This window comes from Streptomyces sp. TAA040 (genome assembly GCF_000424845.1).
Genome location: NZ_AUKR01000009.1, coordinates 113,698 through 171,368 on the forward strand (window position 1 = coordinate 113,698; position 57,671 = coordinate 171,368).

Sequence of the window (57,671 nt, forward strand, 5' to 3'; positions counted from 1 at the left end):
GAGTCGATCGACCGGGCTGCTTCGCGGTTGCGGGAGATCGTTCCGGAGGCGCGGATCGCGACGGCGCACGGGCAGATGTCGGAGGCGGCGCTGGAGCAGGTGGTGGTGGACTTCTGGGAGAAGAAGTTCGACGTGCTGGTGTCGACGACGATCGTGGAGTCGGGGATCGACATCTCGAACGCGAACACGCTGATCCTGGAGCGCGGTGACAACTTCGGGCTGTCGCAGTTGCACCAGTTGCGGGGCCGGGTGGGCCGGGGGCGGGACCGCGGGTACGCCTACTTCCTGTATCCGCCGGAGAAGCCGTTGACGGAGACGGCGCACGAGCGCCTGGCCACCATCGCGCAGCACACCGAGATGGGTGCGGGCATGTACGTGGCGATGAAGGACTTGGAGATCCGTGGTGCGGGCAATCTGCTGGGCGGCGAGCAGTCCGGCCATATCGCCGGTGTCGGTTTCGACCTGTACATGCGGATGGTCGGCGAGGCGGTTGCCGACTACCGGTCGTCGCTGGCCGGCGGAGAGGTGGAGGACAAGGCTCCGCTGGAGGTGAAGATCGAGCTGCCGGTGGACGCGCACGTGCCGCACGACTACGCGCCGGGGGAGCAGTTGCGGCTCCAGGCGTACCGGGCGATCGCGTCGGCGACCTCCGAGGACGACGTCCGGGCGGTCCGTGAGGAGCTCGCGGACCGGTACGGTCCGCTGCCGGAGCCGGTGGAGAACCTGCTGTTGGTCTCGGGGCTCCGGATGCTGGCCCGGTCCTGCGGGGTCACCGACATCACCTTGCAGGGGAACCGGGTGCGGTTCGGGCCGGTGGAGCTGCGGGAGTCGCAGGAGCTCCGGTTGAACCGGGTGTATCCGGGTTCGGTGGTGAAGGAGTCGGCGCAGCAGGTGCTGGTGCCGCGTCCGAAGTCGGGCGGCGGGATCGGAGGCAAGCCGGTGGTGGGCCGGGATCTGCTGGCCTGGGTAGGGGGGTTCCTCACCGCGGTGGTGGGTTCCTGAGCCCGTGGGTTCCTGAGCCCGCCGCGGGCCGGGAACCCCGCCGCACCGGGGCTCCCGGCCGGGGCCCGCGCCGGGTGTGCGGCGCCGAATCCCCCCGCCGATCCCGGGCCCCCGGAGCCCGGGGTTCGCTATGCTGCTCCCTCTGTTCGCGCACCGGTTGTCGGCGGGGCCGGATACTGTGCCCGTGCACCACCCACGCAGGACGCGACGTGGCGAACTGCCAACGCATGGAGTGCTGATGTACGGCCGGCCGATGTCACCGCCGCAGCCCCGCCCGTCCGGTCCCGGCGCGAGGGCGATGGCGGCTCGGCTGTTCTTCGCGGCGTTCCCTCTGCTGTCCCTCGGTTTCCTGGGCTGGGTCCCCGCGCTGCGCCTCGCGATCCAGCGCCGCCGACCACTCGACTGGGCGCTGTTCGGTCTGAGCGTGGTGCTGTGCGTGGTTCTGGTCGTCCTCGCCAGCCGGATGTCGACCGACCCCGACGTCCAGACCCCCGAGGACGACCAGGCGGTCGTGTTCCTGCTGCTCTACGTGCTCGGCGCCACCGTCCACGCCCTCCTCGGCGACCGGTTCGTCCGCCCGTCCCCGTACCGCCGCCCAGTGGCTCCCGCGTACGGGTACCCCGGCCCGCAGCGTGGGGGTTACGCCCAGCCGCACCCCCCACGGCCGCAGCAGCCCCTGCAACCGCGGTTCCCGCACCAGCAGCAGCCCGCGCCGCAGCCGTTCCCGCACCCCTCTCCGCCTGCGCAGTCGTCCCGGCCCGCGTCACCTGAGCCCGTACCGTCCGGGAGCGCGCCGCCGGAGCCGCAGCCCGGTTCGCCCCGGATGCGGCAGGTGGCCTCCGAGCTGGACGAGCTCGACGAACTGCTCCGACGGCGGGAGGGCCGTTGATCGGCCGTCTCGTCGCAGGCCGCTACGAGCTGACGGAGCCGCTCGGCAAGGGGGCCATGGGGCAGGTGTGGGGTGGCCACGACCGCGGCCTCGGCGGGCGTCCGGTGGCGGTGAAGCTGATGAACTCCCACCGGATGGCCTCGCTGTCCGGCCTCTCCGACCTCTACGGCAGCCCCGGCGGGCCCGGCCGCGGCGCCTACGAGGAGCTGCGCGAGCGCTTCGAGCGGGAGTGTCGGGTGACCGCGCAGATCGACCACCCCGGACTGGTCACGGTCTTCGACGCGGGCCGGGATGACGACGAGCTGTTCCTGGTGATGCAGTGGGTGGACGGCAGCGGCCTCGGGGACCACCTTGCCGAGAACGAGCCCTACCCGTGGCAGTGGGCCGTCGCCGTGGTCACCCAGCTGTGCTCGGCGACCGCCGCCGTGCACGCCGCCGGGATCATCCACCGGGACCTGAAGCCGGGCAACGTCATCGTCCGACCCGACGGGCGGGTCGTGGTCCTCGACCTGGGCATCGCGGCGGTTGCCTCCGCCGGTGACACCACCCGGCTCACCCGCACCGGCGCCCTGATCGGTACCCCGGTCTACATGGCGCCCGAGCAGGCCACCGGCGGCACCCCGGTCGGCCCGGCCGCCGACCTCTACGCGCTCGGCGTCCTGCTCTACGAACTCACCACCGGCCGGGCCCCTTTCCTCGCGCCCGAGGCGGCCGGTCTGCTGTACAAGAAGCTGCACGAACAGCCGGAGCCGCTGCGTCGGCTCCGCCCCGAGATCCCCGAGGTGCTGGCCGATCTGGCCCACCGGCTGCTGGACACCGACCCGGCCGCGCGCCCCGCCGACGCGCACGAGGTCCACGAGGTGCTCCGGCCCCTGCTCCCGCGCCACCCGCTGCCCGGCGCCGCCGCCCTGCCGTTGGACCCGACCCGGCCGTTCCGTGAGCCGATGGCCCCCTGGCCCGCCCGCCGCCCCGCGGAGCCTCCGCCGCGGGGCGGCACCGCGTTCGCCGCGTCCGCCCCGGACCCGCGCAGCCGGGGCGGCTTCGGGCCGCCCGCGTACGGCCCGACCGGGGGCTTCCCCGCCGCCGGACCGCCACCGCCGCACGGCCCGGTATCGTCCGGCGGCGGCCCGCACTCCGGCGGCGGACTCGCCGGGACCCTGACCGAGGTGCGCCGCCTGCTCGCCGCCGGCCGGTACACGCTGGTCGCCGACATGCTCGGCCAGGCACTCCCGGCCGCCGTCGCGGAGCACGGCGAGGGCTCCCCGGTGGTCCGCACGCTGCGCAAGCAGTACGCCGCCACCCTCGTCGACACCGGGCAGTACGCCAGGGCGCTGCCGGAGATCACCCGGCTGATCCAGGAACTCACCGCGGAGAAGGGCCCCTACGACCCGGCCGTGGTCCAGCTCCGGCAGGACGAGGTCTTCTGTCGGCAGCAGCTCAGCGGCGGCTGACCGCGGCCGGCCGCGCGGTTCGCGGACCGTACGCCGAGAGTTCACCCGGACGTCCCCCGGGTGGCATCCGCTGCGTTGGTCACCTGGCTACGCTCACGGAACGGAGGCCGGTCACCGGCCGGGGCCTCCGGATGTGTCCGCGGCGTCTGGAAACCAACACGTGCCCAAGCTCTCTGTCATCGTTCCTTGCCACAACGTGCAGGACTTCGTCCCCGACACCCTGCGCAGCCTGGCCCTGAACGCGGGACCGCAGGTGGAGTTCCTGCTGGTGGACGACTGCTCGACGGACACGACGGGGGAGCTGCTCGCCCGCGCCGCGCGGGAGTGGCTGCCGGGCGCCCGGGTGCTCACCCACGCGCGCAACCTCGGCATCGCCGCGGCGCGCAACACCGGGATCGACGCCGCCCGCGGCGACTACCTGACCTTCCTCGACGGCGACGACTGGTACGCCCCGGGCTACCTCGACGAACTGCTGCACGCCGCCGAGGACCTGCACTGTGACTTCGTGCGCACCGATCACGTGCAGTGCACCGGTACGGAGCGGGTGGTGCGCCGGGCGCCCGCCCGGTGCCGGGACGCGGTGGCCGACCCCCGGGACGCGATCGCACCGGCCTCGATGGAGACGATGGTCGACTACCCCTTCGTCTGGGCCGGCGTGTACCGCCGCTCGCTCTTCGACCAGCGTTCCGCGGACGTGCCGCCGGCTCAGGACGCGGGCCCGGCCCCGCAGGCGGTCGCCGCCCCGACCGCGTCCACGGCACCGGACGGGACCGGGGTGCGGTTCCGGCCCGAGCTGCGGACGGCGGAGGACCGGGTGTTCATGTGGCAGCTCCACCTGCGGGCGGAGTCCTTCGCCACCGTCGGGCTGCTCGGGGTGTTCTACCGCCGAGGGGTGACCACCTCACTGACCCAGATCAGGGACGCCCGCCAGTTGGACTTCATCCCGGCGCACGACCTGGTCCTGGCCGAGGTCGCAGCCGACCGGGAGGCGGACCGCTTCCTCCCCAAGATCGTGCGTACGTACTGCGCGATGCTCGCCTTCCACGCGGCCGGAGCCCAGCGGTACGAGCCGACGGCGGCCCGGCAGCTGAAGCGGGACTCGGCCGCCGCGCTGCGCCGGATGCCGCCGCCGGTGCTGGAGGCGACCTTGCGCGACCTGGACCCGGAGCGCAGAAAGGCGCTGCGGCGCCTGCTGGGCGGAACACGGAGGGCAGCCTGACCATGGCCCCGAACAGCCCGAACAGCCCGAACAGCCCGGGTGCGGCGGCCGTCTCCCGGCCCGCGGCGCCCCGCCGGGCGCAGATCTTCGAAGTCTCCACTCTCTACGGCGCCGCCACCCTGGCGGCGGCACTGGACGCCGGCCGGTTCGGCTCCGCCGACCGGGCCCACCGCGTCCTGCTGGTGTCGCAGAACGCGGCCGTACCGGAGACCGCCTCCCGGCTCCGGGACATGGCCGGCTGGCACCGACTCACCACCCGCTTCGACGCGGTGGTCGACTGGAACCACACCATCCGCCCGCACCACCCGAGCGGCTGGGCCCCGGCCGCCAACGACTCCCCGGTGTGGCAGCGGATGTTCCGTGCCTCCTGGGGTCTGGGCAACGGTCCGGTGGACCTGGTCGTGGAGTCCGTGCACGTCAGCCCGGCCAAGGCGCTGTGCACGATCTTCGCCGATGCCGAGATCCACGTGTACGCCGACGGGCTGATGAGCTACGGCCCCACCCGGGAGAAGCTTCCGCAGGCCACCGCCTGCCGGATCAGCCGGGTGCTCCACCTCGACCTGGTGCCGGGGCTGCGGCCGATGCTGCTCTCCGAGTACGGTGTCCCCGGCGAGCTGGTGCCGGCGGCGTCCTTCCGTGGGGTGCTCGACGAACTGGCCCACGGCGAGGACCTGCATCTCGAACCTGCCCCCACCGCCGTCCTGCTCGGCCAGTACCTGGCCGCGCTCGGCATTCTCACCGTGGACGAGGAGGAGGCGCTGCACGAGCGGATGCTGCGTGGCGCCGCCGCGGCCGGGCACCGTGCGGTGCTGTTCAAGCCGCATCCCACCGCCCCGGCCCGGTACTCCAAGGTCCTCGACAAGGCCGCCGCCGACGCCGGGGTCGCCCTCACCGTGCTCGACCGCCCGATGCTGGCCGAGACGGTGTTCGAGCGCCTGCGGCCGAGCCTGGTGGTGGGCTGCTTCTCGACCGCGATGCTCACCGCGGCGACCTGCTACCGGGTGCCCGTGGCACGGGTCGGCACCGAGGAACTGCTGGACCGGCTCACCCCGTACCAGAACAGCAACCGGGTGCCGCTGACCCTGGTGGACGCCCTGGTGCCCACCGTGGAGGCCGGTGGCGAGCGGGTCGCCGACGACCCGTCGGCCGCCGCCCGGGTCGGCCCGCTGGTCCGGACGGTCGGGTACTGCATGCAGGCCGACCGCTACCCGGAGCTGCGGCCCGAGGCGGAGGAGTGGCTGCGGGCGAACCTGACGGGGGACACCGCCCGCTACTTCAAGCGCCGCCGGCTCACCGCCCTGCAATTGCCCGGCGGTTTCGCGCCCGGGGTGGTGCGCAGGCTGCCCGGCACCGGGACGGCGCTGCGGGCTGCCCGCAAGGTCAAGCGGAAGCTGCGCTGACCCTTCCCGCACTGTTCACCTCCGCGGTGTCCGCCGGACATCGCGGAGGCCGGGCGCGGCGGGCACCGTGCGCGTCCTGTCGCCCAACAGTGGAGAACCATGAGGACGAAGTGGCCCTTCAAACCGGACGTGTCCGGTCCGCTCACCCACTGCGCGCAGGAGTGCGCCGACTACCTCGCGGGCCTGGACGCGTCACCGGGGCGTGAGCCGGAGCGCACGCGACTGGCCGCAGCCCTCGGCGCGCTGCTGGCCGCGCACTCCCGGCACCCCGGCGGCACGCCGGGCACGGAGCTCTTCGACGCGCTGCTGCGCGCCGGCGACCGGGCGGTGGAAGCAGGGGGACGGTCGGAACTGGCCCTGGCCGCACGCCTCGCGGACACCGCGGTGGCGGTGCGCCGCAACTCGCGTGGCGCCTGGCGGCTGCGCGCACTGGCCTTGGACGGCCTCGGGCGCCACCAGGCCGCCGGAGAGGCCGTCGCCCGGTACGCGGAACTGGCGAGCGACGGCTCCGTGGGTGTCCGCCGCCTGGGGGAGCTGATCGACGCCAAGCGGGCGGCGCTGGTGGAGGCCGCCGCCCGCTGCGCGGAGCTGCCCGGTGACGGCCCGCCGGAGGCCCGGGCGTTCGCGGCCGCGGTGGCCGAGGAGCAGCACCCGGAGGCGGTGCGCGCCGCATTCACCGCCCACCTCACCGCCCGGCTGGCGGCGGCCGGTGCGGCCGGTGCGGACGTCCGCCGGCTGGCCGAGCTGTACGCGGACTTCTGCCGTGCGCTGGACCGGGAGCCGATGCCCGACCCGCTGCTGGGCGGCACCGAGCCGCTCGGCGTGTGGGACCTGCGCAACCGCCTCGCCGGACGGTCGGTGTGCGTGGTGACCGGCCGGGTGCCCGCCACCGCGCTGGAAGGGTACGACGTGGTCGTCCGGTGCGGCACCTTCCGGGAAGGCGAGCGTGCCGACGTCCACGCCGTCACGGCCGAGGGCACGGCCTGCTGGGACCGTCCGGTCACCGCGCGGCTGGTGTTCGGCGACCCCGCCGCGCAGTGGCGGCAGGCGATCCGCCGGGCGGTGCCCGGCGCGCAGCAGTACCTGGGCGACGACTCGCTGCGCCGTCCGCTCCAGGACCCCGCGCTGCTCGGCGAGGACGACTGGGACTCCGTCCGCACCACCAGCACCTTCACCGTGCTGCGACTGCTGGACTTCCTCGACGTCACCCCCTGCGTCGACCTGTTCGGCTTCGGCCTGCTCCGGCCCGAGGAGCGCGACTGGGTGACCGCCCGGGCGAAGAACAGCACCGAGACAAGGACCGCGTTGCGATGACCTCTGCGAGCACCCCCGCGCGGACCGGCGGCCGGGCCCCTTCCGCCGTTCGGCCCCTCGCCGCCAAGCCCCGCACGGCCTTCCTCTGCCGGACCGACGCGGACGGGCTGGCGGACGTCCCCACCCTGCTGCGGAGCATGGCCCTGACCAATCCGGAGTGCTGCGAGGACTTCGTCCTGCTGCACACCGGCCCGGACGCCGACCCGGACGACCCCGACGCGGGGCTGCCCGCTGAGGCGGTGGCGGCCCTGCGCCGCCTGCACCCCCGGATACTCGTCCGTCCCCGGCGGCCCACCGGGCGCGGCCCCGGGCACGAGGGCGGAAGCGCCACCGGTCACGACAGCGTGTACCCGCTGGAGAGCGGCTGGCTGCTGCGGCCGGGACTGGCCGTGCAGCGCACTCCGGACGTCGGGGAGCGCCGCCGCTACCTGCTGGACGACGAGGCGTTCCGGGCGGCTTACTGCGCGCTGCCCGGCGGAAAGCACCCGGAGCTGCTGCTGCACCTCGGGGTGCCGCTGCTCGCCGCGCGGCCCACCGTGGACCTGGCCCGCACCCTCGGGCTCGCCCACTACGACCGCGGCTGCTACCGCGAGGCGGTCGAGGTGCTCGCCGGCGCCGACGCCAAGGCCAACCAGCCGCGGTTCCACGAGACGCTGGGCAGTGCGCTGATGGCCTGCTCCCGCTACGACGAGGCGGAGACCCACCTGCTGCTGGCGACCGTCTCCCCCGAGGTGGCGCCGAAGGCGTTCAGCCGGCTCGCCCGGCTGGCCTGGCTGCGCGGCGACGAGGCGACGGCCCGCGAATGCGCCTGGCAGGGCCTCGACGCGGAACCCGTCAACCGCACCTGCCGTGCCCTCCACCTCGGCGACGGCGACCGGCCGGACGCGGCGTTCGGGCGCGGGGCGCAGGACGGACCGGAGGGCGAGCCGCTGCCGCCGGCGGAGCAGTTGGCGCACGCGGCGCTCTACGCGTCGGGGCAGGAGAACGCCGGGGACAAGGTGCTCCCGGAGGCGGTGCGGCGCTCGCTCTCCGGGTGGACCTCCGGGGAGATCGGCCCCCGCGGCTGGCACCCGGTACCGGTGCACCGGCTCTTCGACGAGGCCGCCCTGGAGGAGGTCAACGCCCGGCGCGGACTGGTCGTCGGCGGGGGAGGGCTCTTCCTTCCGGACACCTGGCCGAACGGCACCAGTGGCTGGCAGTGGAACGTCCCCGACGAGCTGCTGGCCCGGATCACCGTGCCGCTGGCGGTCTTCGCGGTCGGTTTCAACGTCTTCGACGGCCAGTCCTACGCGCGCGAACGCTTCACCGGCAGCCTCTGCACCCTGGTCGAGCGATCCGCGTTCTTCGGGCTGCGCAACCGCGGCTCGGTGGAGAAGGTGCGGGAGCTGCTCCCCGCCGGACTGCGCGAGAAGGTCGGCTACCAGCCGTGCCCGACGACCGTGATGCGGCTGCTCGCCCCGGGCGGGGACGCGCCGGTGCTCCGGGACGGCGGCGTCCTGCTCAACTGCGCCTACGACCGTGCCGGCCTCCGCTTCGGCCGCGGCTACGGGCACTTCCTGGCGGAGATGGCCGACGCGGTGCGCCGGCTGCGCACCCGCGCCGACGTCCGGTACGCCCCGCACACCCCCGCGGACGAGCGGTTCGTCCACGACCTGCGGCGGGAGCACGGCATCAGCCTGCCGGTGGAGCCGCTCTACGACCTGGACAACGCGCGGGTCCTGGACGTCTACCGGCAGGCCGGGCTGGTCATCGGCATGCGCGGGCACGCCGGGATGATCCCGTTCGGCTGCGGCACCCCGGTGCTCAGCCTGGTCTCGCACCCCAAGCTGGCCTACTTCCTCGCCGACATCGACCGCCCGGAGTGGGGCGTCTCGGTGCACGACCGGCAGTTGTCGGGGCGCCTCACCGAGCGGGCCTTCGCCCTCCTGGACTACCAGGAGGCGGCCGTCGCCGACGTCCACGGCCGGCAGGAGCTGCTCTGGCGGACCACCCGGGAGAACCTCGCCGTACTCGCCGGCCACCTGGGCGCGCCGGCCGCCGCGGCCGTCCCCGGGGGCCGCCGCTCCCCGGACGGCGCCGCCGCCGTCCGGGGCTGACCCCGGGAGCGGCGGTACGCAGGCGGGCCCCGGGGGCCGGGTCCGCGCAGGCCACCGGCGTCCGCCCGCCTGCGGCTGTCCCCGCCGGGCGGGCTCAGCCGAGCCAGCGGCGCAGACGCAGCCGGCCCCAGAGCAGGCTCGCGGAGTAGGAGAGCAGCACCGTCACGATCACGGCCGCGACCAGCCGGAACGCGGCGGCCGGTGCGCTCAGGTCCGCCGTGGCGAAGCGGCGGACCAGCTCCTCGACGAAGAACACGTGCACCAGGTAGGCGCCGAGCGCGGCGCCGGCCAGCCTGCTCAGCCGCGGCCGCCACCGTTCGGGGATACGGACCCGGGACACCAGCAGCAGGAGGCAACCGGTCGTCGCCGCGACGAAGAGGTGCGCGTTGGGGATCACGTACTGGATCTGGGTGTTGTACCAGACGCAGCCCGCGTACGCGGCGAGCAGCACCGGCACCAGCCACCCGCGGCGGAAGGGCAGCTTCCCGGCCGGGATCGCGAACAGCAGCGCGCCCATCACCGCGTAGACGACCGAGTACGTGCCGAAGCCCCAGCCGAAGGACGGCGCCTCCCGTCCGGTCACCTCGTCGAGGGTGCTCAGCAGGCTCGGCCCGCAGGCCACTGCCAGCAGTGCCGCGCCGAGCCCCCAGGGCCGGCGTCCGGCCTTGACCAGCATCGCGAAGGCGAGAACGGCGATGATCGGCAGGTACGCGTACATGAACCACAGGTGGTAGGCCGGGCGCACCGAGCCGAACACCGCGGCCACCGCGAGTTCCGTCATCGGTTCCTGGTTGCGGTCCCGCAGCCAGGCCCACACCAGGTACGCGGCCGTCCACACGAAGAGCGGAATCCCGTTGCGCAGCAGCCGGGCGCGGACCTGCCCGGAGTCCCTGGGAGGCGCCCCGACGAGGACCGCCCAGCCCGCCATGGCGAAGTACATCGGCACCGCGAACTCGTTGGCCGAGTCGGCGAGGTGGCCCACCCAGTACGCTCCGGGCCCCTCCGACTCCTGCCGGTCCACCGCGGCGATGAACGTCGCGGCGACATGGCCGAGCATGACCGCGCAGGAGCAGATCAACCGCATCAGGTCGACGTCGTAACGATGCTCGCGGGCGGGCGCGGAGGGCTCCCGGGTCTCCGGTGCGGGAGGCGGCCCGGTGCGGGCCTCCGACCGGGCGGGGCGGCTCTCCGGCCGGTCGGCGCTGGGGCCCGGGTGCGGTCCCGGTGCATGCACGGCGGCTTCGTTGGACACGGCGACACTCTTGGGCAAGCGGGTGTACGGAACGGGAACGGCGGGCCAACTCCACGGCGCTTCCGCCGCCGGATCGGGCGCGATCCGCCCGTGCCGGCGGCGCCGCCCGTTCCCGGCGGCCGGCAGCGCCGGCACCGCACGCGGTTCCGGCGCTGTCGAAGTGGTGGAGACTGCGCGTCCCCGTGCCTAAGATCGAACACCGTCAGGTCGCTGCGCCGCCGCACGACCACCGCCGCTCCGGGAGGCCCCATGCACCGCCGTAGGACCGCGCTCTCCGTCTCCGCCGCAGCCGCGCTGCTCGCGGGGGCGCCGCTGCTCACCGGCTGCGGCAACGAGGCCCACCCGGGCGCGGCCGCGGTCGTCGACGGCGACCGGATCAGCGTCTCACAGGTCCAGTCCCAGACCCAGGCCGTACGGGCCGCCCAGCGCGAGGACCCGCAGGGCGACCAGCTCATCCAGCGGACCGGGGAGCTGTCCCGCTACACCCTGCACAACATGATCAGGCTCAGGGTCGTGGAGCGGGCGGCCGAGGAGAACGGTGCCGAGGCCAGCCGCCGCGAGGTGCAGGAGTACCGCGCCGAGCAGGCGCAGGCGGTGGGCGGCGAGTCCGGACTGCGTGCCCAGATGCTCCAGGAGCGGGCGGTGGCGCCGGACCAGATCGACGGCACGCTGCGCATGGACCTGCTGGTGCTGAAGATCGCCGAGGAGCTGGGCGTCGAACTGAACAGCCCGGACGCCGGCGAGGTGATGAACCAGCAGTTCGTCGAGACCGCGGAGGGCATGGGCATCGACATCAGCCCGCGATTCGGCGACTGGAGCAACGAACGGGTGTCGCTGACCGAGGCGGAGGTGCCCTGGCTGAAGGAGTCCGCGCCGGAGCCGCAGCAGGCGGCCGGCTGACCGGCGGGGCCGCGGCCCCGCCGGGTGGTGACGGGGGGCGGGGCCGCGGCGGCCCCGGGCGGGCGCGTTACATTCGACGGGTGATCGACACCCAGTCGGCCGGCGGGCCCGGCCGCATCGTCCTGCTCACCACCACCCACCGGGTCGCCCCCGGACTGCTCAGCTTCCCCGCCTGGGACACGCTCCGCAGCGCCGACCTGGTGCTGTGCGCCGACCCCGGGCACCCGCAGCTGCCTTACGTGCGGGAGGCCGCGGTCGAGGTGGTCACGGGGGAGTGGACCGCACGCGCACTCGTGGACCGGTGCGCGGGCGGGCACACCGCCGTCCTGCTGGCCGGAGCGGACGGAGAGCCCCGGCTCACGGACGACCTCGCTCGGCTGGCCGGCTCCGGCCGGGAGCGGATGCCCGACCTGGAGCTGCTTCCCGGCTCGTACGATCTGCCCGGCGCGCGGTTGCTCGACCTGGTCGAGGTGATGGACCGTATCCGGTCGCACTGCCCCTGGAGCGGGGAGCGCACCCACCGCGATCTGGCGAAGTACGGCATCGAGGAAGCGTACGAGCTGGTCGAGGCGATCGAGGCGGGGGACCGCGCGGAACTGCGCGAGGAGCTGGGCGACGTGCTGCTTCAGGTGGTCTTCCACGCCCGGATCGCACAGGAGGACCCGGACGAGCCGTTCTCGGTCGACGACGTGGCTGCCGGCATCGTCGCCAAGCTGGTCCACCGCCATCCGCACGTCTTCGGCGAGGAGACCGCCGAGACGCCGGAGGACGTGAAGGCGCACTGGCTGCGCACCAAGGGGGAGGAGAAGCGGCGCACCTCCGTGACCGAGGGGGTGCCGCTGGGGCAGCCGGCCCTGGCGCTGGCCGCGAAGCTGGCCGGCCGGGTCCGCACGGCGGGTCTCGGCGTCCCGCTGCCGGAGGGGGACGGCGTCGGCTACGACCTGCTGGCGCTGGCCGCCCACGCCGAAGCCGCCGGCACCGATCCGGAGACGGCCCTCCGCGCCGCCGCCCGTACCTTCCGGGACGCCGTGCTGGCCGCGGAGCGCGCCTGACCGGCCCGTGCCCCACCCGTGCCGGGCGGCCGCTCCGCCTGTCCCGGGTCCGCTCCCGCCGGGTCGCCCGGCCGGTCCTCGCGGGCCGATCCCCGCGGTCCCGCGGTGGTCCGTTCCGGCGGGTGCCCGGCTCCGGGGGTGAACCCCCGCGGGCTGGGTACTCGGCGGTCATGAACGAGAACGCCGAGTTCGTCGCGGCGCCGGACTTCCTGGTCGGCATCGCCCCGCTCGTCATCGGAGTGCTGGTCGTGGTCGGCCTGGTCCTGGCCGTCCGCTACGGGGTCCGGCAGCGCAGCCGCGACCCGCGCATCAGCAAGCCGCCCCTCGACACCCCGCCCGAACATCCCACCGGCTACGAATCCGGCAGCCGGACGGACGACGAGATGCCGCAGGACGGCCGTCGCCGCCTTCCGCACGAGCTCGACGGGCAGGGCACCGCCGGTACTCGCCCGGCGGCGGACCCGCCTCAGAACGAGGAGGACGGCCCCGGGCGCAGCCGACCGCTCTGATCCGCAGCCCGGCCCCGGAGCGCCCGCCCGGCCGCGGGCCTTTCCGGAGGTAGGGGATAGCGTCGGAGGGTGAACGCCCCCACCCCCACCTCCGGCCCGCCGCCCGACGCACCGCGCTCCACCACTCCCGCCCCCGGCTGCCCGGCCCACGGCGATCCGTCGGGCGTGCCGGCCGCGCCGGCGGACGGCATGCCGGTGCTGTTTGACTGGGAGTTCGCCGCCGACCCCTACCCCGCCTACGCCTGGCTGCGCGCGCACGCGCCGGTGCACCGCACCACACTGCCCAGCGGCGTCGACGCCTGGCTGGTCACCCGGTACGCGGACGCCCGGCGCGCGCTGGCCGACCAGCGGCTGAGCAAGAACCCCCAGCAGCACAGCGCCGGCGGGCACGGCAAGGGCAGGGTCGGCATCCCCGGGGAGCGCAGCGCCAACCTGATGACGCATCTGCTCAACATCGACCCGCCGGACCACACCCGGTTGCGCCGGCTCGTGGCCAAGGCGTTCACCCCACGCCGGGTGGCCGAGTTCGCTCCCCGGGTGCAGCGACTGGCCGACGAGTTGCTCGACGGCTTCGCGGCCCGCGGCGAGGCGGATCTCATCCACGAGTTCGCCTTCCCCCTCCCCATCTACGCCATCTGCGACCTGCTCGGGGTGCCCGCCGAGGACCAGGACGACTTCCGGGACTGGGCAGGGATGATGATCCGGCACGGTTCGGGCCCGCGCGGCGGTGTCGGGCGGGCCGTGAAGAAGATGCGCGGCTACCTGGCCGAGCTGATCGACCGCAAGCGGAACGCACCCGGCGACGACCTGATCTCCGGCCTGATCAGGGCCAGCGACCACGGTGAGCACCTCAGCGCGAACGAGGTGGCGGCGATGGCGTTCATCCTGCTGTTCGCCGGATTCGAGACCACGGTCAACCTGATCGGCAACGGCGTGTTCGCGCTGCTCCGCAACCCGGAGCAGCGCGCCATCCTGGAGTCGGCCCTGGCGGCGGGCGACGACGCGCTGCTCGGCACCGCGCTGGAGGAACTGCTGCGCTGGGACGGCCCGGTGGAGATGGCCACCTGGCGGTTCGCCACCGAGCCGATGAAACTGGGGGGTTGCCGGATCGCCACGGGTGAGCCAGTCCTGGTGGTACTGGCCGCGGCCGACCGGGACCCGGCCAAGTTCGACGCCCCCGATACCCTGGACCTGACGCGTACCGACAACCAGCACCTGGGCTACGGGCACGGCATCCACTACTGTCTAGGTGCACCACTGGCCCGCCTGGAGGGCCGGGTTGCCCTCGCGACCCTGCTGACCCGCCTTCCGGACACCCGACTTGCGGTGGTTCCGGCAGACCTGCGTCGGCGCGGTGGCCTGATCATGCGTGGACTCCGCACGCTTCCCGTGGAGTTCACCCCCGTGATCGTTGCGTGATCTGCGCGACACTGACTTGTGACGAGTGGGTGTTCGACGCTACGTTCAGCCGTCAGTCACCAGGCCGGAGTTCAGGCAGATATCACCCTCCGGCTGCCCTACGAGAGGCTCGCGCATGCTTTCCGGGACAGGCCGACACCGTCGACCCCGTCAGGCCCCTGCCGTTTTCGTCACCGCGGGGGTGACCGGAGCGGGGTTCGCGTTGCCGCTGCTCGCCGCCTCCGGCGCCCAGGCGGCGGACACCGCCACCTGGGACCAGGTGTCGGAGTGCGAGAGCGGTGGCGTCTGGAGCGCCAACGCCGAGAACGGCTACTACGGCGGACTCCAACTCACGCTGAGCACCTGGGAGAAGTACGGCGGCACGGCCTACGCCGAACGCCCCGACCTCGCCAGCCGCAACCAGCAGATAGCCATCGCCGAGCAGATACTCCAGTCCGAGGGGCCGGAGGCGTGGCCCGCCTGTGCCGGCAACGGGGGCCTGTACGAGGACCTGGGCGCGGTGCCGGACGTCGACCCCGGTGATCTGCCGCTGCCCTCCGGTTCCGGCGACTCGGGTGACGAGGACGCCGGCAGCGGCGACGGCGTCCAGGGCGGCGGGAAGAGCGGCAGCGGAGGTACGAGCGAGCAGGAGAGTCCCTCGGTCGACCCCTCCGGCTCCTCCTCGGGGAAGCCGTCCGAGAACGCCGACGAGGAGTCGGGCGACGGGAAGTCGCCCCAGGCCTCGACCTCGCCGGATCCGACCGGCTCCGCCTCCGCGCAGGGGGAGAGCGCGGACGAGGACGGCACCGGGACCGGCAAGCACCGCGGCAGCCCCGACCCCGGCGAGCAGGTGCAGGAGCGCGACGAGACGGACCGCGGCTCCGGCCGGGACGCCGACCGCGAAGAGCTCGCTCCGGAGGACTACGAGGTCGAGCAGGGCGATTCGCTGTCCGGGATCGCCGAGGACCACGAGATGGACGGCTGGACGGGCCTCTACGAGGGCAACCAAGCGGTTGTCGGTTCGGATCCCGACCTGATCCACCCCGGGCTGCGCCTGGAGGTCGGCCTGGAGGCAGCCGGCCAGCAGACGGACTGATCCGTCCCTGCGGGGGCGGCCTCCGGTCCGGCATCGCCGATCGTGGCCGCCCTGCGGCTTCGCGCCCCGCCGCCTCGTGCCCGCGGCCGCGTATGGCGTTCCCCGCCCCGGGTGCGGGGCTGCCCGGCCCTGAGCGGCGCTCTCCGGCCCGTGCGGCCCCTCGACGCCGCGCCCCTGTGGCGCCCTCCGCGCGGGACGCATGGCCCCCCGGTGGCATCCCGCCGGTCCCGGTGCCCTGGCCCCGGTCTCTTCCCCCGGCGGTCCCGTGGCCCACGCCCGGTCCGCCCCGCCCCGCCCCGCCGCCGGCCGTACCCGGTCCGTCCCGCAGCCCTGCGCCGCGGACCACCGTGCGCGGGGGCCTCGCGAGCGGGCGGCGCCCGGGGCTCCGAACGGGTGATCCGCGGCACGTTCCGGGCCGGTTGCCCGGCTCCGGCCCCGTTCGATCGGGGGACGGGCGGGTCCGCGGCGACCGCCGTGGGACCCGTGCGGACCCTGGGCTCCCGCCCGGGGCCGGGCGGCACCCGGCGGAGGGGCGGGGGGGCGACGCGCCCGCGCTGTACGCAGCCACAACGCACTTCGACACGCCGCCACGTCCGGCTCAACCCGCTTCCTGACCGGCACGGATGTCCGGTTTGCGGAAATGTGAGCCTGATCTCCCGCCGTGACCGCCGTGTCCCTGCAATGGAGCAGGGTAGGTGCCGCCCGACCTGCGACGATTTGCATTTCATCAGTCAAATCGACGGTATTGATCGCTATCGAGGATGTTTGATCGCTTAGGGGTGCTGTGTTTACGGTCGTGCTCGTTCGCTACTGCGGACCTCGATGACCGTCACGCCGAATCCTGCCGGCGGTCGCCGGGAAACCGTCGCGTACAGCGCCGTTGGCAGGAGCGGGGGAACCAGGTAAGCGCCGCTCAGGCGGCTTGGGGTGAAGTCCGGCACGTGTGCCGGACCGGGCCACTCACGTCCCGAACCCGACAGCTCACCTCGTAGGCGTCGGTGAGGAAGAAACACAGCATGCTGTTCTCCACCAAGGGTCGTCACAGCTCCTCGTCCAGGACCGCCCGCGCGGTCACCCTGGCAGCCTCCGCCGGTGCACTCGTCGCCCTCCCGCTGGTCGGCGCCACCGGTGCCCAGGCCGCCTCGGTCGACACCTGGGACGCGGTCGCGCAGTGCGAGTCCGGCGGCGACTGGTCGATCAACACCGGCAACGGCTACTACGGCGGCCTGCAGTTCTCCCAGTCCAGCTGGGCGGCGGCCGGCGGCACCAGCTACGCTCCCCGTGCGGACCTGGCCAGCAAGGGTCAGCAGATCGCCACCGCCGAGCGGCTGCTCGACATGCAGGGCCCGGGTGCCTGGGCCTGTGCCGGAGCCGGCAACCTGACCTCCGGCGGAGCGGACGCCCAGGTCGACACCGGTGGCAGCGCCCCGGAGCAGACCGCCGAGCAGCCGGCCCAGTCCGAGCAGCAGGCGGCCCCGCAGGAGCGCGAGGCCCAGCCCGAGCGCCCGTCCCGCTCGCAGGGCTCCGGTGACTACACCGTGAAGTCCGGCGACACGCTCGGCTCGATCGCCGCGGCTAACGGAAGCAGCTGGAAGCAGGTCTACACCGAGAACAAGTCGGTCATCGGCGGCGACCCCAACCTGATCTTCCCCGGTCAGCTCCTGAACCTCTGAGTCCCACCGGCCCGGTGACCTGCCGGGACCGCTGAGACGGTGTACGAAGGACCCGGCCCGACGGATCGCACGATCCGCTCGGGCCGGGTCTTTCTTCATCACCGGAACAAAACTTCCCCGCCGGCGAATCCTCGCTGAGCTGCGGCTTCACCCGGCGTTCCGGTCCACGACACGGACCGGGGACCCCGCGGGGGCGGGGAGACCGTTAGGCTCACGGGTCAGGAACCAGACACACACGAAGGAGAACCTCGTGCCGTCCATCGACGTCGTCGTAGCCCGCGAGATCCTCGACTCGCGAGGCAACCCCACGGTCGAGGTCGAGGTCGGCCTCGACGACAGCAGCACCGGTCGTGCCGCTGTTCCGTCCGGTGCCTCCACCGGTGCGTTCGAGGCCCTCGAACTCCGCGACGGTGACAAGGGCCGCTACGGCGGCAAGGGCGTCGAGAAAGCCGTCCTCGCCGTCATCGAGCAGATCGGCCCCGAGCTGGTCGGCTACGACGCCACCGAGCAGCGGCTGATCGACCAGGCGATGTTCGACCTGGACGCCACCGCGGACAAGTCCTCGCTCGGCGCCAACGCGATCCTCGGCGTCTCGCTGGCCGTGGCGCACGCCGCTTCCGAGGCCTCCGACCTGCCGCTCTTCCGCTACCTCGGGGGCCCCAACGCGCACCTGCTGCCGGTGCCGATGATGAACATTGTGAACGGCGGCTCGCACGCCGACTCGAACGTGGACATCCAGGAGTTCATGATCGCTCCGATCGGCGCGGAGTCCTTCTCGGAGGCGCTGCGCTGGGGCACCGAGACGTACCACGCGCTCAAGGGCGTCCTCAAGGAGCGCGGCCTGGCCACCGGACTGGGCGACGAGGGCGGCTTCGCCCCGAACCTCGGCTCCAACCGCGAGGCGCTCGACCTGATCCTGGAAGCGATCCAGAAGGCCGGCTACACTCCCGGCCGGGACATCGCCCTGGCCCTGGACGCCGCCGCCTCCGAGTTCTACAAGGACGGCTCCTACGCGTTCGAGGGGCAGACGCGCACCGCCGAGCAGATGACCGACTACTATGCCGAGCTGGTCGCGGCATACCCGCTGGTCTCCATCGAGGACCCGCTGTACGAGGACGACTGGGACGGCTGGAAGACCATCACCTCGCGTCTCGGCGACAAGGTCCAGCTGGTCGGCGACGACCTGTTCGTCACCAACCCGGAACGGCTCCAGCGCGGCATCGACGAGCAGTCCGCCAACGCGCTGCTGGTGAAGGTGAACCAGATCGGTTCGCTGACCGAGGCCCTGGACGCCGTCGAGCTCGCCCAGCGCAACGGTTTCAAGTGCATGATGTCCCACCGGTCCGGCGAGACCGAGGACGTCACCATCGCCGACCTCGCCGTCGCGACCAACTGCGGTCAGATCAAGACCGGCGCCCCGGCCCGCTCGGAGCGCGTCGCCAAGTACAACCAGCTGCTGCGCATCGAGGAGATCCTCGACGACGCCGCCGTCTACGCCGGCCGCAGCGCCTTCCCGCGCTACAAGGACTGACCGCCCCGAACCGCCCGCCCCGTCCGGTCGCCGCGCTTGCCCCTCCCCGGGGGTGCGGCGAACCGGTCGACGCGGCGGTCCGACCGCCCGTCGCCCGCCGTCCCGGCCCACGGTCCCGTACCGTGAGCCGGGACGTGTGACGTGGCGGCAACGGACGGACTTCGGGAGGCGATGTGGCCGCGGACCGGGAACGGTTCAGCACCGCGACCAGACTCAGGGCGCTCGGTGAGGAAGCCGCAGCCCGGGTCTACCGGGCGCAGAGCAACCGGTTGCGCGCTCCGCGCCGCAGCCGGCTCACCGGCCGGGCCGCGCTGCTCGCCCTGGTGGTGTGCTCGCTGGTGGTGGCGCTCGCCTATCCGATGCGGCAGTACGTGTCGCAGCGCTCGGACATCGCCGAGCAGCGCCGCGCGGCCACCGAGGCGAAGGAGTCGGTCGAGGAACTGCGGGACGAGAAGGTCCGCTGGCAGGACCCGGCCTACGTCGAGCAGCAGGCCCGTCGGCGCCTGCACTACCTCCGCCCCGGTGAGATCGGCTTCATCATGGAGGACGGCAGCGCCGACCCGCGCCGCCCCACCGACCGGCGGGCCGCCGACCGCGCCTGGTACCTCAACTTCTGGGACGGCGTGGACACCGCCGACCGCCCCCGCTGACGGCACCCGCCGTCCGGCGAACCGTGACGAGAGAGCGAAGAGTCGAGCCCGACGATGGACACCCCGCCGCCTGCCACCGACCCCACCCCGCCGACCGACGAGGACGTCGCGGCCTTCCGGGAGCAGCTCGGCCGCCCGCCGCGCGGCCTGCGCGCGATCGCGCACCGCTGCCCCTGCGGCCGGCCGGACGTCGTGGAGACCGCGCCGCGGCTGGAGGACGGCACGCCCTTCCCGACCACCTACTACCTCACCTGCCCGCGTGCCGCCTCCGCGATCGGCACCCTGGAGGCGGACGGCGTCATGAAGGAGATGACGGCCCGGCTCGCCGTGGACGAGGAGCTGGCCGCCGCCTACCGGGACGCGCACCGCGACTACCTGACACGCCGGGATGCCATCGAGGAGCTGGCCGGTTTCCCCAGCGCCGGCGGGATGCCCGACCGGGTCAAGTGCCTGCACGTCCTGGTCGCCCACTCGCTGGCGGCCGGGCCGGGCGTCAACCCGCTCGGTGACGAGGCACTCGCCATGCTGCCCGAGTGGTGGTGCAAGGGCCCGTGCGTGACGGCCGGTCAGCAGCCGGATGTCCCCTCGCAGGACGCGCCGCCCGCGCCGGCGGGCGGGGAGGCCCCCGACCCGGCACACCACGGCACGCGGACGCGTGCCCCGCAGACCTCACAGCACTCGGAGGAGCGCGCATGAGCACCGGACCGTCACCGGCCGGGACGACCAGGGTCGCCGCAGTGGACTGCGGCACCAACTCCATCCGGCTGCTGGTCGCCGACATCACGCCGGCGACCGGCCGGTTCGAGGAGCTCGACCGGCGGATGCGGATCGTCCGGCTGGGCCAGGGCGTGGACCGCACCGGGCGCCTCGCCCCGGAGGCACTGGAGCGCACCTTCGCCGCGTGCCGGGAGTACGCGGGGGTGATCCGCGAACTGGGGGCGGAACGGGTGCGCTTCGTCGCCACCTCCGCCTCGCGCGACGCCGAGAACCGGGCGGACTTCGTCAGCGGCGTCCGGGAGATCCTCGGCACCGAACCCGAGGTCGTCACCGGCGACACGGAGGCGCAGTTCTCCTTCACCGGCGCCACCAGGGAACTGGCCGGCTCCGATCTGCCCGCTCCCTGCCTCGTGGTGGACATCGGCGGGGGCAGCACCGAACTCGTCCTCGGCTCCGGCCCGGGGGGCGAGGGGCCCACCACGGTGGCCGCCGCCCGCAGCATCGACATCGGCTGTGTCCGGCTCACCGAACGCCACCTCGTCCGGGACGGCGAGGTCGCCGACCCGCCGGGGGAGGAGGCGATCGCCGCCCTGCGTGGTGACATCGAGGCCGCGCTCGACCTCGCCGCCGAGACGGTGCCGCTGGACCGGGCGCGCACCCTGGTCGGCCTGGCCGGTTCGGTGACCACGGTCGCGGCCATGGCGCTCGACCTGCCCACCTACGACCCGGCCGCCATCCACCACACCACCGTCTCCCTGGCGGAGGTCCAGCGGATCAGCGACCGGCTGCTGCGCTCCACCCACGCCGAGCGCGCGGCCGTCCCGGTCATGCACCCGGGCCGGATCGACGTGATCGCCTCCGGGGCCCTGATCCTCCGCGCCGTGATGGAGCGCACCGGCGCCCGCGAGGTCATGGCCAGCGAACACGACATCCTGGACGGGATCGCCTTCCACACGGCACTCGACGCGCGCTAGGAGGGGGGCCGCCGCTACAGGTTGCGGTAGACGTCCCGCCGGTCGCCCACCTTGACGACGAGGACGAGGAGTTCACCGTCGTCGATCCGGTACGCGACCCTGTGGTTGCCGACTCGGAGCCGGTAGAGGGCCGAGGCGCCGGTGAGCTTCTTGATGTCGGCGTCCTCGCGGTACGGATCGTCGCCGAGCGCGGTCAGTGCGGTCAGGATGTGCATGGCTTCGGGCCGGCTGATGGCCCTGATCTGCCGCTGTGCTGCTGCGGTGAACCGGAACGCGTATTTCACGCGGCGCCTTCACCGCGCTCGCTGAACAGGTCAGCCAGCAGCTCGGCCATCGAAACGGTGGGCTCGCCGTCGGCCAGTACTGCCTCCGCTTCGCGGGCCAGCATCACGTCGGCCGCGTCTTCCAGTGCTTCGAAGTCGGTGATCGGCACGACTGCGGCAACCGGGGCACCGTTGCGCGTGATGACGGTCGGAGTGCCTTCCTCGGCCTGGTTGATGTGTTCCGCGAGGTGCGCGCGGGCGTCCCTGACGGTCACGGTGTTCTCGGTCATGGGGTCAGTGTACGCAATTTCGTGTACACGGCACAGCCGCCGGGGTCTCGCCCCGGGAGTCCTCCTGGACGGGAACGTCTTCCCCGCGGCGCTCGGCGCGCGGCAGGAGGAGGGGTCGCCGATCCGCGTGTGCCGGGCCCGGTTCCTGTGCTCGGCACGGGACGACGGGCCGTTCCGGCGAGGGGCGGGAGAAAACTTCGTGAAGTTCTTCACAAGAAGAAGCCCCCGGTGGGGCGCGATTTCTTGGGCGATCGGCTTCTCGTGGCCGGGAGAGCGCTCGCGGGCGCCGGGACGCCTGGATCGCGTCGGCGGGGATTTTGGGCGCGGTCCGGTCAGGTCGGGATCAATCGCGCAGCTCACAGCGGGTGCCTCAACGAAAGGAGGGGGCCGGTGGTCCCCGGAGCGTCGCTCGTGCGGCGGGATGGGGCGATTGTGGCGGGGGAGTGTAGCAGAGGTGGGGGCGATGCTTGTGAAGGGGCTCACGAGCGACCCCCTCCGCAGGGGTGGATACTCGATGGCATGAGCACCACGGAGCGTCCTCGAATCCTCGTAGTGGGTGGCGGGTACGTCGGCCTGTATGCAGCGCGCCGCATCCAGAAGAAGATGCGCTACGGCGAGGCGACGGTGACCGTCGTCGACCCCCGCTCGTACATGACGTACCAGCCCTTCCTCCCCGAAGCCGCCGCTGGTTCCATCTCGCCTCGCCACGTCGTCGTCCCGCTGCGCCGTGTGCTGCCCAAGGCGGAGGTCCTCACCGGCCGCGTCTCGACCATCGACCAGGACCGCAGGGTCGCCTCGATCACGCCTCTGGTCGGCGAGTCGTACGAGCTGCCCTTCGACTACCTGGTGATCGCCCTTGGTGCGGTCTCCCGCACCTTCCCGATCCCCGGCCTGGCCGAGCAGGGCATCGGCATGAAGGGCGTGGAGGAGGCCATCGGTTTGCGCAACCACGTCCTGGAGCAGCTCGACAAGGCCGACTCGACCACCGACGAGGAGGTCCGCCGCAAGGCGCTGACCTTCGTCTTCGTCGGCGGCGGCTTCGCCGGCGCGGAGACCATCGGTGAGATCGAGGACCTGGCGCGGGACGCCTGCACGTACTACCAGTCGATCAGGCGCGAGGACATGCGCTTCGTCCTGGTGGACGCGGCCGACAAGATCCTCCCCGAGGTCGGTCCGCAGCTCGGCAAGTGGGGCCTGGAGCACCTGCAGAAGCGCGGCGTCGAGGTCTACCTGGAGACCTCCGTGAACTCCTGCACGGACGGTCACGTGGTGTTGAAGAACGGCCTTGAGGTCGACTCCAGCACCATCGTGTGGACGGCCGGCGTGAAGCCGAACCCGGCGCTGGCGAAGTTCGGCCTGCCGCTCGGCCCGCGCGGCCACGTGGACGTCGAGCCCAGCCTCCAGGTCAGGGGCACCGACTACGTCTGGGCCGCCGGCGACAACGCCCAGGTGCCCGACCTCGTCGGCCGCAACGCGGGCAACGAGAACGCCTGGTGCCCGCCGAACGCCCAGCACGCCCTGCGCCAGGCCAAGGCGCTCGGTGACAACGTGATCTCCGGGATGCGCGGCTTCCCGCAGAGCGACTACAAGCACGCCAACAAGGGCGCGGTCGCTGGGCTCGGCCTGCACAAGGGCGTCGCGATGATCGTCCTGGGCAAGACGAAGATCAAGCTCAAGGGCCGGCTCGCCTGGTACATGCACCGCGCGTACCACGGCATGGCCGTGCCGACCTGGAACCGCAAGATCCGGGTCTTCGCCGACTGGACGCTCGGGATGTTCCTCAAGCGCGAGGTGGTCTCCCTCGGCGCGATGCAGAACCCCCGCGAGGAGTTCTACGAGGCCGCAAAGCCGGTGCCGAAGCCCGAGGCCGCCAAGCAGCCCGCCGGGGTCGGCGCGGGTGCCGGCTCCCGGCCCCGGGCCGAGGCCGGAAGCGGGGCCAAGGCTTCCTGACCCGCCGTCCGGGCGCACCTCCCGGGCGAGGGCGCCGGCGTCGTCGGCCCGGGCGGCCGACCGCGACAACGCCGAAGGGGCGTGAGCCATCCGTGGGGTTCACGCCCCTTCGGCATGTCCCGGAGGGGTTCTGCGGGTGAGGGAAGACCGGGAACGGTAGGAATGTTGGTGACTTGTCGAGTGCAGTCACTTACGCTCCCACGGCACGGAGGCGCGTCCATGACCCCAGCAACCGACCCTTCACCCGCGGCGGAGCCGCCTCCGGCGGCCGCCCGGTTCCCCGCAGGCGGCCGCCCGCCCGCCGCGGACCGTCTGCTGACGATGGCCGAGGACGCGTTCGGCGCCCCGCTCCCGCTGCGCGTACGCGCCTGGGACGGCAGCGAGGCCGGGCCCCCGGACGCCCCGGTGCTGGTGGTCCGCAACCGGCGGGCCCTGCGCCGGGCGCTGTGGCGACCGGGCGAACTGGGGCTCGCCAGAGCCTGGGTGGCCGGCGACCTCGATCTGGAGGGCGACCTCTACGAAGCGCTGGACCGGGTCACCGGCCTCTTCTGGCAGCTCCACGAGCCCGCCGCGTCCGCCGCCCGCTCCGGTAGGGGAAACCCCGGCGCTCCCCGGCCCGCCTCCGACGCGGACACGCCCTCGCGCGCCGCAGCCCTGCGCTGCCGACTCGCCGCCGGCCGGGAACTCCTCTCTCTCGCCGGGCCGCTGCCGCCCCCGCCGCCGCCCCCGGAGGAGGTGCGCGGCAGACGCGGGCGTCTGCACACCCACCTCCGCGACCGTCGCGCGATCCGGTACCACTACGACGTCGGCAACTCCTTCTACGAGCAGGTGCTCGGCCCGTCCATGGTGTACTCCTGCGCCTACTGGGACGCCGACGGAAGCGGCACCCTGGAGGACGCCCAGCGGGACAAGCTCGACCTGATCTGCCGCAAGCTCGCACTCGCCCCCGGCGAGTGCCTGCTGGACGTCGGCTGCGGCTGGGGCTCCCTGGCCCTGCACGCCGCCCGGGAGTACGGCGTCCGGGTGGTGGGCATCACCCTCTCCGCCGAACAGGCCGCCTACGCCCGCAAGCGGGTCGCCGAAGCGGGCCTCACCGACCGGATCGACATCCGGGTGCAGGACTACCGCGAGACGGCCGACGGCCCGTACGACGCCATCGCCTCGGTCGGCATGGCCGAGCACGTCGGCTCCGGCCAGTACCGCCGCTACGCCGAGCGGTTGGCCGGTCTGCTGCGCCCCGGGGGACGGCTGCTCAACCACCAGATCGCCCGGCGCCCCGAGCCGTCCGACGAGGACGACTACCGCCTGAACGACTTCATCGACGCCTACGTCTTCCCGGACGGTGAGCTCGCCCCCGTCGGACGCACCGTCGCCCAACTGGAGGAGGCCGGTTTCGAGGTGCGCGACACGGAGGCCATCCGCGAGCACTACGCCCTCACCCTGCGGTGCTGGGTCGCCAACCTGGAAGCGGCGCTCGCCCGCCCCGCGACCCCCGACAGCCTCGGCGCGGTGCGCCTGACCACTCCCGGCCGGGTGCGGGTGTGGCTGCTGTACATGGCCGCCTCCGCGCTCTCCTTCGAACGGAACCGGATCGGCGTCAACCAGATCCTGGCCGTCCGCACCCCGGACTCCGGGGCCTCCGGCCTCCCCCTCCGCTCGCGCGACTGGCGCCGGTAGTCCCGCACCGCGCCGCTCCGCGTCCGGCCGGGAGTGCCCTCCCGGCCGTACGCGGAGTGCGTCCGCGCCTTCCCGAAGCGCGGGCACGAGCGCGATCAGCCCTGCTCCGGGAGACCTCCTGCCTCGCGGCGGCGCTCAAGTCGGGAGCGTGCGGCCCCGTGGGCCTCGCGCAGCAGCCGCACCACCGTCTCCCGCGTCCTCGCGCCGGGATTGACGACGCAGATCCAGCCGAGCGCGCCGTACACCGGGTGCGGCATCACTGTGTCCGTGGCCGCGTGGTCGTGGGTACGGCCGAGGCGGCGCGGTTCTTCCCCGGTCAGCTCGCGGAAGGTCGACCGGTCCACGTGGACGTTCACCCGCCAGCGGCCCGGGGAGTCGAGGCCGGACCCCTCGTCGCCGGATTGGTTCCTGCTGATGATGGTCCCGAAGGGCTGGACGTTCCGTGGTATCTCCCCGTCGGGAGCGTAGTAGAAGAAGGCGTCGCCCCAGGAGACCTCGGGAGATTCGCCTCCCGGTTCCGGGAGGCACACGAGTGCGCCGTCGAAGTCGCGCACGGTCGCGATGATCTGTTCCATACTCATGGTTCGAGCATCACCTTCATGTGCTTGTGTGGGGTTGGGCCGAGAAGAAGGAGAGACGGTGGACGTTCCGCGGCGGGCAACGCTCCGCACCGCCGATGTCGCCCTGGAGACCGGGTACTCGGTGCAACTGGTACGCGACCTGGAAAAACGCGGTGTTCTCCCGCCGGCGGTACGATCGAGCAACGGCTACCGCACCTACACGACGGTTCACGTGCACGCGCTCCGTGCCTACCGAGGACTCGCAAGTGCCCTCGGCCCCGTCGCTGCCCGGCAGATGCTCGCGGCGCTGGGCACCGCGACGCTCACGGAGGCAGCGGAGGCGGTCAGCGCGGCGCACGTGCGGCTCGCGCGGGAGCGGGAGGAGGCGCTCCGCGCGCAGTCGGCGCTGGACGCGATCCGAGCCGAGGCGGACGCGCCCGATAGCACGCACGAGAGCGACGCGATGACGATCACGGAGCTCGCCGCAGCGCTCGGCGTGCGCCCCTCGACCCTGCGGTTCTGGGAGGCGGAGGGGCTCGTCCTCCCCGAGCGCGTGACGTCCCTGCGCGCGCGGCGCTACGGTGTCGCAGCGATTCGGGGGGCCCGGATCGTCGCCGCTCTCCGCAGCAGTGGCCACGGCATTCCCGCCGTGCGCGAGATCTTGGGCTCCCTGTACCGGCCCGAAGGGCCGGAAACTCCCCGCCGTATCCTGCAGCGTCAACTGGAGGACATCGCTGCACGGACGGTGGCGCTGCTCCGAGCGGGGACAGATCTGTCCCACGTCGTTCTGGCCGGTCAGGGGGCCGGCGGCGCCCCGGAGGCTCCCCCGGACAGCGAGGGTGCCCAAGGGCCGGGAGAGGTGGGCGGTGCCGCGGCGTCGGCGAGGAACGAGCAGTCTGTGCAGGTCACTCCAGGCGGAGCCTGGAGTGCCCGGAGCCGGACTCGAACCGGCACGGCCACGTAGGCCAACGAGGTTTAAGCTCGCCGTGTCTGCATTCCACCATCCGGGCACCGGCTCCACGGGCCGCGCGGTGCCGACGGCGGCCCATCCCAGGGTGCGTCACGAGCTTATCCGCCCAGGCCCTGGTAACAACGGGGCAGGGAGGCGATGTTGTCTTGTTTTGAGGGAGAGCTGATGCGCCATCAGGCGCCGGGTCCCGCTCGGTGGCGCCGGATCGGCCGATCTCCCGCCGTGGAAATGTCGCAAACTCGCCCTTCCGCCGTTGGCTTCGCGGGCGTCCGGGCCGGGGCCGCCGGACGCCTGCCCCGGCCGCCGGGGTCGGAATCCGGCGGCCCGGCGGCCCGTCTCGCGTCCCGGGCATCCGCCGTCCGTGGGCCTGCGGGGGCGTGCCGCGTTCGGCCTCGGGGCGTCTCGGGGGAGGGGTCATCCGCAGGTAGGACACCGCCGGGGCGGGCGTACCCCGCAGGGGTGCACCAAGACCGGAGCAGAGGTTGACTCGCCGGGCCGATCGCGCGGGGACGATGGACGTGTCCGATCAACCGTCCGACAGGAGTCGTCCCCGTGACCACCACCACCCACCCAGGCGCCCCGGCAGCAACCGGTGTCGCAGCCGCCCGTGCCCTGGAGCTCTCCAAGGTCTACGGTGAGGGCGAGACCAAGGTGGTCGCGCTCGACCGGGTCACCGTCGACTTCCGCCAGGGCCAGTTCACCGCGATCATGGGCCCCTCCGGCTCCGGCAAGTCCACCCTGATGCACTGCATGGCCGGCCTGGACTCGGTCTCCTCCGGCTCGGCCCGCATCGGTGAGACGGAGCTGACGAAGCTGAAGGACAAGAAGCTCACCCAGATCCGACGGGACAAGATCGGATTCATCTTCCAGGCGTTCAACCTGCTGCCGACGCTGAGCGCGCTGGAGAACATCACCCTCCCGATGGACATCGCCGGTCGCAAGCCCGACAAGGAGTGGCTCGACACGGTGGTCCGGACGGTGGGGCTCGCGGACCGGCTCAAGCACCGGCCCAGTGAGCTGTCCGGTGGTCAGCAGCAGCGCGTCGCGGTGGCCCGCGCGCTGGCCTCCAAGCCGGACATCATCTTCGGCGACGAACCGACCGGGAACCTGGACTCGCGATCCGGGGCGGAGGTGCTGGGCTTCCTGCGGAACTCGGTCCGCGAGCTCGGCCAGACGGTGGTCATGGTCACCCACGATCCCGTAGCCGCCGCGTACGCCGACCGGGTCGTCTTCCTCGCCGACGGCCGTGGGGTGGACGACCTCGCCGGCCCGACCGCCGACTCGGTACTGGAGCGGATGAAGGGCTTCGACGGCAAGGGCCGCACGAGCTAGCACGAGCCGGTGCCGGCCCCGCTCCAGGGCTGGCCCGCCGGCCCTCCCGGCGCTCCGCCGGTGCCTCCCGGCGCCGGTCTCCGACATCCGCACACCACCACCCAGGATTCCCATGTTCCGCACCGCCCTGCGCAATGTGCTCGCGCACAAGGTCAGACTGCTGATGACCGTACTCGCCGTACTGCTCGGCGTGTCCTTCGTCTCCGGCACCCTGGTCTTCACCTCCACGATCTCCGAGGCCTACCAGAGGAGCTCGGAAGAGGGCTTCTCCCACGTCGATCTCGCCGTCGAGCCGCGCAAGCCGTCCGGCAACGGCGGCCTCGGCTCGGCTCCTGCGCTCAGCCAGGGTCTGCTGGACGAGCTCGCCGCGCTGCCCGGCACGGCCACCGCCACCGGCGACGCCTCCGGGTTCGCCGCGCTGGCCGACCGGGACGGCGAACTGGTCGGTGAGGGCTGGTCCACCCTCGGTGCCAACTACTGGGCAGGCCCCGACGGCGAGGGCCCCGACGCCCGTTACGCCATGGACGACGGCCGGGCCCCCCGCAGCGCGGGCGAGGTCGCGCTGGACGAGAAGACCGCCGAGCGCACCGGCTACGAGGTCGGGGACACCGTACGGATGTCGGTGAACGGTCCGGTCCGCGAGGAGAAGGTGACCGGCGTCTTCAGCACCGACGACGGCAATGTCGCCGCCGGCGGCACCCTCGTGCTCTTCGACACCGAGACCGCCCAGAAGCTGTGGACGGCCGACGGCGAGTTCGACCGGATCACCCTCACCGCCGCCGAGGGCACCAGCGAGGCCCAGCTCAAGAAGCAGGTCGAGGAGGTCCTCCCCGCGGACTCCGAGGCGGCCACGGGCGAGCAGCTCGCCGCCGAGCAGGCACGCGTGATCGAAGAGGGCATGAGCGTGATGAAGACCGTCATGCTGGTCTTCGCCGGTATCTCGCTGTTCGTGGGCGTCTTCATCATCGCCAACACCTTCACCATGCTCGTCGCCCAGCGGACGAAGGAGCTGGCCCTGCTCCGCGCGGTCGGTGCCAGCCGCCGCCAGGTGACCCGCTCGGTGCTCGCCGAGGCCCTGCTGGTCGGCGCGGTCGCCGGAGTGACCGGGCTGCTGGCCGGTATCGGGATCGCGATGGGCATGCGGGCACTGGTGGGAAGCCTCGCGGGGACGCTTCCCGACGGGCCGCTGATGGTCGGTACGGATGCCGTGGCGGGCTCCCTGCTGGTCGGTGTCCTCGTCACGGTGCTGGCCGCCTGGCTGCCGGCGCGCCGGGCGGCGAAGATCCCGCCGGTCGCCGCGATGAGCAGCGTGCACGCGACCGCCACCACCCGGTCGCTGGTCATCCGGAACAGCATCGGCTCGTTCCTGGTCGCGGCCGGTGCCGTGCTCGTCCTTCTCGGCACCTCGATGTCGATGGAGGACGGCAAGTTCCCGATGGGCGCCGGCGCGGCGCTGACGGTGCTCGGGGTGTTCGTCCTGACGCCGCTGCTGTCCCGCCCGCTGATCGCCTCCGTGGGACCGCTGCTGCGGGGCTTCGGGGTGTCGGGCAAGCTCGCCCGCCAGAACGCCGTGCGCAGCCCCCGCCGCACCGCCGCGACCGCATCGGCCCTGATGATCGGTCTCACCCTGATCACCGGCCTCACGGTGATCGCGGGCAGCGCCCAGCAGGCCATCGAGAAGATGGCGGTCCAGTCGCTCAAGTCCGACTACATGATCAGCATGGCGAACTACTCGCCGCTCTCCCCCGAGGTGGAGAAGATCCTTGCCGAGAACGACAAGGTCACGGCGATCAGCCCGATGAACGACTCGTTGGCCCGGGTCGACGGTGACTTCCACTCCCTCACCGGAGTCAGCGGCGAGGACATCACCAAGGTCACCGACCTGTCGTTCACCGCCGGTTCGGCGGACGACCTGGCGGGCAATCGTGTGATCACCGACGAGGCGATCGCCGAGGAGGAGGGCTGGAAGGTCGGATCGACCTTCCCGGTGACCTTCGTGGACAACAAGAAGGGCGAGCTGACGGTCGCTGGTGTCTTCGAGGGCAATCAGGTGCTCAACGGCATCATGCTGGACACCGCCACGCTGGCTCCCCACGTGGCGGAGGTCGGCACCAGGCAGCTGCTGGTGCGGACCGAGGGCGGAGTGAGCGAGGAGGCGAAGTCCTCGCTGGTCGACAGCCTCGGCAACAATCCGGCCGTACTGGTCCAGGACAAACAGGACGTCTCCGACTCCATCGCCGGGAGCATTTCCCTGATGCTGAACATGCTCTACGGGCTGCTCGCGATGGCCGTGATCGTCGCGGTGCTCGGGGTGGTCAACACCCTGGCCATGTCGGTCTTCGAGCGGTCGCAGGAGATCGGGATGCTCCGGGCCATCGGTCTCGACCGCCGGGCGGTGAAGCGGATGGTGCGGCTGGAGTCGGTGATCATCTCGCTGTTCGGCGGGGTGATGGGCATCGGGCTGGGCGTCTTCTTCGGCTGGGCGGCCGGGCAGGTGATCGGCGACTCGCTCGGCACCTACGAGATGGTGCTGCCCTGGGGCCGGATGGGCGTGTTCCTCGCGCTGGCGGCACTGGTCGGAGTGCTCGCCGCGCTGTGGCCGGCCCGGCGGGCGGCACGGATGAACATGCTCGCCGCCATCAAGTCCGAGTAGGACCGGCGGCCGGGCCGCGCCGGGAGGCGACGGGCCGAAGCGACGGCGGCCGGTGGCCCGCGTCCCGCGGGACGCGGGCCACCGGCCGCCGTCGTGTGCGGAAGAGGGCTTCAGCCGGCGCGGCTCTCCCGGGCCGGGGGCGCGGGGTCCTCGGCGGCGACCTGGCGGCGCCGCCGGTGCCGCAGCAGCGCCCACGGGCCCCGGGCGGCCGTCACCTCGGTACCGCCCTCGGCCGCCGCGGCGGCGGCCGCCCGCGCCACCGGCAGCAGTCCCTCCCGGCGGGCGCGCTCCGGGGTGGCCTCCGGCCACAGCCCGAGCCCGGCGCACAGCGTCGGCAGCATCGCCATCGCGGCAGTGGCGTACCCCTCGGCGGACGGGTGGTAGTGGTCGGGGCCGAACAGCTCGCGCGGGTTCGCGGCGAACTCCGGGCCGAGCAGGTCGCCGAGGGAGACCGTCCGGCCGCCCAGCTCCACCACGGCGATGGTCTGGGCCGCCGCCAGCTGGCGGCTCATCCGCCGGGCGAGCCAGCGCAACGGCTGGCCCACCGGTTCCACCGAGCCCAGGTCGGGGCAGGTGCCCACCACGACCTCGCTGCCCGCCGCCCGCAGCCGGCCCACCGCCTCGGACAGGCAGCGCACCGAGGTGCCGGCCGGCATCCGGCCGGTGACGTCGTTGGCACCGATCATCACCACGCAGACGTCCGGCGCCTGTTCGCGTGCGCCGAGCACCATCGTCACCTGGCGTTCCAGGTCGTTCGACATCGCTCCGGAGAGCGCCACGTTCCGCAGTTCCACCGGCCGTTCCGCCACGGCGGCAAGGCCGGACGCCAGCAGGGCGCCCGGAGTCTGCCGCGCCTTGTGCACGCCCTGCCCGGCGGCCGTGGAGTCGCCCAGGAAAGCCAGCCGCAGCGGGTTTCCGTCCCGGGCGGCGAAGGCCGTCCCGTAGGTTCCGTCGGCCATCGGGGGCTCGTCGTCGGAGCCGCCGACCTTCCGTTTCGCCAGTTCCACCTCGGCGAGCAGCACGCCGATCGCGGCCCCGCTCAGCAGTCCGATGCCCCCGCTTCCGTACGCCGCGGCCGTCGCGATCCGTCGTGCCACCCTCGCGCTCGGCATATGCCCGGTCCGCCTCCCGTTCGCCCGTCCGGTCGGCGTCGATCGCCACCGGCCCGTGTCGCGTGTCCCGTCCGGAGCCCGTGTCCGGCGCCCGCACCACCCGTCTGTCTCCTTGTTGCCCCGCGCACACCGGTGTCCAACGCGCCCCGCGGCAGCGGTCGCCCCATAGGCTTCGGTGCAGGGCCCGCGACCGCGGTGACCCCGAGGAACGCGGAGACCACAGTGCAGTATCACGAGTCGATGATCGAGCTTGTCGGCAACACCCCGCTGGTCAAGCTGAACAGTGTCACGTCGCCCGCCGGGGCCACCGTCCTGGCGAAGGTGGAGTACTTCAACCCCGGAGGGTCGGTGAAGGACCGCATCGCGGTCCGGATGATCGAGGCCGCCGAGCAGTCCGGCGCGTTGCGGCCCGGCGGGGTGATCGTGGAGCCGACCTCCGGCAACACCGGGGTGGGGCTGGCGATCGTCGCGCAGCAGAAGGGGTACCGGTGCGTCTTCGTGTGCCCGGACAAGGTCTCCACCGACAAGATCAACGTGCTGCGGGCCTACGGGGCGGAGGTGGTGGTCTGCCCGACCGCCGTCGATCCCGACCACCCCGACTCCTACTACAACGTCTCCGACCGGCTGGTCCGCGAGACGCCGGGTGCCTGGAAGCCCGACCAGTACAGCAACCCGGCGAACCCGCGCTCGCACTACGAGACGACCGGCCCGGAGCTGTGGCGGCAGACCGACGGCCGGATCACCCACTTCGTCACCGGCATCGGGACGGGCGGGACCATCTCCGGCACCGGGCGGTACCTCAAGGAGGTCTCCGGCGGTGCGGTCCGGATCGTCGGCGCGGACCCGGAGGGCTCGGTCTACTCGGGCGGCTCCGGACGCCCCTACCTGGTCGAGGGGGTCGGTGAGGACTTCTGGCCCAGTGCCTACGACCGGGAGGTCACCGACGAGATCGTCGCGGTCTCCGACAAGGACTCCTTCCGGATGACCCGGCGGCTCGCCAAAGAGGAGGGGCTGCTGGTCGGCGGCTCCTGCGGGATGGCCGTGGTGGCCGCCCTGGAGGTCGCCGCCCGGCTGACGCCCGAGGACGTCGTCGTCGTGCTGCTCCCGGACAGCGGCCGCGGCTATCTCTCGAAGATCTTCAACGACGAGTGGATGGCGGACTACGGCTTCCTGGAGGAAGGCGAGCCGACCACCGCGCGGGTGGCGGACGTGCTCCGGTACAAGGAGGGCCCGATGCCCTCGCTGGTCCACATGCACCCGGACGAGACGGTCGGCGAGGCGATCGACGTACTGCGTGAGTACGGCGTCTCGCAGATGCCGATCGTCAAGCCCGGCGCCGGGCACCCCGACGTGATGGCCGCCGAGGTCGTCGGCTCGGTGGTGGAACGGGAGCTGCTGGACGCGCTGTTCACCACCCGGGCCGCGCTGTCCGACGCGTTGGAGAAGCACATGAGCCCCCCGCTGCCGCAGGTCGGCTCGGGCGAGCCGGTCGCCGACCTGATGGCGGTGCTCGAAGGCGCGGACGCCGCGATTGTCCTGGTGGACGGCAAGCCCACCGGAGTGGTCAGCCGGCAGGACCTGCTCGCCTTCCTGGCCCGCGGCGCGAAGTGAGCGTGCCGCCGGTCCCGCGGTGGACGCCCGCGATCCGGGGGCGTCCACCGCGGGACGCGGGGGTGACGTATCGGACCGAGAGTGTCACGGCACCGCAAGGTCGGGTTAACACCCGTCGGGCACTGTAGGGGGTGTCGGCAAGGAGGCCGACGCGCATACGGCACCAAGGACTTCCGGAGCGGCTCCCGGACCTCCCTTGGTCGCCCGGACGCACCACCCGGTCCTGACCCGGCGTGCGTGCGTCCCCCCGCGGGGATCGCCGTCGTCCCGCCCCTGGTGGCAGCACCGGGGTGCGGCGGTCCCCGCGACATCCTCGTCCCCGGGCCCTTGCCTCCGGGCCCCTGAGTCCCCGGACCTCCGCGTTGAGGACCTTCGCTTCCGGGTGCCCGTACCCCGGGTGCGGCGGCGGTCGGCCCGTGCCCGGCGGCTCAGCCGCGGTCGTCCTGCCGACGCGCTCCCCACCCCCACTTGCCTGGTTGCATGGACTCATGCAGAGTCGGGGTCCTGTGAATGGCTCGGCGGGGAACAGGTGGACGGTGTGAGTGGTGCCGGGGTGCGGTTGCAGCGACTCTTCGAGGGGTACCGGCTGACCCCCACCCAGCGGCGGATCGCGCAGTGCATGGTCCGCAGGGCCGGGGACGCGCCGTTTCTGTCGAGCGTCGAACTCGCCGAACTGGCCGGCGTGAGCCAGCCCTCCGTCACCCGGTTCGCGGTCGCTCTCGGGTTCGACGGCTACCCGGCGCTGCGGCGGCACCTGCGCGAATCCCCCCGCACGGCCGAGGAGCACGGACAGCCCGAGCAGCCCGACGGCCCGCAGCCCGGCAACGCCTACCAGCAGGCGGTGCACGAGGAGATCGAGAACCTGCGGCTGCTGGCCGCCCAGCTCGCCGACCCCGCTCCGGTGGCCGCGGCCGGCCGGATGCTGGCGGAATCCCGTCCGCTGCCCGTGCTCGGGCTCCGCGCGGCCTCGGCCCAGGCGCGCGGCTTCGCCTACTTCGCCGCCAAGGTGCACCCGGACGTGCGGCTGCTGGACGAGGGCGGCACGCTGCTCACCGACCGTGTCGACGCGGCCGTACGGGCCGGTGCCCGGGCGCTGCTCTGCTTCGCGCTCCCGCGCCACCCGCGCGAGGTGGCCGAGGCGCTCGCCCACGCACGGGCCGCGGGGCTGCGGGTGGTGACGGTCGCGGACAGCGCCTTCGCCCCCGTGGCAGACCCCCGCGACGTGCTGCTGCCCGCCGCCGTCGGTACCGGGCTGGCCTTCGACACCGCCTGCGCTCCGATGCTGCTCGGCCGCGTCCTGCTGGAGGCGATGTGCGACCACCTGCCGGAGGCGCAGTCCCGGCTGGAGGAGTTCGACGCGCGCGCCCTCGCGCGCAATCTCTTCCTGGGCTGAAATCCTCACCCGGGCCAGGGCGAGCCCGCACCCGACCCGAGGCCGCGTCCGCTCCGGGCGGCCGCCGGGGCAGCGGCTCGGCGGGCGCCCGGGACGGGCTTCCAGACGCCGGGGCGCGGCACGCCGCTCGCGCCGCTGGTCGTGCCGTCGGAGGAGAAGGCGCCGGCGGAGGAGAAGGCCAGGTCGGCGAAGCGGGTGCCGATGCGGCGGTGCGTGGCGGCGTCCGGGTGGAGGCCGTCGGGCAGCGGTAGTTCGGCGGCGTCCGCCTCGCCGTAGAGGGCGCGGCCGTCGAGGTGGTGCAGGTGCGGGTCGTCGGCCGCCCGCTCGGCGGTGATGCGGGCCAGCTCCTCCCGGACGACGTTCAGGGTCAGCTTCCCGCTCGCGCGGTCCTCCGGGTCGCCGCCGGCCCGGAACCGGAGCTGTCCGGTCGCGAGGCTTTCGGGATCAGGAACGCTCGGGCCGGGGGTGTCCTCGTGGATCGGGCACAGCAGGGGCGAGACGACGAGCAGAGGGGTGGTGGGGTGCCCCTCGCGGAGGGTGTCGAGGAAGCCGTGCACCGCGGGGCCGAAGGCGCGCAGCCGCATCAGGTCGGTGTTCACCAGGTTGATGCCGATCTTGACGCTGATCAGATCCGCAGGCGTGTCCCGGAGTGCGCGGGCGGTGAACGGGTCGAGCAGCGCGCTGCCGCCCAGGCCCAGGTTGACCAGGTCCACGCCACCGAGCGAGGCGGCGAGCGCGGGCCAGGTGGTGGTGGGACCCCGCGCCCCCGAACGCGCCTACCTCGTCACCGAACGGGACGGCCGCCCGACGGCTCTCGCGCTGCGCCGCCCGGCGCTGACGCCCCCCCACCAGCGCCCTCGCGACATGTGTTCGATCTGCCTCACGCCCCATGCCGGCGTCGTCCTGACGGTGGCGCCGCGGGCGGGCAGGGCGGGGAAGGAGGGCAACTCGGTGGGTGTGCACCTGTGCGGCGACCTGTGCTGCTCGCTGTACGTGCGCGGCAGGAAGGACCCGGGCGGCGGGCGGCTGCACGAGACGCTCACCGAGGACGAGAAGATCCGCCGGACCGCCGGCAAACTCGCCGCCTTCGTCGCCAGGGTGACCGACTGACGTCGCGGGCGGTCCCCTGCCCGCGGCTCAGCCGCCGAGTCCCGCTCCCGGCGGGTTGCGCAGTGCCCGCCGGACGGGCAGCTCGACGGCGGCGAAGGTGACGGCGGCGACCACCGCCGCGAGCGCCGGCAGCAGCCAGAGCGGCCCTGCGGGCCACGGGCGGTGCAGGAAGCCCAGCCCCACGAACACCAGCGGCAGCACCGAGAGCAGCACGCCGGAGCCCAGCGCCGCACCGCACAGCAGCGCGGCCTCCCGCCGCATCATCGCCCGGATCTGCGCCGGGAGCGCGCCGATCAGCCGCAGCGCCGCGATCTCGCCCCGGCGCCGCGCGGTGGCGGCCACCAGCTTGTTCGCGGTCCCGAGCACCAGGTATCCCAGCAGTACCGCCAGCACGGCGATATTGATCCACAGCTCCGGCGGCACGGCCCCGGGACCGTCGTCCCCGGTAGCGGCACCGCCGTCCTCGACGACCAGACCCGGCCGGGACGCCGCGAGCTCCTCCAGCCCGCGCCGGGCCGTGCCGCTGCCGTCGGTGCGGACCAGGACGCGCTCCGCGAGCCCGCTGGTGCGGTGGCCGTCCGCCAACTCGCGGGAGACCACCACCGGACCGAAACCGAGCCCGCGGGCGTACGTGGCCGCCACCCGGGCCTCGACGCGTGCCCCGTCCCCGAGCACCAGCTCCACCGTCCCGCCCACCGAAGCGCCGAGGGACGCGGCCGTCCCCGCGTCCAGGGCGACGCTGCGGCCGGTCAGCTCCGCGAGGCTCCCCTCGCGGACGTCCGGATCGAGCACCGCGGGCGCCGAGGCGTCGAGGACGAAAGCGGGCCCGCTGCCCACCTGCGTCTCCCCCAGCACGCGGTGCTGCCACAGGACGGTCGTGGTGGACACCGGGCTCGCGGCCCGCACTCCGGGCACCGACCGGACCGGTGCCAGCAGCTCCTCGGAGACCCCGCCGAGGCCGGGAGCACTCAGCGCGAGCTGCGCCCGGGTGCCGTCGTGCATCTCGTCGGCGGCGGCCTGCACCGTCGTCGTCCGGGCCAGCGTGTAGGTCAGGGTGAAGACCACGACCATCGCCAGGGCCGAGACGGCTCCGGCGGTGCGCAGCGCGTAGCCGTGGCTGTTCCGCAGGGCCAGCCAGCCCGGTGCCGACCGGGGGGCCGGCAGCCGCCGGGCGGCGAACCCGCTGAGGCGGCCGATCAGGGCCGGGCCCGCCAGCCCCAGGCCGATCGCCGCCAGGACACCGGCCACGGCGGTGGCCGCCGCGCCCTGCTCCGACCGGTCGGCCAGCGGCGCCACCGAGGCCGCGGGAGCCGCCGCCAGCAGCAGCATCCCGGCCAGGGTCCGCCGTGACGACGGTGTCCGGGGCTCGCTGTGCGACTCGGCGACGGCCTCGGTGGCCGGCAACCGCGACACTCGCCAGGAGGCGCCCCGGGCAGCCGACTGGACCACGGCTGCGAGCAGCAGCAGCGCCGCCAGCGCGGGCAGCGGGCCCATGGTCAGCGGCAGGGCCTCCGGAAGCATCCCGGCGGCGACCAGCAGCCGCCGGAACTGCTCGGCGAGCGGGTAGCCGAGGGCGAGGCCCGGCATCGCGGCGGCCCCGGCGACCAGCGAGGCCTGGCCTGCGGCGAGCCGCCGGATCTGCCGCGGTGTCGCTCCGACCGCCCGCATCAGGGCGAGTTCGCGGCGCTGGGCCTCGGTGGAGACCGCCAGGCCGCTGGCCGTGACGAAGCCGACGACGAGCACGGTGATGCCCGCCAGCGAGGCGGCCAGGACGGGCAGCAGGTACCGGGCGGCAGCCGCCGCCGGCGCACCCGTGTCACCCAGCTCGGCCCCGGTGGAGGTGACCAGGTCCTCGGCGCGCGCGAGTTCCGCCACCTCCGCCGCCACGTCCGCAGCGGCTCCGGGGGCGGCGCGTACCGCGACCAGGTCGACGACGTCGCGGGGGACGCCCTGCCGGGCGGCGAGGCCGGACGCGGTGCCGTCGGCGAAGAACAGTCCGCTGCCGGCCCCCGCGACCACGGCCGAGACCCGGTAGGAGGCCGACCGGCCGGCCGCGCTCAGCACCACCCGGTCGCCCGGTCCCGCACCCGCGGCCCGCGCCGACGCGTCGCCCAGCGCGACCTCGCGGGCGCTGCTCGGCGGCTCGCCCTCGACCCGGGCCCCGTCCAGCAGCGCGACCGAGGACCAGCCGTGCCCGTCGGCCGACGGGTCGGCACCGGGCACGAGCCGGCCGCGTCCATCGAGCGGCGCCGCCGGGAAACTCAGGTCCCCGACCGCGGTCGCGACGCCGGGCAGCCGCGCCACCCGGTCCGCGAGGTCCGCCGGGACGCGGGCCCGTTCCGGCAGGGCGAGCGGCAGGTCCCCGTCCGGCCGGAACACCTGCTCGGCCGTGACGACGACGTCCGCACCGCCGAGCCGTCCGGCGGGGAGGTGGGAGCGCAGGCCCGACTCGGCGAGCACACCGACCGCGGTGAGCAGCGCCGCCCCGCCGAGGACGGCGCAGGCGACGGCCACGGCGGTGGCCACGCGGTACCGGACCATGCGCAGGGCGAAGTGCAGCATCGGCTAACTCCTGTCCCGCACGTCACCAGACGCGGCCCGGCACACTCCGGCCGCGCAGGCACTGCCGGGCACCCCCGCCGCACCGGAGGCCTCCGTGGTCCCGACGATCCGGCCGTCGGCCATCGACGTCGTCCGGTCCGCCCAGGCTGCGGACTCCGGGTCGTGGGTGACCATCACCACCGTCTGGCCCAGGGCGTCGACCAGACCGCGCAGCAGCCCGAGCACCTCGCGGGCGGTGCGCAGGTCCAACGCACCGGTCGGCTCGTCGGCGAAGACCACCGAGGGGGACGCCACCAGCGCCCGGGCGATCGCCGCCCGCTGCTGCTGACCACCGGAGAGCTCCGCCGGACGGTGCGTCAGCCGGCCGGTCAGGCCCACCCGTGCCACGAGTTCCGCCACCCACTCCCGGTCGGGCTTCCGGCCTGCCAGCCGGAGCGGCAGCGTGATGTTGTCCGCGACGTCGAGCGTCGGCAGCAGGTTGTAGGACTGGAACACGAAGCCCACGTGCTCTCTGCGCAGTTCGGTGCGGCGGGTCTCGTCCAGACCGCCGATCTCCACGCCGCCGACGAAGGCCTGTCCGCTGGTCGGCGTGTCCAGGCCGGCGGCGCAGTGCATCAGCGTGCTCTTGCCGGAGCCCGAGGGGCCCATGACGGCGGTGAACGTCCCGCGGCCGACCGTGAGCGACACGTCGTCGAGCGCGCGTACGCCGCCGGGATAGGTCCTGGTGACACCGACCAGGGCCGCTGCGGGCGCGGCGGCCTTCAAGGCGCCGGCGGCGGTCCCGGTCACGGGCGCCGGTGCCGGTAGTGGTGGACGATCAGGGCGGTGGCGAGGCCGAGGACGACCACCCCGAGCCCGACGCCGACCAGGACGTGCGCGGTGGAGGTGGAGGCCACCGCGTTCCCGGCGGCAGCGATGATCAGCAGCACCCACAGTACCGGGCGCAGCATGCCGCGCCCGGCCCCGTCGAGCCGCGCCGGCTCCGCTGTCCCCTGCTCGGCCGCCGGACGGGCGCCGGGCCCTGCTTCGGTGATGCGGTACGGGTCGGACACGGTGTGCTCCTTCGTCGGTGAGGTCCGGCCGGGCCGCGTCGTGCGGCCTTTCCGAGCTGTTCACGACGCTACGGAGATCCGACCCCGTCGCCGATCCCGCCGCCTGGCCTCCTCGGGGTACAGCAGGCTGTACTCCTTGCTTCCCGACGCGGCGAAGGCGTCCGCGGTGCTTTAACGTCACTGCTCCAGGGAACGGAAGGCCCGGAGGTCCAGGGAACGGAAGGCCCGGAGGGAGCCGGTTGTGGAGAGGGAGGCGAGGACGACGCCGAGGACCGGGGCGAGGCGTGCGAGCGGCACGGAGGCGCCGTCCGGACCGGCGCGTGCGAGCGGCACGGCAGCCTCCGCCGGCCCGTCCCGCCGCCGGGAGTACCTCGCCGCCCGCCCCCGCGCCACCCTGGACGCGCTCGAACACCTCGTCGGCGGTCTGGGCACCGCCGTCCTCGCCCTCACCACGCTGCTGTGGCTGCTGGTCGTCGCGCTGACCAGCCTGGCAGGGGTGGGCCTGCTGCTCGTGCCCGGCGCCCTGCGTGCCCTGCGCGCCGCCGCCGACCGGGAGCGCGGCCGCCTCTCCCGCTGGGGCCCCGAGGTCGTCGGCCCGGAGCCGGGACCGACCGGTCTCTGGGCCGCCGTCCGCGACCGGGCGACCCGCCGCGAGCTGGGGTGGCTGGCGGGCCACGCCACGCTCGGCTTCCTGCTCGGGCTGCTCGGGCTGACCCTGCCGCTCAGCGCGGTCCGCGACGGCATCTTCCCGCTGTGGTGGCCGCTGGTGCCCGAGGAGGCCGCCACCGACTCGTTGACCCTCTGGCAGGTGCAGACCCTGCCCGGCGCGCTCGCCGTCAGCCTGCTGGGCCTGGGGTGGTTGCTCCTCGCCGTCGCCGCCGCCCCGGGCATGGCCCGTCTCCAGGCCTGGCCCGGGCGCCGGCTGCTGGCGCCCCCGCCCGGCACCGACCTCGCCCTGCGCATCGCGCAGCTCACCAGCACCCGGGCCGCCGCCCTGGACGCCCACGCGACGGAGCTGCGCAGGATCGAACGCTCGCTGCACGACGGCACGCAGAACCGGATCGTGGGGGTCACCGTCCTGCTCGGCGCGGCGCGGCGCGCGCTGGTGCGCGACCCGGCCGCCGCCGAGCAGGCGCTGGAACGCGCGCAGAGCGCCGCCGAGCAGGCACTCGTCGAACTGCGTGCGGTGGCCCGCAGCATCCTGCCGCCGGGACTCGGTGACCGCAGCCTCGGCGACGCGCTCAGCGCGCTCGTCTCCGGTTGCCCGGTCCCGTGCCGCCTCGACGCCGACGTCCCCGAGCGGTGCGCGGTCTCGGTGGAGGCCGCCGCCTACTACGTGGTGGCCGAGGCGCTCACCAACATCGCCAAGCACAGCGGTGCCGCGCACGCCGCCGTGACGGTGCGCGTCCGGGACGGACAGCTACTGCTGCGCATCACCGACGACGGCCGCGGCGGCGTGGACGAGAGCTCCGGTTCCGGCCTGCTCGGCATGCGGCGTCGGGTCGAGGCCCACGACGGAACACTGGAACTGGACGGCCCGCCGGGCGGGCCGACCACCATCGAGGTGAGGCTGCCATGCGGATCGTGATCGCCGAGGACGACGCCCTGCTGCGCGAGGGGCTCGCGCTCCTGCTGCGCGCGGAGGGACTGGACGTGGTCGGGACGGCAGCCGCCCCCGAGGGCCTTCTGACCGCGGTCGACACCCACCGGCCGGACGTGGCGATCGTGGACGTCCGGATGCCGCCCACCCACACCGACGAGGGCATCGTCGCTGCAGTGGAGGCCCGGCGCAGGCACCCGGAACTGGCCGTCCTGGTGCTCTCCGCGTATGTCGAGCAGGCGTTCGCGACGGAACTGCTCGGCCAGGGCGGCGCCCGGCTCGGCTACCTGCTCAAGGAACGCGTCGGCCGGGTCGAGGAGTTCCTGGACGCGCTGCACCGGGTGGCCGGCGGCGGGACCGCCATCGACCCCGAGGTCGTCGGCCAACTGCTCGCCCGCTCGCGGCCGGACGCCCGGCTGGAGCGGCTGAGCCCGCGGGAGCGCGAAGTCCTGGCGCTGATGGCCGAGGGGCTGGGCAACGGCGCCCTCGCGGAACGGCTCGTCGTCACCGAGGGAGCCGTCCACAAGCACATCCGCAACATCTTCGCCAAGCTGGACCTCTCGCCCGTGGACCGCACCGACCGTCGTGTCGCCGCCGTCCTGCACTACCTGGAGAACGCCCCCACCCGGTCCTGACTGCCGACACGTCGGAGGGGAGGCGGGTGCGGCCGCGGGCCCGCCCGGGGACGGGTGCCGGACTGGCTTCAGCGGCCGGTGGCGCCCGCAGCGGCGTGCAGGCGCGGCAGCAGCTCCGCCGCGGCCCGTACGGCCCCCGGCTCGCCCGTCGCCCGGACCGCCTCGGCCAGGTCGTGGCCGGTGACCGCCACCTGGTCGCCGACGGTGAACACATCGGCCTCCGGCAGCGGGCGGGGCGGACGCCCGGGACACTCGCAGCGCTGGGCGAGCTCGGCCATCTCCCCGGCCAGCGCCAGCCCCTCGGCCGCCGCCCCGCGGAGCAGCACGCTCTGCGGCGCCGCGCGCAGGCGGTCGGCGAGCCGGCCCACCGCGCGGAGCAGTTCGGTCACGTCAGCTTCCTCCGGCATGCCGCAAGCCTATGCGGGACCGGGCGCCGCTCTCCGCACCGGTGCCGCGGCCCCGGGCCCCGACATGCGGGAGGGCCCGCACGGCGCACGCCTGACGCACGCCGTGCGGGCCCTCCCGCGAGGTGGCTTGCGGCCCGTCGGGGACCGGGGCCGTGCGCCGGCCCTACGAGTCGCTGGCGAAGATCCAGGCCAGACGCAGGAACTCGAAGTAGATCCAGGCCAGGGTCACGGTCAGACCGAAGGCGGCCAGCCAGGACTCGTCACGCGGCGCGCCGTAGGCGATGCCGTCCTCGACCTGCTTGAAGTCCAGGGCGAGGAAGAGCGACGCGATGCAGACGCCGGCGACACCCATCAGGATGCCGATCCAGCCGGTGCGGAAGCCCATGCCGTCCCCGGCGCCGAAGAGGGCGAAACCGAGGTTGACCAGCGAGAGCACCGCGTAGCCGATGCCGGCGGCGAGGGCGAACCGGGTGAAGCGGCGGTTCACCCGGATGATGCGGGTCTTGTACAGGAACAGCACCGCGGCGAAGACCGCCATGGTGCCGATCACCGCCTGCATCGCGGCGCCCGGGGCCCACTGGTTGATGAAGTTGCTCATCGCACCGAGGAAGATGCCCTCGAAGACCGCGTAGGTCAGGATGAGCGCCGGGGAGGCCTTCGGCTTGAAGGCCTGCCAGAAGCCGAGCCCCATCGCGACGAGCGCGGCGACGATGGCGATGCCCAGGGGCAGGTTGAGGGCCCAGGCGACCGCCGCACCGGCGACCACGGTGCCCAGCGTCATGCCGGTACGGGCGACGACGTCGTTCATCGTCATCCGGTCGGACTGCGGGGGCGCGGCGGGGAAGCCCGGCGCCGTCTGCGCTTGGGCGTAGGGGTTGTTCGCGTACGGGTTGCCCGCGGGTGCTCCCTGGGCGTAGGGGCTCCCGGTCTGCGGCTGACCGGCCCGGAAACCGGCCTGCCCGCTCCGATTGGGCCCCCGACGCGAGAAGACCGGGTTGCTGCTCCTCATCTCACTCCTCCATGGCCGTACGGCACGGCCTTCTCCACCAGAGTAATGCGTTAGCAAAGACTGCACGCTAGTGCACTGCCTCGAACGAGGGAAAGGGGCTTGATTGTTCCGTGCCCCGTCCGCAGGACAGGTGTCCGGCGAACGGGTCGCCGCGCACCGTCCGCGGCCTGCGGCGCGCTGCGAGCCGTGTCACACGCCCGGAGCCGTGACCTTCGCGCTACGCGCGGGTAGCTTCCCTCTCAGTTCCAGACCCGCAGTGCCGCACCCCTCCCCAGGAGCCGACATGCCCGAAGCAGTGATCGTTTCTGCCGCCCGCTCACCCATCGGCCGCGCCTTCAAGGGGTCGCTCAAGGACGTCAGGCCGGACGACCTGACCACCGGCATCGTCCGTGCCGCACTGGACAAGGTGCCCGGCCTCGACCCGCGGGACATCGACGACCTGATGCTGGGCTGCGGTCTGCCCGGCGGCGAGCAGGGCCACAACCTGGGCCGGGTGGTCGCGGTGCAGCTCGGCATGGACCACCTGCCGGGCTGCACCGTCACCCGCTACTGCTCCTCCTCGCTCCAGACCACCCGGATGGCGATGCACGCGATCAAGGCGGGCGAGGGGGACGTGTTCGTCTCGGCGGGGGTCGAGGCCGTCTCGCGCAGCGTCAAGGGCACCTCCGACGGCATGCCCGACACCCACAACCCGCTGTTCGCCGACGCCGAGGCCCGTACCGCGGCGCGGGCCGAGCAGGGCGGCGAGGGCTGGACGGACCCCCGCGAGGAGGGGGCGGTGCCGGACGTCTACATCGCGATGGGCCAGACCGCAGAGAATCTGGCCCGGGTCAAGGGCGTCACCCGCCAGGACATGGACGAGTTCGGCGTCCGCTCGCAGAACCTCGCCGAGAAGGCGCTCGCGGACGGGTTCTGGGAGCGCGAGATCACGCCGGTGACCACGCCCGACGGCACCGTGGTCGAGAAGGACGACGGCCCGCGGGCAGGAGTCACGCTGGAGGGCGTGCAGGGGCTCAAGCCGGTGTTCCGCCCGGACGGCATGGTGACCGCGGGCAACTGCTGCGCCCTCAACGACGGCGCCGCCGCCCTCGTGATCATGTCCGACGTGAAGGCCCGCGAGCTGGGGCTGACGCCGCTGGCCCGGATCGTCTCCACCGGCGTCTCCGGTCTGTCGCCGGAGATCATGGGATACGGGCCGGTGGAGGCCTCGAAGCAGGCGCTCGCCCGGGCCGGCCTGTCGGTGGGGGACATCGACCTGGTGGAGATCAACGAGGCCTTCGCCGCCCAGGTCATCCCGTCCTACCGGGACCTGGGCATCGACCCGGACCGGCTCAACGTCAACGGCGGAGCCATCGCCGTCGGCCACCCCTTCGGCATGACCGGCGCCCGCATCACCACCACTTTGATCAACTCCCTCCAGTGGCACGACAAGCAGTTCGGCCTGGAGACCATGTGCGTGGGCGGCGGCCAGGGAATGGCGATGGTGATCGAGCGTCTGAGCTGAACCGCAGCGCAGCGGAGGTGAGGCGGAAGTGCGTGGGTGGGTGTGGTGCGTCTGAGCTGAACCGCAGCGCAGCGGAGGTGCGTGGTGGGGGTCGTCCGGAGCGGGTGCGGGCGGCCCCCACTCGTGCGCGGGTGCGGGCCCGCCGGCTCGCCCGTGCGCCCCGGCGGGCCCGGGGGATGAGGGTCTGGTGCTGCTGTGACTGGTGGGACTGGTGAGACGCACGTCACCTTTCAGGGGGCCGCGTTCACCCTTGCCGGGCCCCTCCGTCCCGAAGGCGCCTGACGGTAGCGGAGTTGGTGCGGGCAGTGACCGCGCACTCCGGGGTGGCCGATACCAACTGCCCGTCGTGTCCGGCAATGTGACACCTGTCACGGTGATGCGCCGCCGATGCGGAATGGCCCCCAGGATGTGATGTTCACCCTTCATCTATCATGTCGTTCCTGGTCAGGGCGTTGCGGCTCCGATGGCTCGAATTTTCGACTGCCCCTTATGTGGCATTTTCTGCGATGGTCGAGAGGTACGACGGAGAAAGCTGAGGTAGGAATTCAGGGGGCCGAATCCGATGGGAGAACGTCAGTGAGCGCCATATCCCTCACCCTGCTACTTGCCGCCGGTGCGGCGGCCGGTTTCGGCGGGGCCGCACTGCTCGCCGTCCGCGGGCTGCGCCGTGAAGTGACCGGGCTGCGCACGGAGCTCGCGGCCACCGCGGTGGCGGTGCCGGAGCCGCGGCGCGCCCCCGTCATGGAGGACGTGCGGTCCGCGGTCGCCGACGCCCTCGCGGATGAGCGCGAACGGGAGTTGGCCGAGGCCCGTGCGTTCTGGGCGGCGCAGGAGGCGCGCGAGGTGGACCTGCTGGACGCCCCGGCTTCCGCCTCGCCCCCGGAGTACTTCGCACCCGCCGACGACGGGTGCGAGGGGCAGGGGGACGTCCGCAACCCCCGCGACTACGAGGTGAGCGCGATCGACGCCGCGCTGCTCGACGCGCTGCTCAAGGAGGCACGGGAGGCGGACCCCTTCCTGCCCTGCCAGACGGACCGGGACGCAGCGGATGCGGCGGCCCCCGTCGAGCCGGGGCCCGAATCCCCGGAGATGGCCGCAGCCCGGCGCCGGCACCCGTCCGACCCGCGGTTCTCGCTCTCCGGTGAGCCGGTCGAGGACCTGGGCGCCGCCGCCGACCCGGCGGGTCACGAGCGGACGGTGCGGCGGCTCGCGGAGCTGGCCGGTGCCGGGACGGTGCTGACCGACGTGCGTCCCGGGCCGCTGGGCACCCTCGACGTCTACGTCTTCGCCGACGGCACCACCGTCTGCATGTCGCCGGGGCACCGGGAGACGGCCGACCGGTTGGCCGAGGCGCTGCGGGACGGCGAGAACCCGGTCCTGCTCGGTGGCTCGGGCGTCTCCGGCGCCTTCGCGCTCACCTTCTCCTGCGGCGAGGAGTCGCTCTACGTGCTGGCCGACCGGCTCATCGCGTCCCTGTAGTGCCCTGCGGGCGGGCCCCTCGAAGGCCCGCTCCGGCTCCGGGGCGCGCGTCCGGCACCCCGTGAAGCCGGAACGCCCCCGCGCCCCGCGAGCCCATCGCCCCGCACGCCCCGCCGCGCTCCCGGCGGGGCGTGCGGGGCGTCCGGGCCCTTGTGCTCCCGCCACGTCCCCTGCTCCCGCCCCTGCCCCACAACGGCACCCCGCGGTCCGGCCCGCCCCCGCCGGGGCGGCTCAGGGCTCCGTGAGGCCGCTCAGGGCGTCCGGCAGGTCGCCGCCGGACTCGGCGACGAGGGACTCCGTCGTCTGCGGCTCCCGCACCGTCGCGAAGTCGACCGAGCCGGACCCGCCGACCCGGAACCCGTGCACGCCGGGCCTGGGCAGGCTGTTGTACCCGAAGGGGTTGGAGAAGTAGTACGCGCCGGTGTCGGCCAGTGCGACCAGGTCGCCCGCCTCCAGTGGCGGCAGCTCCCGGCCGCGGGCCACCAGGTCTCCGGCGAAGCAGCAGGGCCCGGCGACGTCCTGGGTCACCGGGCGCCCCTCCTTGGGGCGCCCCTGCGCGTCGAGGGCGAAGACCCGCAACGGCCAGGAGTCGGAGTGGAAGACGGTCCGTACGGCGAGCTGCACCCCGGCGTGGGTGACGGCGATCGGCCGGCCGCCCGCGGACTTGGCGTACTCGACCCTCGCGAGGACGGTGCCCGCCTTGGCCAGCAGTGAGCGGCCGAACTCGGTGACCAGGCCGTACCTGCCGTCGAACAGCCCGGGGACCCGGTCGCGGAGCAGTCGCGCGTACGCCGCGAACCCGGGGTCGACGGCGTCGGAGTCGAAGTTGACCGGCAGGCCGCCGCCGATGTCCAGGCTGTCCACCTGCTGCCGGCCGACGGTCCGGTTGATCTCCTCGGCCAGTTCGTACGCCGCCGCCACCCCTGCGGCCATCAGCTCCAGCGAGACGCCCTGGGAGCCGGTGTGGGTGTGCACGCGGGTCAGCCAGGGGCGGTCGGCGTACGCCTGGAGCACCCACTCCCGGGCGCCGGGGTCGCCGAGCGCCACGCCGAACTTCGAGGTGCTGGTCGCGGTGCTCATCGCGTCGATCGCCCCGGCGCCCAACTGCGGGTTGACGCGCAGCCCGAGCGGCGCGGTCGGCGTGCTGCCGCTGCCGATCAGGGCGTCCAGCCTGGTGAGTTCCTGCGGGTTGTCGGCGTTGAGGGCGATGCCCGCGGACAGCGCTTCGCGCAGTTCGTCCTCCGTCTTGATGGGGGAGTCCAGGACCGTGCGGGAGGCCGGGACCCCGGCCGCCCGGGCCAGGGCGAGCTCGCCGGGGCTGGCGACCTCGCAGCCGATGTCCTCCTCGTCCAGCAGCCGCAGGACCGGTACCAGGGAGGCCGCCTTCACCGCGAAGGTGTGCCGGACGGGGTGTTCCGGTGCAGCGACCTCCGCGAAGGCGCGGTGCAGGGAGCGTGCCGCGGCCCGCACGGTCGCCACGTCGAGGAGTCCGGCGACCGGCCGCCGCCCGTCGACGACGCCCTGCGCCACGGCGGCACGCACCGCGAGTCCGCGCCGTTCGGCCAGGCCGGCCGCGTCGTCACCCCCGTCGGCACCCGCGCCGGTGCCGGCGCCGTGGACGCGGCCACGGTGGTGCTCGGGGCCGGGGCCGGGGCCGTGCTCGCGACCGTCCTTGCGGTCGTGCTCGTCGCCGTGCTCGGGGTGCGGGCCGCGTGCGGGGCCGTCGGCGTGGTCGGCCGCGGACTCGGGCGCGGGGGTGCGGGCGGGTGCGGTCTCGTCGTGGGCCATGGCGTCAAGCCAAACACGGAGGCCCCCGGAACGCCGGAGCGGACCCTGTTGACTAGTTCTATTCACTCCGTACGGTGGTTGAATAGTTCGAGCCGGTGAGGTGTGAGGGAGGCAGGGACCATGGCAGGACCGCGACCCGTGCGGGCGCCGCGCGGCACCCGGCTGAACACGCTGGGGTGGCAGCAGGAGGGCGCGCTGCGGATGCTCCGGAACAACCTGGACCCGGAGGTGGCCGAGCACCCGGACAAGCTCGTCGTCTACGGCGGCACCGGGAAGGCCGCGCGGGACTGGCACTCCTTCGACGCCATGGTGCGCACCCTGGAGACCCTCAAGGACGACGAGACGATGCTCGTCCAGTCCGGTCGGCCGGTGGGCGTGATGACCACCCACGAGTGGGCGCCCCGCGTGCTGCTGGCCAACTCCAACCTGGTCGGCGACTGGGCGAACTGGGAGGAGTTCCGGCGCCTCGACAGCTCGGGCTGACCATGTACGGGCAGATGACCGCGGGTTCCTGGATCTACATCGGCACCCAGGGCATCCTCCAGGGCACCTACGAGACCTTCGCCGCGGTCGCCGCGAAGCGTTTCGGCGGCACCCTGGCCGGCACCGTCACCCTGACCGCGGGGCTCGGCGGCATGGGCGGCGCCCAGCCGCTCGCGGTCACCATGAACGACGGCGTCGCCCTCTGCGTGGACTGCGACCCGCGGGCCATCGAGCGGCGCATCGAGCACGGCTACCTCGACGTGCGCGCCGACTCGCCCGAGCACGCGATGGACCTCGTCACCGAGGCCCGCGACCGTCGCAGACCGCTCTCCGTCGGCCTGCTCGGCAACGCGGCAGAGGTGCTGCCGCGGCTGCTCGCCGCGGGTGCGCCGATCGACATCGTCACCGACCAGACCAGCGCCCACGACCCGCTCAGCTACCTGCCGCTCGGCGTCGGGTTCGCGGAGATGGCCGACTACGCAGCCAAGGAGCCCGCCGAGTTCGCCCGGCGCGCGCAGGAGTCGATGGCCCGGCACGTGGAGGCCACGGTCGGGTTCCTCGACGCGGGCGCTGTCCACCGACTGCAACCCCGGCTCGTCCTTCACCAGCTCGATGCCGTTCTGCCTGGCGGTGGCGGTGCGCGAGATGGGCATGACGCCCGACGAGGCGGTGTGGTCGGCCACCACCACCGGCGGTGCCGCCGCGCTGCGCCGCACCGACGTCGGCCGCCTCTGCCCCGGGGCGCGGGCGGACGCCGTACTGCTCGACGCACCGAGCCATGTGCACCTCGCCTACCGTCCCGGCGTGCCGCTGGTCACCGACGTCTGGCAGCGCGGCCGGCACACCCGCGTCCGCTGACCGGCCGCCCCGGCCCGTGCCGGGGCGGCGACAGGCCGGGGGCCGACTGCGACGAGCAACGGGACCGGAAACTTTCAGTACCGGTGAGCGGCCTGCACCCGGCAGCACGCCTCCGCCGGTCGGCCGGGCAACCGTCCGACCGGGACACCGCAGCCGTGCACCGCCGCACCCGTGGAGCCGCCCCATGGCGCAGCAGCAGCCCCCACCCCCGGCGGCGCGCCCGGGCCTCGACGGCCGGCGGCGCGCCCGATGACCGCGGCCCCCGGCGGGCCCGGCGGCCCCACGGGACCGGGCGAGCCTCCGGCGTACGAGGTGGCGCACGGCCCCGAGCTGCTCGAGCGGGCACTCGCGTACGCCCTGGGCGCGGCCGGGCCGACGAGTACGGCGGAGCTGCGGCTGCCCACGCCCCGCACGGGGCCGGGATCCGGGGACGCTGCTGCGGCGCCTCGGCGCCTCGCTGGACGCGCTCCGGGAGGGTGCGGAAGGGTCGGCCTCCGTCCGGGCCCGGACGGCGCGGCTTCCCGGAACGATCCCGCCGCCGCGTTCCGCGCCGGGGCGAGCGGACTGCTGGGTGCCTGGCAGCCGGCCCCGTCCCGCCGGAGACGGGTGGCCGTCGGGGGCACCCGCTGGGCACCGGCTGCTGGCTGCCGCCGGGGCTCTGGAGCTCGCCGTGCACGGCCGGGACCTGCGGCGGACCCGGCACGGTCCGGGTGCCCCCGGGCCGCCGGACGGGCTCGCCGCCGAGCTGTTGCGCCTGGCTCCGCTGCTCGTGCCGCCGGGAGCCGGGCGGCACGGCCTCTTCGCGCCCCGGTGCCGGGTGCGGTCCTCCGCTCCGGCCGCCCGGCGGCTCCTCGCCCTGCTGGGCCGCGACCCCGCTCCCCGCGCCCCGGAGCGGCCCCCCGTGTAGCTGCCGCCCGTCGCGCACCATCCGCTGTCCGCCCCACCGGCTGTCGTCCGGCGGGGCGGTCCGGGCGGACTGCTCCGTTCGGGTGAGCGTGCCCCCCCCCGGGGGGCCGTCACGGGTGCCGGACCTGCTCGACGCGCCGCTCGGCGGTGCTCTCGGCCGTGGGCGCGCGTGAGCCGTCCTGGCCGGGAGGCTCGCCACCCTCCGGGGTGCCGGTGCTCCGCCCGCCCGGGCCCGCTTCCCCCGCGTGCGTGGTGGCCCGTACGGGGGCGGAGGCCCGCGACTGCCGGCCGCCGGAGTCCACCGCCCGGACGGTGAAGACGTGCGCGGTGTCCGGCTCCAGCCCGCTGACCTCGGCCTCCAGCAGCTCGGGCCCCAGTAGGACGACGGGGGACTCGGTGCCCCGCCGGTAGACCTCGTAACCCGCCACCGGGCCGCCTCGCGGGGCCCGCCAGCGCAGTGTCACGGCGCTGGGTCCGGTGGCTTCGGCACGGAGCCCGGAGGGCGCCTCCGGCCGCCGCTCCCGCGGAACGGGCGAGCCGGCCCCGGAGGAGTGCCGCGCGGTCCGGTCCGGGTGGCGGTCGCCGGGGGCGTCCCGGTCGCCGGCGTCCGTGGCAGGGCCGCAGGCCGCCGCCGCGAGCAGCGTTCCGAGAGCCAGCAGCGCGGTGCCGGCGCGCCGGACGGCGCCGGCGGAGCGGGCGGAACCGCATGTCGGATGCCGAGGGGCCACCGGTCGTCTCCCTGCTAGAGATTCACGCCGTCGTGGCAATTGTCTGTACCGGCCGGCTCCCCGGTGCAACTCGACGCCGCCGCGTCCGGTGGGGGCGGGCGCGTGGTCGGGCCGGACCACGACAGGGCCGCACCGGTTCGCCGACCGGGGCGGCCCTGCTGTCCCGCGCGCCCGCGGGGCGGGCGGGCGGGCACACGTCCCGTGTGCGCGGCGTGCGTCACTCCTCGACCATCAGGCCCTTGCGGAGCTTGGTGAGGGTGCGCGACAGCAGCCGTGAGACGTGCATCTGGGAGATGTCCAGTTCCTCGCCGATCTCCGACTGGGTCATGTTCGCCACGAAACGCAGCGAGAGGATCTTCCGGTCCCGCGCGGGCAGCTCGGCGATCAGGGGCTTGAGGGACTCGACGTACTCGATGCCCTCCAGACCGTGGTCCTCGTAACCGATCCGGTCGGCCAGCGCGCCCTCGGTGTCGTCCTCCTCCGGCTGGGCGTCCAGCGAGCTGGCGGTGTAGGCGTTGCTCGCCGCCATGCCCTCGACGACCTCCTCGCGGGAGAGTCCGAGCCGCTCCGCCAGTTCGGCCACCGTCGGCGCGCGGTCGAGGCGCTGGGCCAGTTCGTCCCCGGCCTTCGCCAGGTCCAGCCGCAGCTCCTGGAGGCGGCGCGGCACGCGCACCGACCAGGAGGTGTCGCGGAAGAAGCGCTTTATCTCGCCGACGATCGTCGGCATCGCGAAGGTGGGGAACTCGACGCCGCGGTTCGTCTCGAAGCGGTCGATGGCCTTGATCAGGCCTATCGTCCCGACCTGGACGATGTCCTCCATCGGCTCGCTTCGGGAGCGGAACCGTGCGGCGGCGAACTTCACCAGCGCCAGGTTGAGTTCGACGAGGGTGTTGCGCACGTACGCGTGCTCGTGGGTGCCTTCCTCCAGCGACTCCAGGCGTTCGAAGAGGGTCTTCGACAGGGCCCGGGCGTCCAGCGGGGCCACCTCGTCGTAGGGCGGGATCCCGGCCAGCTCGCCGAGGAGCTCCTCCATGTCACCGGCCACCTCCGCGGCTTCGACGGCCTCCACCGCTGCGACCGCCTCGACGACGGTGGCGGGGTCCAGGACCGACACGACCCCCTCGGCCTCGGTGTGCGGGGTTGCCGACCGTGCGGTCTCTGCGATCTGATAGCCGGGCGCGGCCAGGTCCTCGCTGCCTCTTCGATCGGTACGCGACTCGTCGAGTTGGGGTGACATGGTCTCCTCCGGGGTTCTCGGCACAGGCTGCCGAAGCCGTAGATGCACTGCGGGGAGCGGCGCCTCCAAGGCCGACGCGTTCGGGATGTCCTCACTAGGCCTACCTGTTCTCCGGCAGGCATGGCAAGTGCAGTATGTCCGTAATGTCGCCGTGATTCGACTTGTTCGGGTACCCGTGGGGGCCGTCAAGGCGTAAGGTTTACTCGCTGAAAGCCGCGAGCAGAAGAGGTGTACATGGACCGCGGGATGCCCGGCAGCACAAGCCACCGGGGTCGACTGACGGTCGACGTGCAGCAGCACGGCGAGAGCGCCGTGGTCACCCCGGACGGTGAGCTCGATCACCACACTGCGGATGTGCTGCGTGTGCCACTGGAGGAGTGCCTCGACAGCGGCACCAGCCGTCTTGTCGTCGACTGCTCCCTGCTGGAGTTCTGCGACTCCACCGGACTCAACGTCCTGCTCGGCGCCCGGCTGAAGGCCGAGGCGGCCGGGGGAGCGGTGCACCTGACGGGGATGCAGCCGGTGGTGGCCAGGGTGTTCGAGATCACGGGCGCGGGCGCGGTCTTCACCGTGCACGACTCACTCGCGGAGGCTCTCGCGGAAACCTCCGACTCGTAATCCAAGCGTTACGCGAATCACACCGGCCGGATGGAATCAGTGGGTGTTCTCACCGCCCGCGAGGGCAGGAGTCCTCTGGAATCTGTCATGTGTCCGTTTTCGCCCGTGGTTCGGAAACGGCGGGGCATACGACTCGGTGAACCGGTGAGGTGAAGCACTGATGAGCACCACCCGGCCATCCCCGGCGGGCGATCGGAGCCCCGGTCAGGAACAGCAGGAGGCCGGCGCTCCGGACGGCCCCTCGGAGGTGGCCATGCGCCAGGTGCGGCGGCTGCGACTGGTCGGCGCCGGCGGCGCGGTCCAGCGTTCCCGCGACTTCACCCGCCAGGCGCTGCACGACTGGGGATGGCTGCCCGCCGCCTCCGCGGAGCACCGTGCCGCGGCGGAGGACGTCCTGCTGGTCGTCTCGGAGCTGGTCACCAACGCCTGTCTGCACGCGCGGGCCCCGGAGGAGCTGCGGATAGGGTGCGGCCCCAAGGTCCTGCGGGTCGAGGTCGTCGACCCGGGCAGCGGGCGCCCGGCGCCCCGTGATCCGCACCTGCCCGGCCGGCCGGGCGGGCACGGCATGTTCATCGTCCAGCGGCTCTGCCTCGACTGGGGGGTGGTGCGCAGCTCCGAGGGCACCGGCAAGACGGTCTGGGCCGAGCTGCCCGCCCCCGCCACGACCTGAGCGCACGGCCCGGGCGTCTCCCGACCCCGCTCCCGCCGTGGACGCACCGGTGCGGGAGCCTCGCGGACCCGGCGCCCGCGGGCGGCCGACGGTCTCGTGCATGGTCGACGCCCCACCGCCGCACGGTCGACGCCTCGGCCAGTCCACGCACGGTCGACGCCCCGGCGCCGACCGTGCACGGGTGCGTGAGCGGACGCCGCCCATCTGCCGGGTCAGCTTCCGGGCACCGGCGATGAAGGCCGGGCCCGCGAGAACCGCGACTACCGCCCACCTCGTGTAGTACAGCGAGTCGCCCAGCGGCTCGTCGAGCCGGGGCGCCCAGCCGTTGAGCGCGTGTCCGGTGGCCGTGGCCAGAAACCACAGGCCCGTGATCTGGCTGGCGAACTGCCGCGGGGCCAGCACCGCCCGGCGGGCGCCCCACAGCCGGTCGGCCACCCAGCCGCCGGGCATCGCCGCCATGTAGACGACGGCGTTGTACACGCCGTAGATCGCCACCGCGGTGCTCTCGTCGATGCCGAGACCGCCGTGGGAGACCGCGGTGTAGAGGTACAGCACGAGCAGGGCGCGCATCCCGTACCAGGAGAAGCGCTCCCACATCTCGGTCATGAAGAGGGTGGCCGTACCGCGGGGGTGACCGAAGAAGGTGCTGCCGCCAGTGGGGGCGGCGTTCCTCGTCGCGCTGGACGCCATGGGGGGCCCGGTCTCCCCTCGGTCCCGCACGGAAACTGCTTCCACCCGAGTCGTGCTGATACGCGGTATGGAAGGGAATGCGGCATGGATCACACGTAAAGCTCTATTTGACCCGGTAAATCGCAGGCAAAGAAGGGCCGCCACCCAGTGAGTGACAGGTGGTTGGCCAGAACCCGCCGCCGGACCCGGCACCGGTCCCCGCGACCTGCCCGGCGGTCTACCATCGCCCCATGACCCGAGTACTGCTGGCTGAGGACGATGCGTCCATCTCGGAGCCGCTCGCTCGCGCCCTGCGGCGCGAGGGGTACGAGGTGGAGGTGCGGGAGGACGGGCCCGGCGCTCTGGAGGCCGGCCTGAGCCAGGAGATCGACCTGGTGGTGCTCGATCTGGGACTGCCCGGTGTGGACGGGCTGGAGGTCTGCCGCCGGCTGCGCAACGAGGGCCTCGCCTTCCCCGTCCTGGTGCTCACCGCCCGCGCCGACGAGGTGGACACGGTCGTCGGCCTCGACGCGGGCGCCGACGACTACGTCACCAAGCCGTTCCGGCTCGCCGAGCTGCTCGCCCGGGTCCGGGCCCTGTTGCGCCGCGGCAGCACCGAACCCGCCCAGCCGGCCGCCACTCACGGCGTCCGCATCGACACCGAGTCACACCGCGCGTGGATGGGTGAGGAGGAGCTCCAGCTCACCGCCAAGGAGTTCGACCTGCTGCGCGTCCTGGTCCGGGACGCCGGGCGGGTCGTCACCCGGGACCAGCTGATGCGCGAGGTCTGGGACACCACCTGGTGGTCCTCGACCAAGACGCTCGACATGCACATCTCCTGGCTGCGCAAGAAGCTCGGGGACGACGCGGCCAACCCCCGCTACATCGCCACCGTCCGCGGCGTGGGCTTCCGCTTCGAGAAGAACTAGCCGCGTCCCTCGATGCGCCGCCGCCTGATCAACTCCACCCTCGCCGTGGTGGTCGTGGTCATCGCCGTCTTCGGGATCTCGCTGATCATCGTGGAGACCCAGGCCATCGAGAAGAGCGCCCACGAGAGCACCCGCTCCGAGGCGGCCCGGATCGTCGCGGTGGTGGAGGCCAGGATCGCGGCGGGCGAGTCCGTCTCCGAGGAGACGATGCGCAGCGCCGTCCCCCAGGACCGCTACGTCTCCATCGAACTGCCCGGGCAGCCCGTCTTCGCGATGGGCGACCGTCCCAGGGAGGGCGCGATCGAGGGACGCGAGGTCGGGACGCACGGCGAGACGGTCGTCGTCCAACAGCCCCGCAGCGTGGTCAGCGACGAGATCGGCCGCATCCTGGTGATCATCATGGCGGTCGCCCTGCTCACCGTCCTCGCGGCGGTGCTGCTCGCTGTGCACCAGGCCCGGCGGGTGGCGGCACCGCTCACCGACCTCGCCGAGACCGCCGAGCGGCTCGGTTCGGGCGACCCCCGGCCCCGGCACCGCCGCTACGGCGTGCCCGAGCTGGACCGGGTCGCCGACGTGCTCGACTCCAGCGCCGAGCGGATCGCCCGGATGCTGACCGCCGAGCGGCGGCTCGCGGCGGACGCCTCGCACCAGCTCCGCACCCCGCTCACCGCACTGTCCATGCGGCTGGAGGAGATCGTCGAGACGGCCGACACCGAGCCGGACACGGTCAAGGAGGAGGCCGCGATCGCGCTCGCGCAGGTGGAGCGGCTCACCGAGGTGGTGGGCCGGCTGCTCACGAACTCCCGGGACGCCCGTTCCGGCTCCGCCGTGGCCTTCGACCTCGACGAGGTGGTGGTCCAGCAGGTGGAGGAGTGGCGCCCGGCGTACCGAGGCTCGGGACGGGTGATCGTGCATTCAGGGAAGTCCTGCCTGCGGGCCGTCGGCACCCCCGGCGCGGTCGCCACCGTCCTGGCCACGCTGGTCGAGAACGCGCTGATGCACGGCGACGGCACGGTCGCGATCCGCACTCGGGTGACCGGCAACCAGGTGGTGGTCGAGGTGACGGACGAGGGCCCGGGGGTGGCCCCCGAACTGGGCTCGCGGGTCTTCGAGCGCACCGTGAGCGGCCACAACTCCACCGGGCTCGGCCTCGCGGTGGCCCGGGACCTGGCCGAGGCGGACGGCGGCCGGCTGGAGCTACTTCAGCAGCATCCGCCGGTTTTCGCCCTCTTCCTCAGTCGGGAGGCCGAGGAGAGCGCCGGATGAGCCGTGCGGCCGGAAGACCCAGGTCCGGTAGGACCAGAACCGGAAGACCGTCGCCAGCCCCAGGCCGACCACGTTCTTCGCGAGGTTGTCGGCCAGCGGGGAGGTCAGCCCGAGCCCGTAGTGGGAGAGCGCCAGCACGCCGTTCTCGATCACCATGCCGACGCTGCTGAAGACCAGGAACAGCGAGGCCTCCCGGCGCACCCGGCGCTTGTCGGTGTCCTGGTAGGTCCAGTAGCGGTGGCCGAGGTAGTTCGTGCAGATCGCCACCGCGGTGGCGAGCACGCCGGAGCGCACCGAGGCGAGGCCGAAGCCGTGGAGGCACAGGTTGAAGACCGCCACGTTCACCACGACGCCGAACGCGCCCACGGTTCCGAACTTCGCCATCTCGCGCCAGGCGCGCCGGACGCGGCCCCGCAACGACCGCTTCGCCACCTCAGTGATGTCCATCGCCTCGTTCGCTCGGGTGCCCCCTCCTCATGCTAAGTGCTGCCGCCCACGGGCCGCGGGACAGTGCCGAGCAGCTCTCCTCCGGCCGGGTGCGGGCCGGTGCGGGCCGCCCGGGGAGCGGCGCCGGGCCGGGGAGCGGCGGGGGACGGCTCCCGACCACCGCTGCGCGCCCCGTACCCTGGGAGCGTGACGTTCCCGGTAGTCGGCATGGTCGGCGGCGGTCAGCTCGCCCGCATGACCCACGAGGCGGGTATCCCCCTCGGCCTCAGATTCAAGCTGCTCAGCGACACCCCGGAGGATTCCGCGGCCCAGGTCGCCGGTGAGGTCGTCCTCGGCGACTACCGCGACCTGGACACGCTGCGTGACTTCGCCCGCGGGTGCGACGTGCTCACCTTCGACCACGAGCACGTCCCCGGCGCGCACCTGCGGGCGCTCGTCGCGGACGGCGTCCCCGTCCGCCCCGGCCCGGAGGCGCTCCGGCACGCCCAGGACAAGGGCGTCATGCGCGCCCGGCTGTCCGCGCTCGGGGTGCCCTGCCCGCGCCACCGGATCGTCGCGGACCCGGCCGACGTCGCGGCGTTCGCCTCGGAGGGTGCTGCGGCGAACGCCGCGGAGGGCGCCGGTGGCGTTCCTGTCGGGGCCGCGGCCGGGTTCCCGGTGGTGCTGAAGACGGTCCGCGGCGGCTACGACGGCAAGGGCGTGTGGGTGGTCGACTCGGTGGCCGCCGCCGCCGAACCGTTCCGGGCCGGCGTACCGGTGCTCGCCGAGGAGAAGGTCGAC

General features: G+C 73.6%; 48 protein-coding genes, 1 tRNA gene, 5 pseudogenes and 1 riboswitch (2 of these 55 only partly in view). Of the genes and pseudogenes, 37 read left to right on the plus strand and 17 right to left on the minus strand.

All coding sequences use genetic code 11. From position 1 onward, the window contains the following. The 7 genes from mfd to H300_RS25990 form a co-directional block, all read left to right on the plus strand. Positions 1-1,002: the 3' end of a transcription-repair coupling factor gene (gene mfd / locus H300_RS0109675; protein WP_028427276.1), read on the plus strand. Its footprint begins 2,538 nt before the window's first position; only the last 1,002 of its 3,540 coding nucleotides appear in the window; the start codon falls outside the window, past its left edge; its stop codon occupies positions 1,000-1,002. 253 nt (positions 1,003-1,255) lie between these two features. Next, on the plus strand, positions 1,256-1,891 hold the full coding sequence (locus tag H300_RS0109680) for a hypothetical protein (protein ID WP_158678344.1): 636 nt from the start codon (positions 1,256-1,258) through the stop codon (positions 1,889-1,891). Further along, a complete protein-coding gene (locus H300_RS25980; RefSeq protein WP_037979728.1) occupies positions 1,888-3,342 on the plus strand; it encodes a serine/threonine-protein kinase in 1,455 nt (484 codons plus the stop codon). The genes H300_RS0109680 and H300_RS25980 overlap by 4 nt, the downstream gene beginning before the upstream one ends. A 160-nt stretch (positions 3,343-3,502) precedes the next feature. Further along, complete coding sequence (locus H300_RS0109690; protein ID WP_028427278.1) at positions 3,503-4,561, plus strand: glycosyltransferase family 2 protein; 1,059 nt, start codon at positions 3,503-3,505, stop codon at positions 4,559-4,561. 2 nt (positions 4,562-4,563) lie between these two features. Beyond that, entirely contained in the window at positions 4,564-5,961 is a 1,398-nt protein-coding gene (locus H300_RS0109695) for a polysialyltransferase family glycosyltransferase (protein WP_486583676.1), read from the plus strand. A 99-nt stretch (positions 5,962-6,060) separates the two neighbouring features. Next, a complete protein-coding gene (locus H300_RS25985; protein ID WP_051269842.1) occupies positions 6,061-7,275 on the plus strand; it encodes a hypothetical protein in 1,215 nt (404 codons plus the stop codon). Further along, positions 7,272-9,371, plus strand: a complete 2,100-nt coding sequence (locus H300_RS25990) for a polysaccharide pyruvyl transferase family protein (RefSeq protein WP_078515851.1) — start codon at positions 7,272-7,274, stop codon at positions 9,369-9,371. Before H300_RS25985 ends, H300_RS25990 begins: the two co-directional genes overlap by 4 nt. 94 nt (positions 9,372-9,465) lie before the next feature. On the opposite strand, the gene H300_RS25995 is transcribed toward H300_RS25990, so the two are convergent. Then, complete coding sequence (locus H300_RS25995) at positions 9,466-10,623, minus strand: acyltransferase (protein WP_486583677.1); 1,158 nt, start codon at positions 10,621-10,623, stop codon at positions 9,466-9,468. A 249-nt stretch (positions 10,624-10,872) separates the two neighbouring features. Here H300_RS25995 and H300_RS0109715 point away from each other — a divergent pair, with 249 nt between their 5' ends. The 10 genes from H300_RS0109715 to H300_RS0109760 all read left to right on the plus strand — a co-directional run bounded on the left by H300_RS0109715 (position 10,873) and on the right by H300_RS0109760 (position 21,123). Next, positions 10,873-11,523: a SurA N-terminal domain-containing protein gene (locus tag H300_RS0109715; RefSeq protein WP_028427280.1), complete on the plus strand. Its 651-nt coding sequence runs from the start codon at positions 10,873-10,875 to the stop codon at positions 11,521-11,523. A 71-nt stretch (positions 11,524-11,594) separates the two neighbouring features. Continuing rightward, positions 11,595-12,575 carry a nucleoside triphosphate pyrophosphohydrolase gene (locus H300_RS0109720; protein WP_051269844.1) on the plus strand — a complete coding sequence of 327 codons (981 nt, stop codon included), beginning with the start codon at positions 11,595-11,597 and terminating at the stop codon, positions 12,573-12,575. A 170-nt stretch (positions 12,576-12,745) separates the two neighbouring features. Then, positions 12,746-13,084: a DUF6479 family protein gene (locus H300_RS0109725; protein ID WP_028427282.1), complete on the plus strand. Its 339-nt coding sequence runs from the start codon at positions 12,746-12,748 to the stop codon at positions 13,082-13,084. 189 nt (positions 13,085-13,273) lie between these two features. Next, positions 13,274-14,503, plus strand: coding sequence for a cytochrome P450 (locus H300_RS26000; protein WP_051269878.1), 1,230 nt, complete (start codon positions 13,274-13,276; stop codon positions 14,501-14,503). 181 nt (positions 14,504-14,684) lie between these two features. Further along, entirely contained in the window at positions 14,685-15,578 is an 894-nt protein-coding gene (locus tag H300_RS0109735; protein ID WP_486583678.1) for a transglycosylase family protein, read from the plus strand. Positions 15,579-16,443: 865 nt separating this feature from the next. After that, positions 16,444-16,588, plus strand: a riboswitch (cyclic di-AMP (ydaO/yuaA leader). Positions 16,589-16,594: 6 nt separating this feature from the next. After that, positions 16,595-17,251, plus strand: coding sequence for a transglycosylase family protein (locus tag H300_RS0109740; RefSeq protein ID WP_028427284.1), 657 nt, complete (start codon positions 16,595-16,597; stop codon positions 17,249-17,251). A 250-nt stretch (positions 17,252-17,501) separates the two neighbouring features. Beyond that, positions 17,502-18,782 (plus strand): phosphopyruvate hydratase, encoded by a 1,281-nt coding sequence (eno, locus tag H300_RS0109745; RefSeq protein ID WP_028427285.1) that lies wholly within the window; start codon positions 17,502-17,504, stop codon positions 18,780-18,782. A gap of 173 nt (positions 18,783-18,955) precedes the next feature. Beyond that, positions 18,956-19,432 carry a septum formation initiator family protein gene (locus H300_RS0109750; protein WP_028427286.1) on the plus strand — a complete coding sequence of 159 codons (477 nt, stop codon included), beginning with the start codon at positions 18,956-18,958 and terminating at the stop codon, positions 19,430-19,432. A 54-nt stretch (positions 19,433-19,486) separates the two neighbouring features. Then, positions 19,487-20,128, plus strand: coding sequence for a DUF501 domain-containing protein (locus H300_RS26005; protein ID WP_078515852.1), 642 nt, complete (start codon positions 19,487-19,489; stop codon positions 20,126-20,128). Then, entirely contained in the window at positions 20,125-21,123 is a 999-nt protein-coding gene (locus H300_RS0109760) for a Ppx/GppA phosphatase family protein (protein ID WP_028427287.1), read from the plus strand. Before H300_RS26005 ends, H300_RS0109760 begins: the two co-directional genes overlap by 4 nt. A gap of 14 nt (positions 21,124-21,137) precedes the next feature. On the opposite strand, the gene H300_RS0109765 is transcribed toward H300_RS0109760, so the two are convergent. Both H300_RS0109765 and H300_RS0109770 read right to left on the minus strand, forming a co-directional pair. Next, positions 21,138-21,407: a type II toxin-antitoxin system RelE family toxin gene (locus H300_RS0109765; RefSeq protein ID WP_028427288.1), complete on the minus strand. Its 270-nt coding sequence runs from the start codon at positions 21,405-21,407 to the stop codon at positions 21,138-21,140. Next, positions 21,404-21,676 (minus strand): type II toxin-antitoxin system Phd/YefM family antitoxin, encoded by a 273-nt coding sequence (locus H300_RS0109770; protein ID WP_028427289.1) that lies wholly within the window; start codon positions 21,674-21,676, stop codon positions 21,404-21,406. Before H300_RS0109770 ends, H300_RS0109765 begins: the two co-directional genes overlap by 4 nt. A 519-nt stretch (positions 21,677-22,195) precedes the next feature. Here H300_RS0109770 and H300_RS26010 point away from each other — a divergent pair. Next, positions 22,196-23,626 (plus strand): NAD(P)/FAD-dependent oxidoreductase, encoded by a 1,431-nt coding sequence (locus tag H300_RS26010; RefSeq protein ID WP_051269847.1) that lies wholly within the window; start codon positions 22,196-22,198, stop codon positions 23,624-23,626. A gap of 321 nt (positions 23,627-23,947) precedes the next feature. Continuing rightward, positions 23,948-25,303 (plus strand): SAM-dependent methyltransferase, encoded by a 1,356-nt coding sequence (locus tag H300_RS0109780; protein WP_037979801.1) that lies wholly within the window; start codon positions 23,948-23,950, stop codon positions 25,301-25,303. Between the two features lie 95 nt (positions 25,304-25,398). Here the strand turns inward: H300_RS0109780 and H300_RS0109785 are convergent, their stop codons facing one another. Further along, entirely contained in the window at positions 25,399-25,878 is a 480-nt protein-coding gene (locus tag H300_RS0109785) for a DUF6194 family protein (protein WP_028427291.1), read from the minus strand. Between the two features lie 64 nt (positions 25,879-25,942). On the opposite strand from H300_RS0109785, the gene H300_RS29200 reads away from it, so the two are divergent. Beyond that, entirely contained in the window at positions 25,943-26,827 is an 885-nt protein-coding gene (locus tag H300_RS29200) for a MerR family transcriptional regulator (RefSeq protein WP_486583679.1), read from the plus strand. Here the strand turns inward: H300_RS29200 and H300_RS0109790 are convergent. After that, positions 26,791-26,873: transfer RNA gene (locus H300_RS0109790), tRNA-Leu, on the minus strand. The genes H300_RS29200 and H300_RS0109790 overlap by 37 nt on opposite strands. Before the next feature lie 512 nt (positions 26,874-27,385). Between H300_RS0109790 and H300_RS0109795 the strand changes: the two genes are divergently transcribed. Together H300_RS0109795 and H300_RS0109800 are read left to right on the plus strand one after the other, a co-directional pair. Further along, on the plus strand, positions 27,386-28,165 hold the full coding sequence (locus tag H300_RS0109795; RefSeq protein WP_028427292.1) for an ABC transporter ATP-binding protein: 780 nt from the start codon (positions 27,386-27,388) through the stop codon (positions 28,163-28,165). Positions 28,166-28,277: 112 nt separating this feature from the next. Beyond that, positions 28,278-30,818 carry an ABC transporter permease gene (locus tag H300_RS0109800; protein ID WP_028427293.1) on the plus strand — a complete coding sequence of 847 codons (2,541 nt, stop codon included), beginning with the start codon at positions 28,278-28,280 and terminating at the stop codon, positions 30,816-30,818. Positions 30,819-30,928: 110 nt separating this feature from the next. On the opposite strand, the gene H300_RS0109805 is transcribed toward H300_RS0109800, so the two are convergent. Then, the gene (locus H300_RS0109805; protein WP_037979735.1) at positions 30,929-31,930 is read right to left on the minus strand and encodes an SGNH/GDSL hydrolase family protein; all 1,002 of its coding nucleotides are present in this window, start codon (positions 31,928-31,930) and stop codon (positions 30,929-30,931) included. 222 nt (positions 31,931-32,152) lie between these two features. Between H300_RS0109805 and H300_RS0109810 the strand changes: the two genes are divergently transcribed. Further along, a complete protein-coding gene (locus H300_RS0109810) occupies positions 32,153-33,541 on the plus strand; it encodes a cystathionine beta-synthase (protein WP_028427295.1) in 1,389 nt (462 codons plus the stop codon). Between the two features lie 538 nt (positions 33,542-34,079). Then, entirely contained in the window at positions 34,080-34,934 is an 855-nt protein-coding gene (locus H300_RS0109815) for a MurR/RpiR family transcriptional regulator (RefSeq protein ID WP_028427296.1), read from the plus strand. Positions 34,935-34,939: 5 nt separating this feature from the next. On the opposite strand, the pseudogene H300_RS26015 reads toward H300_RS0109815, so the two are convergent. After that, positions 34,940-35,704, minus strand: a pseudogene (locus tag H300_RS26015) (GDSL-type esterase/lipase family protein); the annotation flags it as partial. On the opposite strand from H300_RS26015, the pseudogene H300_RS26020 reads away from it, so the two are divergent. Then, a pseudogene (locus tag H300_RS26020) lies at positions 35,691-36,044 on the plus strand (FBP domain-containing protein); the annotation flags it as partial. The pseudogenes H300_RS26015 and H300_RS26020 overlap by 14 nt on opposite strands. A 27-nt stretch (positions 36,045-36,071) precedes the next feature. Here the strand turns inward: H300_RS26020 and H300_RS0109830 are convergent. From H300_RS0109830 to H300_RS0109840, 3 genes are read right to left on the minus strand one after another with little or no spacing between them, the layout of a single operon-like run. Then, positions 36,072-38,606 carry an FtsX-like permease family protein gene (locus H300_RS0109830; protein ID WP_028427299.1) on the minus strand — a complete coding sequence of 845 codons (2,535 nt, stop codon included), beginning with the start codon at positions 38,604-38,606 and terminating at the stop codon, positions 36,072-36,074. Positions 38,607-38,609: 3 nt separating this feature from the next. Continuing rightward, a complete protein-coding gene (locus tag H300_RS0109835; RefSeq protein WP_051269851.1) occupies positions 38,610-39,395 on the minus strand; it encodes an ABC transporter ATP-binding protein in 786 nt (261 codons plus the stop codon). Next, positions 39,392-39,658 (minus strand): hypothetical protein, encoded by a 267-nt coding sequence (locus H300_RS0109840; protein WP_028427301.1) that lies wholly within the window; start codon positions 39,656-39,658, stop codon positions 39,392-39,394. The genes H300_RS0109835 and H300_RS0109840 overlap by 4 nt, the downstream gene beginning before the upstream one ends. Before the next feature lie 241 nt (positions 39,659-39,899). Here H300_RS0109840 and H300_RS0109845 point away from each other — a divergent pair, with 241 nt between their 5' ends. Then, the gene (locus H300_RS0109845) at positions 39,900-41,246 is read left to right on the plus strand and encodes a sensor histidine kinase (protein ID WP_078515857.1); all 1,347 of its coding nucleotides are present in this window, start codon (positions 39,900-39,902) and stop codon (positions 41,244-41,246) included. Further along, positions 41,234-41,893, plus strand: a complete 660-nt coding sequence (locus tag H300_RS0109850; protein WP_028427303.1) for a response regulator transcription factor — start codon at positions 41,234-41,236, stop codon at positions 41,891-41,893. Before H300_RS0109845 ends, H300_RS0109850 begins: the two co-directional genes overlap by 13 nt. A 68-nt stretch (positions 41,894-41,961) precedes the next feature. Here the strand turns inward: H300_RS0109850 and H300_RS26025 are convergent, their stop codons facing one another. Both H300_RS26025 and H300_RS0109860 read right to left on the minus strand, forming a co-directional pair. After that, entirely contained in the window at positions 41,962-42,300 is a 339-nt protein-coding gene (locus H300_RS26025; protein WP_486583680.1) for a hypothetical protein, read from the minus strand. Positions 42,301-42,463: 163 nt separating this feature from the next. Then, a complete protein-coding gene (locus H300_RS0109860) occupies positions 42,464-43,309 on the minus strand; it encodes a Bax inhibitor-1/YccA family protein (RefSeq protein ID WP_028427304.1) in 846 nt (281 codons plus the stop codon). Between the two features lie 283 nt (positions 43,310-43,592). On the opposite strand from H300_RS0109860, the gene H300_RS0109865 reads away from it, so the two are divergent. Then, entirely contained in the window at positions 43,593-44,813 is a 1,221-nt protein-coding gene (locus H300_RS0109865) for an acetyl-CoA C-acetyltransferase (RefSeq protein ID WP_028427305.1), read from the plus strand. Between the two features lie 576 nt (positions 44,814-45,389). After that, positions 45,390-46,292, plus strand: a complete 903-nt coding sequence (locus tag H300_RS0109870; RefSeq protein ID WP_028427306.1) for a hypothetical protein — start codon at positions 45,390-45,392, stop codon at positions 46,290-46,292. Between the two features lie 231 nt (positions 46,293-46,523). On the opposite strand, the gene H300_RS26030 is transcribed toward H300_RS0109870, so the two are convergent. Then, positions 46,524-48,080, minus strand: a complete 1,557-nt coding sequence (locus H300_RS26030) for a diaminopimelate decarboxylase (RefSeq protein WP_078515858.1) — start codon at positions 48,078-48,080, stop codon at positions 46,524-46,526. A gap of 120 nt (positions 48,081-48,200) precedes the next feature. On the opposite strand from H300_RS26030, the pseudogene hutU reads away from it, so the two are divergent. From hutU to H300_RS31825, 3 genes and pseudogenes are all read left to right on the plus strand, one after another. Further along, positions 48,201-49,135, plus strand: a pseudogene (gene hutU / locus H300_RS26035) (urocanate hydratase); the annotation flags it as partial. Beyond that, positions 49,125-49,421, plus strand: a pseudogene (locus H300_RS29995) (amidohydrolase family protein); the annotation flags it as partial. The pseudogenes hutU and H300_RS29995, both read left to right, overlap by 11 nt. Positions 49,422-50,091: 670 nt before the next feature. Then, complete coding sequence (locus tag H300_RS31825) at positions 50,092-50,328, plus strand: hypothetical protein (RefSeq protein WP_028427309.1); 237 nt, start codon at positions 50,092-50,094, stop codon at positions 50,326-50,328. A 109-nt stretch (positions 50,329-50,437) separates the two neighbouring features. On the opposite strand, the gene H300_RS0109900 is transcribed toward H300_RS31825, so the two are convergent. Both H300_RS0109900 and H300_RS0109905 read right to left on the minus strand, forming a co-directional pair. Next, positions 50,438-51,055, minus strand: a complete 618-nt coding sequence (locus H300_RS0109900) for a fibronectin type III domain-containing protein (protein WP_028427310.1) — start codon at positions 51,053-51,055, stop codon at positions 50,438-50,440. Positions 51,056-51,272: 217 nt separating this feature from the next. Next, positions 51,273-52,292, minus strand: a complete 1,020-nt coding sequence (locus H300_RS0109905) for an RNA polymerase sigma factor SigF (protein ID WP_078515860.1) — start codon at positions 52,290-52,292, stop codon at positions 51,273-51,275. Between the two features lie 234 nt (positions 52,293-52,526). Between H300_RS0109905 and H300_RS0109910 the strand changes: the two genes are divergently transcribed. Next, a complete protein-coding gene (locus tag H300_RS0109910; RefSeq protein ID WP_028427312.1) occupies positions 52,527-52,910 on the plus strand; it encodes an STAS domain-containing protein in 384 nt (127 codons plus the stop codon). Between the two features lie 160 nt (positions 52,911-53,070). Further along, on the plus strand, positions 53,071-53,580 hold the full coding sequence (locus H300_RS0109915; protein WP_028427313.1) for an ATP-binding protein: 510 nt from the start codon (positions 53,071-53,073) through the stop codon (positions 53,578-53,580). A gap of 396 nt (positions 53,581-53,976) precedes the next feature. Here H300_RS0109915 and H300_RS32325 read toward each other — a convergent pair. Next, a pseudogene (locus tag H300_RS32325) lies at positions 53,977-54,270 on the minus strand (MFS transporter); the annotation flags it as partial. A gap of 230 nt (positions 54,271-54,500) precedes the next feature. Here H300_RS32325 and H300_RS0109920 point away from each other — a divergent pair. Together H300_RS0109920 and H300_RS0109925 are read left to right on the plus strand one after the other, a co-directional pair. Continuing rightward, positions 54,501-55,178 (plus strand): response regulator transcription factor, encoded by a 678-nt coding sequence (locus H300_RS0109920; RefSeq protein ID WP_028427314.1) that lies wholly within the window; start codon positions 54,501-54,503, stop codon positions 55,176-55,178. 12 nt (positions 55,179-55,190) lie between these two features. Next, positions 55,191-56,444, plus strand: a complete 1,254-nt coding sequence (locus tag H300_RS0109925) for an ATP-binding protein (protein WP_028427315.1) — start codon at positions 55,191-55,193, stop codon at positions 56,442-56,444. Here H300_RS0109925 and H300_RS0109930 read toward each other — a convergent pair. Then, positions 56,376-56,891 carry a GtrA family protein gene (locus H300_RS0109930; protein ID WP_199779160.1) on the minus strand — a complete coding sequence of 172 codons (516 nt, stop codon included), beginning with the start codon at positions 56,889-56,891 and terminating at the stop codon, positions 56,376-56,378. The two genes, H300_RS0109925 and H300_RS0109930, sit on opposite strands and share 69 nt — an antisense overlap. A 186-nt stretch (positions 56,892-57,077) precedes the next feature. Between H300_RS0109930 and H300_RS0109935 the strand changes: the two genes are divergently transcribed. Continuing rightward, on the plus strand, positions 57,078-57,671 hold the 5' end (the start) of the coding sequence (locus tag H300_RS0109935; protein ID WP_028427317.1) for a 5-(carboxyamino)imidazole ribonucleotide synthase. Its footprint extends 597 nt past the window's final position; the window shows 594 of its 1,191 coding nt (coding positions 1-594); the start codon lies at positions 57,078-57,080; the stop codon falls past the right edge of the window.

Bases quoted from the DNA above. Each gene is read 5' to 3' on its own strand.
- H300_RS0109680 (WP_158678344.1), top strand. From the start codon at position 1,256: ATGTCACCGCCGCAGCCCCGCCCGTCCGGTCCCGGCGCGAGGGCGATG.
- H300_RS0109695 (WP_486583676.1), top strand. From the start codon at position 4,564: ATGGCCCCGAACAGCCCGAACAGCCCGAACAGCCCGGGTGCGGCGGCC.
- H300_RS25985 (WP_051269842.1), top strand. From the start codon at position 6,061: ATGAGGACGAAGTGGCCCTTCAAACCGGACGTGTCCGGTCCGCTCACC.
- H300_RS25990 (WP_078515851.1), top strand. From the start codon at position 7,272: ATGACCTCTGCGAGCACCCCCGCGCGGACCGGCGGCCGGGCCCCTTCC.
- H300_RS0109715 (WP_028427280.1), top strand. From the start codon at position 10,873: ATGCACCGCCGTAGGACCGCGCTCTCCGTCTCCGCCGCAGCCGCGCTG.
- H300_RS0109725 (WP_028427282.1), top strand. From the start codon at position 12,746: ATGAACGAGAACGCCGAGTTCGTCGCGGCGCCGGACTTCCTGGTCGGC.
- H300_RS26000 (WP_051269878.1), top strand. From the start codon at position 13,274: ATGCCGGTGCTGTTTGACTGGGAGTTCGCCGCCGACCCCTACCCCGCC.
- H300_RS0109740 (WP_028427284.1), top strand. From the start codon at position 16,595: ATGCTGTTCTCCACCAAGGGTCGTCACAGCTCCTCGTCCAGGACCGCC.
- H300_RS26005 (WP_078515852.1), top strand. From the start codon at position 19,487: ATGGACACCCCGCCGCCTGCCACCGACCCCACCCCGCCGACCGACGAG.
- H300_RS0109760 (WP_028427287.1), top strand. From the start codon at position 20,125: ATGAGCACCGGACCGTCACCGGCCGGGACGACCAGGGTCGCCGCAGTG.
- H300_RS0109770 (WP_028427289.1), bottom strand. From the start codon at position 21,676: ATGACCGAGAACACCGTGACCGTCAGGGACGCCCGCGCGCACCTCGCG.
- H300_RS26010 (WP_051269847.1), top strand. From the start codon at position 22,196: ATGAGCACCACGGAGCGTCCTCGAATCCTCGTAGTGGGTGGCGGGTAC.
- H300_RS0109780 (WP_037979801.1), top strand. From the start codon at position 23,948: ATGGCCGAGGACGCGTTCGGCGCCCCGCTCCCGCTGCGCGTACGCGCC.
- H300_RS0109785 (WP_028427291.1), bottom strand. From the start codon at position 25,878: ATGGAACAGATCATCGCGACCGTGCGCGACTTCGACGGCGCACTCGTG.
- H300_RS0109800 (WP_028427293.1), top strand. From the start codon at position 28,278: ATGTTCCGCACCGCCCTGCGCAATGTGCTCGCGCACAAGGTCAGACTG.
- H300_RS0109805 (WP_037979735.1), bottom strand. From the start codon at position 31,930: ATGCCGAGCGCGAGGGTGGCACGACGGATCGCGACGGCCGCGGCGTAC.
- H300_RS0109830 (WP_028427299.1), bottom strand. From the start codon at position 38,606: ATGCTGCACTTCGCCCTGCGCATGGTCCGGTACCGCGTGGCCACCGCC.
- H300_RS0109850 (WP_028427303.1), top strand. From the start codon at position 41,234: ATGCGGATCGTGATCGCCGAGGACGACGCCCTGCTGCGCGAGGGGCTC.
- H300_RS26025 (WP_486583680.1), bottom strand. From the start codon at position 42,300: ATGCCGGAGGAAGCTGACGTGACCGAACTGCTCCGCGCGGTGGGCCGG.
- H300_RS0109860 (WP_028427304.1), bottom strand. From the start codon at position 43,309: ATGAGGAGCAGCAACCCGGTCTTCTCGCGTCGGGGGCCCAATCGGAGC.
- H300_RS0109865 (WP_028427305.1), top strand. From the start codon at position 43,593: ATGCCCGAAGCAGTGATCGTTTCTGCCGCCCGCTCACCCATCGGCCGC.
- H300_RS26030 (WP_078515858.1), bottom strand. From the start codon at position 48,080: ATGGCCCACGACGAGACCGCACCCGCCCGCACCCCCGCGCCCGAGTCC.
- H300_RS0109905 (WP_078515860.1), bottom strand. From the start codon at position 52,292: ATGTCACCCCAACTCGACGAGTCGCGTACCGATCGAAGAGGCAGCGAG.
- H300_RS0109910 (WP_028427312.1), top strand. From the start codon at position 52,527: ATGGACCGCGGGATGCCCGGCAGCACAAGCCACCGGGGTCGACTGACG.
- H300_RS0109915 (WP_028427313.1), top strand. From the start codon at position 53,071: ATGAGCACCACCCGGCCATCCCCGGCGGGCGATCGGAGCCCCGGTCAG.
- H300_RS0109920 (WP_028427314.1), top strand. From the start codon at position 54,501: ATGACCCGAGTACTGCTGGCTGAGGACGATGCGTCCATCTCGGAGCCG.
- H300_RS0109925 (WP_028427315.1), top strand. From the start codon at position 55,191: ATGCGCCGCCGCCTGATCAACTCCACCCTCGCCGTGGTGGTCGTGGTC.
- H300_RS0109930 (WP_199779160.1), bottom strand. From the start codon at position 56,891: ATGGACATCACTGAGGTGGCGAAGCGGTCGTTGCGGGGCCGCGTCCGG.